Genomic DNA, 56,517 nt, shown 5'->3' with positions numbered 1-56,517 from the left:
TGGCCGGCCGTGTGCTCAAAATGAAGAACATCACCGCAATTGTGTATAGCATTGCTAGAGGCTCCGTCGCGGCTTATTACCCGGAAGCCAACGTGCTGGTGCCGCTCGACTATATCGACAAGGAAAGCGGCACGCCGTCGTACAAGTCTGTTCCCGTACACGTCGTGCGCGCGTCAAACCAGCAGCCGTAGTGCGCTTTCGCCGGATTGCCGGATTGCCGCTGGCAGTGTGAATGCGGGCGAAAACGCAGAAAGTCGTCACAAGGAGTTCACAAGAATCATGAATATCTTCGACGCATTTCATCTGGCCCGGCTGCAGTTTGCGTTTACCGTCTCCTTTCATATCACGTTTCCCGCCATCAGCATCGGCATGGCGAGTTTTCTCGCCGTGCTGGAATGGCGCTTGCTTCTCACCGGCGACCCGGCCTACAAGGATATGTACCGCTTCTGGTCAAAGATATTCGCGGTCGGGTTTGGCATGGGCGTGGTGTCCGGCGTCGTGATGGCTTACGAATTCGGCACCAACTGGAGCGGCTTTTCCACCGTGGCGGGCAATATTACCGGGCCGCTGCTTACCTACGAGGTGCTGACCGCATTCTTCCTGGAGGCCGGTTTTCTCGGCGTCATGCTGTTCGGCTGGAACCGCGTGAGTCCGAAGTCGCACTTCTTCGCAACGCTGATGGTCGCGATCGGCACGCTGATCTCCACCTTCTGGATTCTTTCGTCCAACAGTTTCATGCAGACGCCGCAAGGCTATGCGATACAGAACGGCCGCATCGTGCCGGTGGACTGGTGGAAGATCATTTTCAATCCGTCGTTCCCGTACCGCCTCGTGCATATGACCATCGCGGCCTTTATCGTCGCGGCGTTTATCGTGGCGGCCTGCGGTGCTTACCATCTGCTCAAGGGACGGCGCGACGTGCCGGTCAAGCGCAGCTTTTCGATGGCGCTGTGGATGCTGCTCGTGCTCGCGCCCATCCAGATTCTGGTGGGCGACGCGCATGGCCTGAATACGCGCGAATATCAGCCCGCGAAGATTGCGGCGATCGAAGGACTCTGGGAAACCGAACACGGCGGCACGGCGCTCAACCTCGTCGGCCTGCCCGACATGAACGCCGAAGTCACGCGCTACGCGATCCAGATCCCGCATCTGGGCAGCCTGATCCTCACGCATAGCTGGGACGGCGAAATTCGCGGCCTCAAGGAATTCGCGCCGCAGGACCGGCCGTTCTCGCCCATCGTGTTCTGGACCTTCCGGCTCATGGCGGGACTCGGCATGCTGATGCTGCTCACGGCCGTGCTGGGCCTGATCCTGCGGCGTGGCGGGCGGCTCTATGAAACTCGCTGGTTCCAGCGGCTCGTGTTCTGCATGGGGCCGTCCGGCATCGTTGCGCTGCTGGCGGGCTGGATCACCACTGAAGTAGGCCGCCAACCGTGGACCGTCTATGGCGTGATGCGCACGATCGATTCGGTGTCGCCCATCGGCGCGCAGCAGGCGGGCGTGTCGTTGCTGATCTTCGTGATCGTCTATTTCCTCGTATTCGGAACCGGCGTCTATTACATGCTCAAAATGATGAAGAAAGGGCCGGCGACTGGCGTGGAAAGCATCGAGTCGCTCAAGCATCCTGGACTGCACAATCGCGCGCTCGACGCCGTGGTGGGGGAATAAGGCCATGCAAATCGACCTTCCGGTTATCTGGGCCGCCATCATCGGTCTGGGCGTGTTTATTTACGTGATGCTCGACGGCTTCGATCTGGGCATTGGTCTGCTGTTTCCCTTCTTCGAGGGCAAAGGCGAGCGCGAAGTCATGCTCAATACAGTCGCGCCGGTGTGGGACGGCAACGAGACATTCCTCGTGCTGGGCGGCGCGGGCCTGTACGGCGCGTTTCCCGTGGTGTATTCCACGCTGCTGCCCGCCAATTACATGCCGCTGATACTCATGGTGATAGGCCTGATCTTTCGCGGCGCCGCGTTCGAATTGCGCGCCAAGGCCACACGCACGCAGCATGCGTGGGATCTCGCTTTTATCGGCGGCTCGGCGCTGGCGGCAATGTGCCAGGGCATTACGCTCGGCTCGCTTCTGCAAGGCATCAAGATCGTCGACGATAAATTCGCGGGCGATCCGTTCGACTGGTTCTCTCCGTTCAGCGTGTTTTGCGGCTTTGGCGTGCTGCTCACTTATGCGACGCTCGGCTGCGGCTGGCTGATCCTCAAAACCGACGGCGAACTGCAGCGCAAGATGCGTTTCGTGATGCGTCCGCTCGTCGCCATTCTGCTGCTGGCGATCGCGATCGTGAGTCTGTGGACCGTGCTGGGTCTGCCCGCCGTGCGGCAGCGCTGGTTTCTCAGCGGCGACCTCGGCTACTTCCTGCCGGTGCCGATTCTCGTGGTGCTGTGCGTGTGGGGTATCTATCGATCGCTCAACCTGAACCATGAAGCGATGCCCTTCCTGCTCTCGCTCGCAATCTGCTTTCTGGGTTATACGGGTCTCGTCATCAGCATCTGGCCGTATATCATTCCGCCGTCGCTCACGATCTGGGAAGCGTCATCAAGTCATTCGAGCCAGCTCTTCGCGCTCGTCGGCACCGTGATCGTCTTGCCGATTATTCTGATCTACAACGCCATGCAATATCGCGTGTTTCGCGGCAAAGTTCGCGAAGGCGATCACGGTTATCACTGAGAGGCCGGGTTTTCTATTCGTCAGATTCTATTTCCAGTGCCGATGCGAGCACGGCCCAGTCAGCGTTGATGGGCGTCGTGCCGCGCACGAAGGGGCGATAGATCTTGTCGCCGCGCTGGATATCCCCGCCGGTGAGGGCGCACTGGCCGCGTTTTCGCGCGATGCACAGTCGCCATAGCTGCTCCGTGTAATGTCCGCTCGTGGGATCGCTCCACGACACCGAAATGAGCTTGTCCTTGCAAACCTCGACGAAAGCCAGATGAGCGCGCCGCGCGGGTGCGGCGTCCATGCTATCGGCGTGAGTCGTTGTGGAAAGGCCGTTCGCGGCGTGGCACATCCTGTCATGCACGCCACCACGAAGAACGGAGCCGCCACCCAGCAGCGTGAGCGTATATTGCCAGGCATGGTCGATACTGACTTGGTGCATCGTCTGTCTTCCCTTCAATGTTGAATTGTCAGGCCAGATTCATACGATCATTCTGTCATGCGCAAGCGGGCCAACCGCGTGTCATCGCATGCTAGCACCGGCTTGAGGAAAATGATTCATTTCGTCGCGATGGAATCAATCGGTATTCACGCGCCGAACGTTGTTGCGACGAATACGATTGACCGCTTGCTAACGTTCGAATTCGGTGCCGCGCACGGCCTCGATCAAAAAATCGACAAAAGAAGCAATGCGTGCGGAAATCGCCGTATTGCGGTAATAGACCGCATTGATCGGTTGCCGGACATCCTGCGTTTGCCCCGCAAAAAGCTGCACGAGCGTGCCGTCGCGGCGATCGCGCGCGGTCATGAAGTCGGACAGGCACACGATCCCGGTCCCGGCCAGCGCAAGCTGCCGCAAGGTCTCGCCGCTCGATGAGCGGATCGCGGGTGTGATCCGGTACGGTTCGTTATCCGTGCCCGCGATGGGCCAGACATTGAGCGAATCGGGCTCGGTAAAAGCCAGCAGCGTATGTTTGCCCAGTTCCTGCACGCGGCGCGGACGGCCATGCGCCTTGAGATAGGCAGGCGTAGCGAGAATACGCACACGGCTGAGGCCCACCGGCTTGCTGTGCAGCGTCGAGTCCTTCAACTGCCCGATGCGGATCGCTACGTCAGTGCGCCGTTCCAGCAGATCGATGATCCCTTCGTTGCTGTTGAGCTCCAGTTCGACCTGCGGGTAGCGTTCGCGATAGCCCTGCACGAGCGGCACGATCACATGCAACATGAACGGCGTGGCCGCGTCCACACGCAGGCGTCCTGAAGGCCGCTCGCGGCGCGCGGCCATCTGCTCTTCCGCGCCTTCCACCGAAGCGATGATCGCCCGCGCGTCGGCCAGAAACGCCCGCCCTTCCTCGCTCAGTTCGAGCCGCCGCGTCGTGCGGCGCAACAGCGTGGTCTTGAGTTTGTCTTCGAGCCGTCCCAGCGTGCGGCTCGTGGCCGAGATGGTCAGATCGAGCTGATGCGCCGCCGCCGTGATGGAACCGCTATCCACCACGGTAACAAAAGCCTGAAGTTCGTCCAGAGTGATTTTCATTTTTGATTTGAAATCAAAACACATTGGTTTATAGACGTCTTTTTGGGCAAAAGTAAAGCGGGCACACTGCGGTTCGTTTTCATGCAAACCCAGGATTGCCCACCATGTCTCCCGTTCAACCCGGCTCACCCACCGCCACGCAGGACGCGCACGGCACCGCGTGGCTCACCCTGTTCGCGCTCGCGATGGGCGCGTTCAGCATCGGCACCACCGAGTTTTCGCCAATGGGGCTCCTGCCCGTCATCGCGTCTGGCGTACACGTCTCCATCCCGACTGCGGGCATGCTCATCACGGCTTACGCGATCGGCGTGATGATCGGCGCGCCGTTGATGACGCTCGCCATGTCGCGCTGGTCGCGACGCTCGGCGCTCATCGCACTGATGGCGATTTTCACCATCGGCAATCTGTTGTCGGCGCTGTCGACGAACTACACCACGCTGCTGATCGCGCGGCTCGTCACGAGCCTCAATCACGGCGCGTTCTTCGGGCTGGGTTCGCTGGTGGCGGCGAGCGTCGTGCCGCGTCACAAACAGGCTAGCGCCGTCGCCACCATGTTCATGGGCCTGACAATCGCCAATATTGGCGGCGTGCCCGCTGCGACGTGGCTCGGCCAGACCATCGGCTGGCGCATGTCGTTCGCGGCCACGGCGGCCCTTGGCGTGCTCACGATGCTGATCCTGCGACTGGCGCTGCCGGCCGGCGAGGCTGGCAAGGCGCCCAACCTGCGCGGCGAGTTGCAGGTGCTCGCGCGCCCCGCTGTCCTGACGGCGCTGGCCACCACTGTGCTGGGCGCAGGCGCGATGTTTACGTTCTACACCTATATCGCGCCGGTCCTCGAACATCTCGCGGGCGCGACGCCAGGCTTCGTGACAATCATGCTGGTACTGGTTGGCGTGGGCTTTTCGATTGGCAATGTGGCTGGCGGACGCCTCGCCGACCGTTCGCTAAACGGCAGCCTGATCGTGTTCCTGATCCTGCTGGTCGCGGTGATGCTCGCGTTCCCGTTGCTCGTGAAAACGCCGGTGGGAACCGCGCTTGCGGTCGTCGTGTGGGGACTCGCCACCTTCGCGGTCGTCCCGCCCCTGCAGATGGGCGTCATGCGCGCCGCCGCGCAGGCGCCGGGGCTGGCTTCGTCGGTGAATGTCGGCGCGTTCAATCTTGGCAATGCGGTTGGCGCGGCCGCCGGCGGCGCGGCGATCTCAGCGGGCCTGGGCTATGTGGCCGTACCGATTGTGGGCGCGCTGATCGCGGTTTCAGGACTGTTGCTCGTGCTGGCGCAGATCGCGCTGAAACGTCAGGCGGCGTCATCGAGCACAGGCAAGCCGCGCAAAATTTCGCCGACTCAATCCTGATTTCGACTCAAACCTTATTTCACGTTTCTCAACCGCTTTTACGGAGTAAAACATGAGCCATATTCCCGCCTTCGGTCTGGGCACGTTCCGCCTGCAAGGCCAGGTCGTCATCGATTCCGTGCGCAACGGCCTTGAACTGGGCTACCGCGCCATCGACACCGCGCAGATCTACGGTAACGAAGCCGAAGTGGGCGAAGCAATCGCCACCTCCGGCGTCGCGCGCGACGAACTCTTTCTCACCACCAAGATCTGGGTCGATCATTATTCGCGCGACAAACTCATTCCGAGCCTGCGAGACAGCCTGCGCAAGCTGCGCACCGACGCCGTCGATCTCACGCTGATCCACTGGCCCGCGCCCAATAGCGGCGTGCCGCTGGAGGAAACCCTGAACGCGCTCGCCGAGGCAAAAGCGCAAGGGCTGACCAAACAGATTGGCGTGTCGAACTTCAACATCGAATTGACCCAAATGGCTATCGATACGATTGGTAAGGATAACGTAGCAACCAATCAGATCGAATTGAGCCCGTATCTGCAGAATCGCAAGCTCGTGAGCTTCCTCCAGCAGCAAGGCATTCATGTCACGTCGTATATGACGCTTGCCTATGGCAAGGTGCTGGGCGATCCGGTGATCCACGCCATCGCGCAACGTCATCACGCTACCCCTGCACAGGTCGCGCTTGCCTGGGCGCTGCGCCTTGGCTACTCGGTCATTCCTTCGTCGACGAAGCGCGAGAACCTTGCGAGCAACCTGCTCGCGCAGACTCTCAAGCTGACCGACGACGATATGGCCCAGATCGCCACGCTCGAACGCAACGGCCGCGAAGTCAGCCCCGAGGGCCTCGCGCCGCAGTGGGACTGATCCGGTACGCGCCGCGCCGGGAAAAAAGCCCGGCTGGCCGCCATCAGGCGCCGGCCGGGCTTAACTTACGTGGATCGCTTCGCGATCAATTCGCAAACGAATGCGCCAGAGCTTTTAGACCGTCACGATAAATGCCTTCGAACAGGTGCGTGGCCTCTTCATCGCTCACGCCGTCCGGCGTGAATTCACCGCTCCAGTCCACCTGCGCCGCTTGACCGTCCTCGATCGCCGTCACGCTCAAGGTCGAGCGATATCCCGTGACAGGAAACGGCGCCTGAAGAATCGAATAGCTATAGCTTCGCTGCCGATGATCGAATGCTTCGAGCCGCTCGACGATCACGTCGCCGCCAGGCGTCGCGAGGCGCCGCACGCGGCCGCCTTCGCTCAATTCGCTCGTCGGAATATAGGGCAGCCAGTCGGGCAAGGAATTGAAGCCGCCGATCAACTGCCACACCGCATCGGGTGTGGCAGCGATCCGGATGGATGCGCTGGCATGGGCCATGGGGTTCTCCTCAAACTCGATCGATGGGCAGCGGCGCGTGAGCCGACACGAGACCTTGCTCGCGCAGTTCGCGCCAGAGGTCGGCGGGCAGCGCTTCTGTGAGCGCAGCGTGATCTTCGGCAATACGTTCGGGGCGGCTCGCGCCCGGAATCGCGGCAGCGACCACCGGATTGGCCAGCACGAACTGCAATGCAATCGCCTTGACGCTGACGTTATGACGCGCGGCGATGGCCTTGATGCGCTCCACCCTGGCGAGAATCTCGGGCGACGCTTTCTGATACTCGAAATGCGTCCCGCCTGCCAGCACGCCCGAGCTATAAGGACCGCCCACGACGATTTCGACGTTCTGCGCGGCCGCGGCCGGCATCAAACGCTGCAAGGCGCGCTCATGATCGAGCAGCGTATAGCGGCCTGCCAGCAGGAAGCCATCGGGCTTCGTTTCCGACAGATCAAGCAGCAACTCACACGGTTCGACGCGATTGACGCCCAGCCCCCACGCCTTGATGACGCCTTCGTCACGCAAACGCGACAGCACGCGGAATGCGCCCGTGCGCGCCTGCTCGAACATCGCGAGCCATACGTCACCGAAAAAGTCCTGTGCGACGTCGTGCACCCAGACGATATCCAGCCGGTCCGTTTTGAGGCGCTTCAGGCTGTCTTCGATCGAGCGCAATGTGGCATCGGCCGAATAGTCGTTGACGATTTTATTAGGACGACCAAATTCAAAAACGCCACCCTTTTCGCCAAGGTCGCGTGCGCTCACGTCCTCGATTTCATCGAGAATCACGCGGCCCACTTTGCTGCTCAGCACGTAATCGTCGCGCTTATAGGCGGCCAGCGCCTCGCCCAGACGGATTTCGGACAAGCCCGCGCCATACAGCGGGGCCGTATCGAAAAAACGCACACCCTGGTCCCACGCGGCCTTCACGGTGGCGATCGCTTCGTCTTCGGGAATGTTGCGGAACATGTTGCCCAGCGGCGCAGCGCCAAAGCCAAGCTGCGTGCCGGCCGGCAATTTATCCTTGATGCTCATCGACTTGCTCCTGTGTTTGAGTCGGTATGAAGCAGTCTAGGTTGTCGAATTAAGTCTGTCTAAGACATAATTCGACAAACTTAAGTCCCATGAGGTCTGAGATGCTGGACATCCGCCAGTTGCACTATTTCGTCGCCGTGGCCGAAGAGGAGCACGTCGGCCGCGCCGCCGAGCGCCTGCATATTTCGCAATCGCCGCTGAGCCGCCAGATCGCCCAGCTCGAAGAGAATCTCGGTCTGACGCTGTTCGAGCGCTCGCAACAACGTATTCGTCTGACAAGAGACGGACGCACATTTCTCGCTGAAACGCAGGCCTTTCTCACCCATGCGACGCGGCTCGAATCGCTTGCGCGGCGGTTGGGGCGCGGCGACGAAGGCGGCCTTTGCATCGGCTATCTGGAGAACGCCATGCACTCTGGCGTGTTGCCCAACGCGTTGCGGCAATTGCGCGCGCAACGGCCCGACACGCACGTAGCGCTCTACAACTATCAATCCGCCGACCAGCTCACCGGATTACGCCAGCGCAGCCTCGATATCGCCCTCGTAGCCGAGCCCCCGCCCGCCGACGATCCTGATCTGCAAGCCGCCCGGGTGCTCGACGATCCCATGCTGCTCGCGATTCCCGAGGATCATTCGCTCGCGGGCACGGCGCATCTGACGCCCGACGATCTCGCGGCGCAAAAGTGGATCGGCGTGATGTTCACGGAAGGCGCGCTGCGGCACGATCACTTCATTGCAGCCTGCGCAAAGGCCGGCTTCACGCCCGATATCGCGCTGGAGGCGACCGGGCCGCTGGCCGCGCTGGGACTGGTTGCGGCGGGGCTTGGGCTGACCATGGTGCAGCAAAGCCTGCAGCATCAGGCGCCTGCGGGCGTCGTGCTGCGCGAGCTGGGATGGTTCAGCTACCGCACGGCGCTCTGGGCCGCATGGCACCGCGTCAATCTGCGCCCGCTCGTCGAGCATTTCCGCAAGACGCTGTTGCTGTCGAGCGCGACGATGATTAATTCGAATGCCTAACTATTTTTTATCATCATGACGCTCCATTTATCGGCTCGAACGTGAGTCAAACCTTACCGCCGCCGTAAGACCGTAACAAAATCGTCGCAATAACACAGTAAAGTGTCGGCCATTTTACGCACCGACATGCTCGCATCGTTACTGGCCGCATTTTACGAGACCGTCCGCCAGGGCAGCATCACCGCTGCCGCGCGGCGTCTCGACGTAAGCCAGCCCACCGTCACCTCGCGCATCCAGCAACTCGAAAAGCAATACGGCGTCGAGCTGTTTTTCCGCCGCGGCAGCCGGCTCGATCTCACGCAGACGGGCGCGACGATCATGCCGCTGATCGACCGGATGATGCAGACCGAGCACGATATCGACTTCGCGCTGCGCAACGAGCGCGAGCTTTTTGCGGGCAGTTTCCGGCTCGGCGCGACGGGGCCGTACTACATTCTGCCCACCGTCGCCGCGTTTCGCCGCCGCTATCCGCATGTGCAGCTAGGCATCGAGATCGACAACTCGCAAGGCGTGCTCGATTCACTGATGGAATTTCGCGTCGATGTGGCGGTGTCGTCGAACGCCGTGGATGACCCGAACCTCGTCTGCCATCGCATCGCCGACGACAAGCTCGTGCTCGTCGTCGCGCCCGAGCATCCGCTTGCGGGCAAGGGGCCGGTGCAACTCGACGTTCTCAAAACGGAAACCCTGCTGCTGCGCGAACCCGGCTCGCGCACGCGCGATGCAACCGAAGCGGCGCTCGCGCGTCATGCGATCGAACCCGCGTCGCTGATCGAGATTGGCGGGCGCGAAGCGATCTGCGAAGCCATCCGTCACGGCCTGGGTTGTGCGCTGATGCCATCGGGTGAAGTGCCGCGCGGCGCGTCGCTGGTCGCGGTGCCAATCGCGCCCGAAGGTCCGGTGGTGCACGAATATCTCTACCATTTGCGCAGCCGCGCGAACACTCGCCCGATCCTCGCTTTCATGGCGACGCTCAATGAAACGCTTGCCCTCACCCAAAAAACGCCGATACGCCTATAGGTAATCTTGGGTAAAACGAAATAAGCACGTCTTACCGGCTTCGTAAGATTCCCTGCACTCGCCGGACTGTCCGGCGATACGAACGGCAGGGACACAAACGATGACAAGGCAGGCAGCGAGGAAGGCCGCCACCGCGGCCGCCGTGCAGGCGCTTTGCGGGCTCGCGCTCGCTGGCGCACTCGCGGGATGCGGCGGCGAGGCGACGCAATCGTCGGGCGCGGCGGTGAATTCCGGTACAGCGAGCAACGCAGCGGGTAACACCAGCACGGGCAATTCGGCAAGCAACACCACGCCGGTCAACAAGATGCTGGTAATCGAACTGGACGGCGTGACCTATAGCGCGCTCACCACGGCGATCGCCGCCGGCAAGCTGCCGAACCTTGCGAAGCTCAAATTTGCGCCTGCCTATAGCGGCGGCGTCAACAGCACGCTCAGCCAGCAGCCGAACCTCGATACACCGGGCTGGGCCACCCTTGTCACCGGCGCATGGGCCGATCGTCACCAGATCAATTCCGATGCATCGGGCCAGGCGCTGCACGCGCCCACGGTGTTCTCGATGCTCAAATCAGCGGGCGCGGGCACGCTGGGCGCAGCCGTCGATTCGCCGGGCTTCGCCGCGATCCTCGCGCCCGATCAGAACGCAGGCTATCTGGATAGCGTCGTCAATTGCGCGTCTGTGGACAGTTGCGTGACGAAGCAAGGCCTGAGCATGATCGACAACGGCTACTCGCTGGTTGTCGCGCAATATCATTCGGCGCAGGACGGCGCGCTCAACTGGGGCCTCAATTCGTCGAATTACGCCAGCACGCTCACACAGCTCGACAGCGCCGTGGGCACGCTGATCGCCGAAACCGCACAGCGCAGCGGCGAAAACTGGCTCGTGATGGTGAGCGCGAGCCACGGTCTGAACGCGGCGGGCGGCACCGACGGTCTGCCGCTTGCGCCGGAGTCGACCAGCTTTATCGGCATGAATGTGCAGAGCAACGGGCGCGCGGGCAGCAGCGCTGCGCCCACCTCGCTCGCGGACCTCTATACGCGCGCAAGCATTGCCGATATCGCGCCCACGCTGCTTGCCTGGCGAGGTGCGCTGCCAGGCGCTACAACGTATGCGCTCGACGGCGGCGAGTTGACCGGCCAGCAGCCGGTTTCGCAACTCAACGGCTTGACGGGCAGCGACAACGCCAGCACGGTGCTCACATGGACCGCGCCAGCGTCGGGCGCGATCACGGTGCTGCGCAACGGCCAGCAGATCGCCACGCTGCCCGCCGGCACGGCCACTTACACGGACAGCAATCTGGGCGTGAGCACCACCGGCGCCTACACGTTCAACTACACGGTGGCTGCGGGAACCGCGCCGGTGTCCTCGCTGATCCGCGTGGCTTATGTCGCCCCCCCGCCGCCCCCGCCTCCGCCGCCCGCACTCGCAACCACGCTCACGAACGGCCTGTCCACCTACTACCCGTTCGGCGCGCTGCCGGCCATCGACAAAATGAGCGCCAGCACGCTCGCGGCCTGGGCCACGGATGCGGACGGCGGCTCGCTCACGGCCGATCCGTTCGGCGGCAAGGGCCTGAAAATCGACACGAGCATTGTCGATAGCAACGGCTTCGACGGCTATCGTCTGCAGCAAACCAACGACGTCACGACGCAGGCGCAGTTCACGCTGGGCTTCTGGTTCATGACCTCGTGCCAGAACCTCACGGGCAACGGCACGCCGATCCTGTCGAACAAAAACTACTACTCCGGCGGCAATGCGGGGATCGCCATTGGTCTCTTCCCGGGATCGAGCACGAGCTGCAACGTGCGCTTCAATATTGGCGATGGTAGTACGCGCAACGATATGAATTCGGCGACGGTCACGGCCAACAAGTGGTCCTATATCGCGCTCACCATCGACACGACGGGCAAGACGATGACGGGCTATGTGTTCGATCCGGTGCTCGGCGAACAGAAGTACAGCACGTCGGTCACGGCGAACGTGGCGAAACTGCCGGGTCTTGGGGTGTTCGGCTTGAACGAGGACGGTACGGGCCAGTACTACATGAACGCCTGCAAGGACACGCCGCCCTATACGGCCGGCAAGTGCGCGGCGACGCCACCTGATGTGCAGTCGTTCGGCGACCTCGCGTTCTGGAAGCGCACCGTCACGGAGGCCGAATTGCAGACCGTCTACGGCTCGGGCAAACCGCTTTCCACGCTTCTTCCCTGATCCATCCTGAAGAGAGTTCGACGATGAATATTGTCTTTCGGAATCCGAAATATCGCTTTGGCGCAGGAGCTTTTGTTGCTGTGGTGCTTGGCGCCTCTCTCGCGGCTTGCGGCGACGGCGCGAACAACAACGGCGCCTCGGGCGGCGCGGCAGCCACGGGCAACACGGCCGCCGCCGGAGCGGGCGGCGCAAGCGCACCTGTGGCCATCGTGGCCGCGCCCGCTTCGGGCGGTTGTGCGGCATCGGGCGCCAGCGCCGCCCAGCCCTTGCTCAACACCCAACTGGACTGCGCGCCCTGATTGAAGCGGGCCGCGCAAATAGCGCGCGGCTCGCTTCTATAAGGCCTACCTGAATACATCGTTACGCGCGCGTGCCGGTTCGCCGGTTGCGCCTGCCTAAACACGCGTGCATACACAAAAACACTGCCCAACATGACTTCAATGAATCGCCGTCACTTCCTGCGCGCCGCCGCGGCCGGCGCGTCGCTCAGTCTGTTTCCGCCTGCGATCCGGCGTGCGCTCGCGATTCCCGCGAACAACACGACCGGCACGATCAACGACGTCCAGCACGTCGTGATCTTCATGCAGGAGAACCGCTCGTTCGACCATTACTTCGGCACGCTGCCAGGCGTGCGCGGCTTCGCCGACCGCTTCACGATCCCGCAGCCAGGCGGCACGAACGTCTGGCAGCAGAGCGACGGCAGCCGCACCGTGCTGCCCTTCCATCTGGACAGCACCAAGGGCAACGCACTGCTCGCGGGCGGCGCGCATTCGTGGACCGACGCGCACAGCGCCTGGGACAACGGCCGCATGACGCAATGGCCGAAGTCGAAGGGCGACGTATCGATGGGCTATCTGCAATCTGCCGACCTGCCGTTTCACTTCGCGATGGCCAACGCCTTCACGATCTGCGACGCGTACCACTGCTCGCTGCACGGCGGCACCAACTCCAACCGCATCTTCATGTGGACCGGCACGAATGGCCCGACCGGCTCGAATTACGCGGTGGTGAACAACAACGGCTGGGACGGCCTGAGCGCATCGGCAACTGGCCTTACGTGGACCACCTACGCCGAGCGTCTGCAAGGCGCGGGCGTGAGCTGGAAGGTCTACGAGAACCAGCCCGACAACTACACCGACAACCCGCTCGCCGGCTTCGCGAGCTTTCGCAAGGTCAACGAGACCGTGCCCGGCTCGCCGAACGCGCCCTATACGGCCGCAATGGAGGCGCTCTCGCCGCTTTACAAGGGCATCGGCAACACCATGCCCGACGGCGGCTTTCTGCAGGCATTGCGCGACGATATCGCCGCCGGCCAACTGCCGCAGGTGAGCTGGATCGTCTCGCCGCAGGCGTATTGCGAACACCCCGGTGTATCGACGCCAGGCCAGGGCGCGTATTACCTGCAATTGCTGCTCGACGCACTGACTGCAAACCCGGACGTCTGGAGCAAGACAGTGCTCATCGTCAACTACGACGAGAACGACTGCTTCTTCGATCACATGCCGCCGCCCGACGTGCCCTCGCCCAACGGCGACGGCACCTATGCGGGCAAATCCACGGTCACCACGCAGTACGAGTATTTCACTGTGCCAAACCCGCCCGGCGATTCCTCGCCGCTCAAACCCGACGGGCTGCCCTATGGCCCGGGCCCGCGTGTGCCGATGTTCGTGGTGTCGCCGTGGAGCACGGGCGGCTTTGTGAACTCGCAGGTATTCGACCATACCTCGGTGCTGCGCTTTCTCGAAGCGCGCTTCGGCGTGTACGAGCCGAACATCAGCCCGTGGCGGCGGACCGTGTTCGGCGACCTGACTTCGTGCTTCAACTTCGCGACGCCGAACGACGCCACGCCTGCCGCAATCGCCGCGCCCACCAAGGCCGCCGCCGATGCGCAAAGCGCCCAGCAAAGCGCGCTGGGCGCGGTGCCCGTGCCGTCGGTCGCCACCCAGACGATGCCGCAACAGGCGCTGGCGCTGCGCCCCTCGCGTGCGCTGCCCTATCACCTGCACACGAGTGCGAACGTCGATACGCAAAACGGCGCCGTGTGGCTCGTGTTCAGCAATACCGGCAGCGCGGGTGCGGTGTTCCACGTCTACGACCAGTTGCATCTGGACCGCGCGCCGCGCCGCTACACCGTGGAAGCGGGCAAGGAACTCTCAGATATCTGGACACCCGCCTCGACGGACAGCGGCGCGTACAGCCTCTGGGTGCTCGGCCCCAACGGTTTCCATCGCGCGTTCACCGGCAATATCGTTGCATCCGCAACTGGTCCGAAACCGGAAGTGCGCGTGTGCTACGACGAGACCAACAACGCCGTCTATCTAACCATCATGAATACCGGCACCTCGACCACGAGCGTCACGGTCACGAGCAATGCCTATCGCGCCGACGGCCCCTGGACCTATAGCGTCCCAGCCGGTATGCAGGTCGAACCGTACTGGTCGCTCACCGCCTCGAACGGCTGGTACGACTTCACGCTAGCCGCAGAAAACGGCGTGACGCGCCGCTTCGCGGGCCGCGTGGAAACGGGCAAGGACAGCGTCAGCGATCCAGCCATGGGCGCGGCGAGCTGAACAGCGCAACACCTCACAAAAAAGACCACTTTCTTCATTCAACCACCGTCACACGACCACACAACAGATGAACACGCTTCGACTTTCCGTGCTTTCCCTCGCCTTGCTGGGCGCGAGTTCCGCCGCCTTCGCCGCGGACAGCGTCACGCTCTACGGCGTGATCGACACGTCGATCCAGTACGTGAGCCACGCCAACTCGCAAGGCGATCATCGCTGGGGCATGGCCGACAGCAACCTGTCGGGCAGCCGCTGGGGCCTCAAGGGCGCCGAAGATCTGGGCGGCGGCCTCAAGGCGATTTTCCAGCTTGAAAACGGCTTCAATCCGAATAGCGGCGGCTTCCATCAAGGCGGCCGCATGTTTGGCCGCCAGGCGTTTGTCGGCCTGTCTGGCGATCAGTGGGGCACCGTGACGCTCGGTCGTCAGTACGACCCGCTCGTCGACATGATCCAGCCGCTCACCGCCGATAACGACTTCAGCAGCATGTTCTCCACGCCAGGCGACGTCGATAACAACGACAACAGCTCGCGCACCAATAACGCCGTGAAGTATGTGTCGCCGGTTATTTCCGGCTTCCAGTTCGAAGGTCTCTACGCACTGGGCGGCGTTGCGGGGCAGACCGGCTCGGGCCAGACGTGGTCGGGCGCGGCCACGTATTCGATCGGCCAGTTCAGCGCGGCGGCGGGCTACTTCTACGCTGCCAATGCCGCGTCGAGCGTCAAGCGCACCGGCTGGAGCGGCACCTCGGACGGCACCTTCGATGGCAATTTCGATCCCAACACGCCGCTGAATAACGGCTATATCACGGCGAAGTCGATCGGCATTGCGTCGGTGGCGGTGCAGTATGTGATGGGACCGGTGAAGATGAACCTGCGTTATAGCAACGCGCAGTATCGTCCGGACGCGCAATCGGCATTCGGCAGCACGGAACGCTATAACGTAGGCGGTGCGTATGTCGGCTATCAGGCGACGCCGGCGCTGCTGCTCGGTCTTGGCTATATCTACACGAAAGCCGATGGCAATACGTCCGCGACCTATCACCAGGTGTCCGCAGGCGCGGATTATTCGCTGTCCAGGCGCACGGATGTGTATCTGATGGGCGCGTGGCAGCACGCGAGCGGCACGCAGGGCAACGGCAAGGGCGGCACCGCGCCTGCCGAAGCCTCGATCGGCTCGTACGGTTATTCGTCGAACGATACGGTACAGGCGATTGCGACCGTGGGCATTCGCCACAAGTTCTGATCGCTAAGCTGCAATCCGGGTTGAAGGGCCGCGCATCGGCGATGCGCGGCTTTTTTTATTTACCGATCGCTGCGGATATTTCCCGCCTCGTCGTACACGACGATCTTCAATCCTTCGCCAGTTGCAGGCGGCACGAAATAGCCGGTGATCTGATCGAACTGAGCTTCGGATGTCTGGAACGGGTGCTCACCCGATGCATTTCTTGCGCGCAGGCGCGACTTGCAGATCTCGTCGCTCACGTCCAGATAGTGAAGCCGGTGCTCGCAGCCGACGCTGCTGGACAATGAATGTCCCCATGCGCGCGTGCCAGTTGTATTGAATGGGAAATCCAGCACCACGGATAGCCCTGCTGCAAGAAGCGACTGAATGTGTTCCGTGAGAACCGACTTCATGCGTGCCGCGCAGCGCACGTAATCCGCCAACGTTTGAATTTCGCCGGGATAAAGACGTGAAATCCATAGGTCTTCGCAGATCAGAACTGAGCGGCGATTATCGGCCAGTCGTGTGGTCAGCATGGACTTGCCCGATGCAATCTTGCCGCAAACCATATGCAAAACGGTACCGTCACCCCACTCTGCTACTTCTTGCGTTTCACTCATCATTTTCAGGCGCTCCGGAGCGTGCCCAGAAAGCAAAAAACCCGCCTTCTGGGCGGGTTGTGATTGCATATTGTCAACTCAATAGCTATCCCGCCGGCCTGTGTGCGGCGTGAATAATCGAGTTGATAAGGGATCGGTGCATGCTCAACAGAATAATGCAGCCGTTTCAACGACACAAGTCCTATTGAACATTTGCCAATCTCACGTCTGCGTACGCTGCACACACTCGACAAAATATTCCAGCGCCGCAGTCAGAACCAGATCGCGCCGATGCATCAGGCCCAGCGTCAATCGCGGTTCGCAGGCATCGGTCTCCAGCTTCTGCAATACGCCAAGCCTGATCTGTTCATCCAGCAGGAATGCCGGCCACACGCTCACGGTGTCCGCTTCCTGCGCAAGCTGCGCATAGAGCCGTTGCGACGTGCAGACATTGACGTGCGCAGGCATCGGCAGCACCCGCTCGCCGCCCAGTTCTCGCCAGTATGCCGGCAGGCTTTCGCGCGTGTGGTTGTATAGCCAGCGCACGCGGCTCAGCTTTTCCAGCCGCGTCTCCTTCGCGAGCGGATCGCCCGCTCGCACGGCCAGCACCTGCGCGGTCTCGCTGAGCGCGAGCACGCGATATTCCGCCGTCACATCGCTGCTGGCCACAAATGCCACGCAGACGTCGAACGAACCGTCGCGCAAACCGTCGATGATCTGCGTCGGCAGGCATTCATAAACGTTGAGCCGCACATCGGGCAAGCGGGCCCGAAACGCCCGCAGCGCCTCGGGCATCGCAAACGACGACGCCAGTAGCGACACGCCGATCGACAAGGTACGTTGCGCGCCCGAGCGCATTTCCTCCAGCTCGCGTTCCGCGCTGGCGATTTCCGCCACGACGGCGCGGGCGCGCCGCAGCAGCGTTTCGCCGTAGCGCGTGAGGCGCACGCCCGCGCCGCTGCGCTCCAGCAGTTGCACGCCCAGCCGCGCCTCCAGTTCCTTGATGCTCTTCGTGACCGCGGGCTGGGACACGTTCAGCGCGTGGGCCGCCGCCATGAGCGTGCCGTGCTCGGCGATGGCCACCAGCATCTGCAACTGCGTCGTCTTGAGCGTGCCGCGTTCCATAAGCATTCGCTATATGCATGAGAAATTGGAAATTGGCGCCAGACGCGCCGCCCCTAGTATGCGTTCTCCGGCACAACCGAAGGCCGGAAGTATACAAGGAGGCGACAGTGGCACCAGAAGCAAGCTTGGCCCCGGACACGCTCGATATCGACATCGACGAACTGGTCGCGTTGCGGCGCGATATTCACGCCAACCCGGAGGTGGCGTTCGACGAGCATCGCACGAGCGAACTCGTCGCCGCGAAGCTGCGCGCGTGGGACATCGAAACTCATACCGGCATCGGCGGCACCGGCGTGGTGGGCGTCGTGCATGGGCAGCGCGGTAACGGCCGCGTGATCGCCCTGCGCGCCGACATGGACGCCCTGCCGATGGAAGAAGAAGGCCGCCCGCTGCACCGTTCGCAGCGCCTGGGCGTGTTTCATGGCTGCGGCCACGACGGCCATACGGCGATGCTGCTGGGCGCGGCGCGTCATTTCAGCCGCCACCGCGATTTCGCGGGCACCGTGGTGCTGGTGTTCCAGCCCGCCGAGGAAACCGGCGGCGGCGCCAACGCCATGCTGGCCGACGGCCTGGAAACGCGCTTTGGGTATGAGGAAATCTTCGCGCTGCACAACGCCCCGCATTTCCCGCCCGGTTCGTTCGGCGTGCTCGACGGCGCTATGCTGGCCTCGTGCGATGAAGTGGTGATCCGCATTGACGGCGTCGGCGGTCACGGTTCCGCACCGGAAAAGACACGCGACCCCGTGATGGCCGCCGCTCAGTTGATCTGCGCCCTGCAGACCGTGGTCAGCCGCTCGATCGAGCCGAGCGCGACCGCCGTGCTAAGCATGGGCAGCGTGCACGCGGGCAGCGCGCCGAACGTGATCCCTTCGCACGCCGAATTGACCGGCACGCTGCGCGCCTTCGACGAGAACGTGCGCGCGCTTGCCAGGTCTCGCATCGTCGAAATCTGCAAGGGTATTGCGACGCTCAGCACCTGCTCGATCAACGTCGAGTTTCGCAACAGCTCGCCCGCGACGATCAACCATCGCGAGCAGGCCGAAGCGGCGGCGCGCGTGGCCACGGATATTTTCGGCGCGGATAACGTGCTACGCGATTTCCCGCCGCTCAACGGCTCCGAAGATTTCTCCGAATTCCTGCTGCGCCGCCCCGGCGCCTACGCGCTGCTTGGGCAAGGCGGCGTCTACTGCCACCACCCCGAGTTCGATTTCAACGATGACGTGCTGCCACTGGGCGTGCGCTTTTTCGTCTCGCTCGCCCACGCACGGCTCGCGCTCTGACCATTCGAACACGCTAAAGGACTTCTTCGATGAAACACTTCAAACCGGTTTCGCGCCGCATCGCCACGGCCCTGCTCTGTGCGGCGACGGCCGCGGTCTGCGCCAACGCAACCGCTGCCACGCTGCGCTTTGGCACCGATCCGAGCTATCCGCCCTACGAATACAAGCTGCCCGACGGCAAACTCGCGGGCCTCGATATCGACATCGGCAATGCGATCTGCGCAGCCGCCAAGGTGACCTGCGTATGGGTTGAAAGCAGTTTCGACGGGCTGATCGCGGGTCTGCAGGCGCGCAAGTTCGACGCAATCAATGCGTCGCTTGCGCCGACCGTCGCACGACGCGCCGTGATGGATTTCACGCAGCCCGTCTATCCCGCCGATATTCGCCTGGTGGCCGCGCGTGGCAGCCATCTCACGCCCGACACGAAGGTGCTGGCAGGCAAGCGCGTGGGTGTATTGCAAGGCTCCACGCAGGCGGCTTTCGCGAAGTCCAACTGGGCGTCGCATGGCGTAACCATTCAGGAGTACCAGGATCAGGACAGCATCTACACAGACCTCGTCAATGGGCGGCTCGATGCGACCGTGGTGCTCGGTTCGGCAGCGCGGCTGGGCTTTCTCTCGAAGCCGCAAGGCGCAAGCTTCGAGCTTGCGGGGCCGCGTATCGACGATCCCTCGATTCTGGGCGCGAGCAGCGTGATCGGCGTGCGCAAGAGCGATGGCCACACGCTTGAAGCGCTCAATGCCGCGCTTACGCGCCTCAAGCAGGACGGCACAATCGACCGGCTGGAAAAGCACTATCTGGGCGACGTGCCAGCCGCGAAGTAATACCGCAGCGCACGGCCCATGCCGTGCGCAACGACGATCGATAACAATATTCGAGACATCCATTGAAAAAGACACAACTGTTCGTGGGCGTGCTCACGGGAATGGCGCTCGCGCCCGCGTGGGCCCAGAGTTCGGTCACCCTGTTCGGGCTGGTCGATGAGGGGATCGACTACACCAGCAACGTGCGCGGCCACGCCGTCACGGAGATGCTGAGCGGCGCCGCTCAGGGCAGCCGCTGGGGACTTAGAGGCACGCAAGCGCTGGGCGGCAAACTGTCCGCGGTGTTCCAGCTTGAAAGCGGCATCGACGCCAGTTCCGGACGGCTTATGGAAGGTAGCCGCATGTTCGGCCGCCAGGCGTGGGTGGGGATCGCGCACGACGATGTGGGCACGCTCACGTTCGGACGCCAGTACGATTCGCTGGTCGAATATCTCGCGCCGCTCACGGCCAACGGCAACTGGGGCGGCTTCCTGTTCGAGCATCCCTACGACAACGACAACACCGACAACTCATTCCGCCTCGACAACGCCGTGCAGTTCAATAGCGTGAATTTCGGCGGATTGCGCGTGGGCGCCACGTATGCGTTCTCCAATCTGCCCGGCCAGATTTCGACCAACAATGCGCAGAGCTTTGGCGTCAGTTACGCGGTCAACGGGCTGACGTTCGGCGCTGCGTGGCTCAACGTGACGAATCCCGGCGCCAACGCACTGGGCGCGGTGACCAGCGACGATGCGGGTTTCGTGGCCTCACGCCATCGGGTTTATGGCGCGGGCGTCAACTATCAGGTGGACGCGGTCACGCTTGGCTTCGTGTACACGCATACGAATCTCAGCGATCCCACCGCCTATTCGTATATCAGCGGCGCGATTGTGCCGGGCGGTCAGCATGCCTCGTCGCTGACGTTCGATAATTTCGAACTCAACGCGAACTGGGCGATCACCACCGCGCTGATGTTCGGCGCGATGTACGACTATACGCAGGCAAAGCTCGATACATCGGCGGGCTCGTATCGGCCCAAATATCACACGTTTGGCTTGATGCTCGATTACAACCTCACCAAACGCACCGACGTTTACGCAATGGCGAGCTATCAACGCGCGATCAGCGCGAACAGCGGCACCGCGCTGGACCTGGCCTATGCGGGCGGCGCCGACGACAGCTCGTCCACGCAGCAACAGTTCGTCGGCCGGATCGGTCTGCGGCACAAGTTCTGAGCGCATTGTCTTGTGGGGGTGCGCCAGGAGGCCCCCCAAAAAAGTTTTTTCTTCGCTGTAACCGGTGGCGCAGCCTGCGCGAATTAGCTGTTGTATCCACGACGGATACCCTCTACTTCTACCACCGGAGAACACTCATGTCCGCAAAGCTCAACGTCAATGCCGCGCTGCTCGCTGGCGCCGTCGCAAGCCTGCTCGCTTCGACCGTTCACGCCGCGCCGCTCACCCAGGCCGAAGCCAGCGCCGCCATGGCCGCGCATAAGGAAAAGTGCTACGGCGTCGCGCTCAAGGGGCAAAACGACTGCGCAGCCGGTCCTGGCACGACCTGCCAGGGCACCTCGGCGATGGACTTCCAGGGCAATTCGTGGAAGTTCGTTCAGGGTGGCACCTGCACGAGCATCCAGGTGCCGGGCGGCGGCCACGGCTCGCTCACGCCGATGAAGTCCTGATCGCTCGCGTTCTTCCATCACCCAGCGAGGAGCGTGACGGCCATGAACGATTTCATCCGATCAATGGCGAGGCCAACGCCTGGCCGTCCCGCTCGCGCCGCGCTGGTGGGCACGAGTTTCAAGCACGAACATCTGGGCGCGATTATCGAAGAGGGCTTGCCAGACGGCTTTTTCGAAGTCCACGCCGAAAACTATATGGGTGCAGGCGGGCCGCCCCACCGCGCGCTTGCCGCGATTCGCGAGCGCCATCCGGTTTCGCTGCATGGCGTGTGCATGTCGATTGGCGGGCCGGACGCACTGGATTTAACGCATCTCGCGCGCTTTCGTGATCTGGTGGCGCGCTACGAACCCGCCTTTGTTTCGGAACATCTCGCGTGGTCCTCGCACGGCGGCACGTTCTTCAACGACCTGTTGCCTCTGCCCTATCACCGCGAAACGCTTGATCGCGTGTGCGCGCACATCGACCAGATGCAAAGCGCGATCGGCCGTCCGATCCTGCTGGAAAATCCTTCGACGTATGTGATGTTTGCCTCATCGACCCTGAGCGAAACCGATTTTCTGCGCGCGGTCGCGCAAAAGACGGGATGCGGCTTGTTGCTCGATGTGAACAACGTCTTTGTTTCGGCGATTAATCATGGCTATTCGGCGCACGAATACCTGAGCGCATTTCCGCTCGAATACGTCGGCGAAATTCATCTGGCCGGTCACAGCGAACAACTCGACGACGAGCATCAACCGCTACTGATCGACAGTCACGATAGCCCCGTGGCCGACGTGGTGTGGGATCTCTACGCTCAGGTCATCTCCCGCATCGGCGCCGTGCCGACCTTGATCGAATGGGACAGCGATCTGCCCGCATGGCCCGTGCTGCGAGCACAGGCCGAAGCGGCCCGGCAGATCATGACGCAGCGTATCCCGACGTATAACGAAGGCCTCTGCCATGAAGCCTGAACAGCAGGCCTACGCGACGGGCTTCGCGCAAGGATTAACCGATCCTGCCTATATCGCCCCCGCCGACGTGATCGCACCGCGTGGCAAGGGCGTCGTCAATCGCTACAACGTTTATCGCAACAACGTGACGGTCAGCTTGATCGATGCGCTCGCCGCAATCTATCCGGCGGTGCAGCGGATCACGGGCATCGAATTCTTTCGCGCGATGGCGCGTTTTCATGTGCGTGCGACGCCGCCGCGTTCGCCGCTGCTTTTTGAGTACGGCACCGGTTTTCCAGCCTTTATCGAATCGTACGAATACGCGCGCGAGATGCCATGGCTCGCCGATACAGCCAGAATCGAACGCGCCTGGCTCGATGCGTATCACGCGGCAGATGCCGCACCGTTGGCCGCGCAGGCGTTCGCTGCAGTCGAAACCGGATCGCTCGCGCAACTGCGCTTCGTCGCTCATCCGGCCACACGGATCGTGCGCTCGCGCTATCCGGCTGTTTCGATTTTCGCCATGAACCGCAAGGCTGGCCCGGTTGAAGCGCTGCACGCAAGCGACGCGCAGGACGCGCTCGTCACGCGTCCCGACCAGGACGTAATCGTCTCGCAACTGCCCGCTGGTGGCGCGGCGTTCCTGCTTGCGCTCATGGAAGGCTCGACCTTGGGCGCTGCCGTTGAAGCGGCGATGTGCGATGACGAATCATTCGATATCCAAATCAATTTGCAGGCGATGATTGCCGCCGGCGTGTTCACTGCCATCCGTTCTGGAGCACCATCATGATGTCGACCCAGGAAAACCTCAAACCGTCCGCCCCGGTCTTGCTGACTAACGCCATCGTGCGGGCGCGCCGCGCGATCGAAACACTGGCGCAGCCGTGGCTCGTGCAACTCGTGCTGCGTCTGGCGCTTGCCGTGCCATTCTGGCGCTCGGGCATCCTCAAATGGCATGGCTTCCTGCAACTCAACGACACGGCAATCACGCTATTTACCGACGAATTCCAGCTCCATCTGCCAGGCGGTCCTTATCCCTTCCCCGCCCCCGCCGTTTTTGCGTTTCTTTCCGCTTGCGGCGAGGTGGGATTTCCCGTCCTGCTGGTGCTCGGCTTCGGCACGCGTTTCGCCGCTGCAGGTCTGTTCCTGATGACCTGCATCATCGAATTAACGGTGCCGGACGGCTGGCCGATTCACATCACGTGGGCTGCAATGGCACTGGGCATCGCCGCGTGGGGGCCGGGCCGCATCTCGATCGACTGGCTGCTGGGCGACCGCGCGAGCCGTTCGACCTAACTCTGGCTCGCGCGCGATAGCGGTTCCTGCGCCGCCTCGCGTGCCCGCCCGAGGCTCACATACAGCAGCAGGGACATGCAGCAGAACACACACGCCAGACCGACGGCGGCGCGCGCGTCGAGCAGTTCGATCAACTCGCCCCCCGCCGCCGAACCGATGCCAAAGCCCAGCGACAGCACGCCCGGCGACAGCGTCGCGTAGCGCCCGATGGGATCGACGCGCGGCATGGTTGCGAAGATCAGCGTTGCGGCGCCCGTCCACGCCACGATAAAGACGATGGCGGCGATGGAGAAACGATCGGGCGTTTGCGGCATGGTGAGCGCCGCGGCCGAAACCACGCAGGCGCCAATATTGACGATCGCCCAGCGCCGCAGGCCGTTGCCGCGTCCGAGGCGTGGCATCACCACGCACGCGGCCAGGCTCACGAGATTGGCGTACACCAGCGTCGTGGCGACGCGCGCATCGCTCAAGCCCGCGCGCATGCCCATCTGTTCGAGGAACGTCCACAGCACGCCCACGCCAAAATACAGCGCGAAGATACACCCCAGCAGCAGCACGACACCACGAAGATCGACCTGCGCGCCCTCGCCCGCCTGGGCGCTAACGAATGCCTCCCCACGCCTGAACAGCGTGATGGCGGGAAGGAACGCCAGCGCCAGCACGCCGATACACACATAGGTGCCCGACGCCTGCGCGATTGCGCCCACGACCGGCAGCACATAGCCCAGCAACGCCATGCTCCACAACACCTGCAGCAGCACCAGCAGGCCGATATTGCGCTCCGCCGCCTTCGTATAGGACAGGCAACTCATGGCGATGCCGCTCAGCGCGCCCGCGCCAATACCGGCCACGGCGCGCGCCACGATAAAAAGCGGCAACGTATGCGCGTAAGGCGTGATGAAATTCGCAAGCGCCGTGAGCGCAATCGTGCCCGCGAGCGTCACGCGCAAAGGTCGGCGCGCGAGCACGGTCGCCATCAGCAGCGTGCCCGCCGCCATGCCGAACACCTCGCCCAGCACGGCGATCCCCAGATCCGCCGCACCAAAACCCCATTGCTGCGCGATCTGGCCGACGATCACCGGCAGTCCCCAGAACACTGTCGGCGCGACGGTGCCAAGCGCCAGCATCGCCATCAGGAAGAGCGGGCCGTCGTGCGTGGCGGCCTCAGACGAAGGTTGATTCACAGTTCGGTCTCCGAATCAGGATGGCGATGTTGGGGGTTAAGCGCAGGCCGTGGCGCTGGCGTTTTCGTTATGCAGTTGTTCGAGCAGCGCGCCCTGTGCGTACGTCACAGCGCCATTCATCATCGTTACGCCAATATTGACGCGGCCGATATCGTGCTTCTTCACTTCGAAGAGATTGTCTTCAAGCACGATCAGATCCGCGCGCTTGCCGACCGTCAGCGAACCGATTTCGTGCTCCATGCGCAGTTGATAGGCGCCGTTGATCGTGTATGCGGCGATCAGTTGCGGCACGCTCAAGCGCTCGTTGATATCGGGAAACACGGGCGCGTCGGGTTCGCCGGCAAGCTGGCGCGTGTGTCCCGACTCGATGTGCTCGACGGGCCGATGCTGGCAGCGGCACTGGCACGCCAGTCCATCCATGCCGATCGACACCGTCACGCCTTCTTCAATGAAGGTGCGGAACTTGTACATATTGCTCCAGCGCTCCGTGCCGTAGTGCTCGCGAATCAGCTCGGTATAGACGTCCACCACGCCCCATTGCAATTGCGTATTCGCCATCACGCCAAGACGGCGAAAACGCGGGATATCGTCGGGATGCGTGAGGAACGCATGCGTGATGACGTGGCGGCGCTCGCGCGGCGGGTTGGTGGCGTTGACCAGTTCGAAGCCGTCCAGCGCCGTACGCACCGCGGCGTCGCCGACACAATGCACCATGACGTCGATCTGCTCTTTATCCGCCTGCAGCAGATATTGCTTGAACTGGTCGATGGGCATGGTCGGCTCGCCGCAGGTGTGCGGGCGGTCCGCATAAGGCGCGAGCAGATAAGCCGTGTGATTGGCCTCCGTGCCGTCCAGAAAGAGCTTCAGCGCCTGCGCCTTGACGAGCGGCGACTGATACTTCGCGCGATATTCGACCAGCGTGCCTACAGGATCTTCCACGGGACCCAGCGCCGCGTAGCTGCCCACCACGCGCAGCTTGAGATTGTTCGCGCGCTCCATGGTCTGCAGCGTTTCATAGAGCAGCGTCTGGTCGCCGCTCGGGTCCAGAAAGCCCGCGTCGAAAACCGTGGTGATGCCCGCCGCCACCAGCTTTTCCTGCCACACGCCGATCGACTGCAGATACAGATCGATCCCCGTGGGCAGATAACCCGCATCGCTGATCCTGCGCATCAGCAGCGAATAGGCCGCGCCATCGACGACGAGGCCCGTCGGCTCGCCCGTGACCGGATCTTTCTCGAACCAGCTCGAACCCTCTTCGACAGGCGGCGTCGCAGCGTCGATGCCGCCGATCTCCAGCGCCTTCGAGTTCACCCACATGGTATGGAAATCGGTCGACAGCAGGCAGACCGGTTTATCCGCGCAAATCGCGTCGAGCGTTTCCTTGCGCAGCAGTTCCGGCGGAATCGTGGCCTGAATCCACCCCATGCCTGTGATACTTTTTTCGTCTGGATGCGCCGCAACGTACTCGGCCAGCGCGGCCAGCACCTTTTGCGGATCTTCGTAATTCACAAACGCCTGGAACGCGAAGGCCGTGGTCGAAAAATGCCAGTGCGATTCGACAAAGCCCGGCAGCATCAAGCGGCCGCCCGCATCCACGACTTTTGTGTTCTCGCCGATATATCGCGTGATTCCCCCCTCATCGCCAACATAGACGATGCGGTCGCCACGCACGGCGACGGCGTCGGCCCACGGCTTGTGCGGGTCCACCGTATAGACCTTCGCGTTGCGAAATACGGTGTCCGCGTGCGCGGCGGCTTCGCTGCCCGAGGTGAGGTTGTGAGTCTGTGTCGCCATCTGTCGCTCCTTTGAATCGTGGTTCCCAATCGATGTGGCGCGAATGTATCCAGCCGCAAAAGGCTGGTCTGCCCTGCTTTGGGGGGACAGGCGTTGCCCTGGCAGACAGCGCAATATTGGTCGGCTAGCATCGCGTCTATCCCCGACGAGCAACCGTGACACTGATGGCACTCAACGCTTCGGCATCCGCGCATGCGCGCGACGATTTCACCTCGCTATCTATTTCTCCGCGAGCGCTGGGCGATCTGGTGGGCCATGTGGGCACACCGGATTTCGTGCGTTCACTGGGGGCTTTCGTTACCGGCGACGTTCAGGCCGACGCCATCCACCTCGAACGCGTGCGCCCCGATACGCGTAATCCCTCGGGCTACACGACGGAATGGATCGGCAGCAGCGGCGACCAATACGGCTTGATCTGCGAAATCATGGATCGTTATTACTCGGCTTATTGCGACCGCGATCCGCTGTTCATGTCGATTCGCGGCGCGACCGGCACGCTGCTGATTCAGCGCGACGTCGGCGCGCTCACTGACGATGGCTTCGTGAGAGAGATATTCACGCCCGCGCGCATTGCCCAGGAGTGCGTGATTTCGCATGGCACGCGCAACGAGCGTTATTCGCTGGGCCTCGCCCGCTGCGAGGGCCGCGCCGCCTTCACCCTGCGCGAACTGGCGGTGCTGCGGCAAATGAGCGAATTCCTGTTCCCGTTGTGCGAGATGCATGCGAGAACGGCGTCAGCGCGCCGCATCAGCACGCCACGGCGCGAAGGCACGCCCGTATCGCGATTCGAGGAGCGCATCGCGCGCGAGGAAATCCGTCTTTCCCGCCGCGAAGGCGAAATTTGCCGCTGCATGCTAAGCGGTAAAACCATTCCTGAAAGCGCGCAGATGCTGGAATTGAAGCTCTCGACCGCCGAATCCTATGTCAAGCGCGCGTTCGCCAAGCTCAAGGTCCGCACCAAGTGGGAACTGCTTCAGTGGGCCCATTCGTAAGACTGAGGACGCCTTCCCTGTCGCTGGATTTGCCCGCCAGCCTATACTCCCCCGCAGTACTGTGGCATACTCCCGTCCAGTATCTGACCGGGAGCCATCATGCCCCACACCGTCGAAGAAAAAAAGCGCGTTCTGGCCCGCGTTCGCCGCGTACGCGGCCAGCTTGACGCGCTTGAGCGCGCGCTTGAGGAAGGCGCGGAATGCGGGCCGATTCTCCAGCAGATTGCCGCCATGCGCGGCGCCATCAACGGCTTGATGGCCGGCGTGCTGGAAAGCCATCTGCGCGAGGAGTTTTCAAGCCTCGCGCCCGCCGACGACACCTCGAAAAAATCCATTGACGAAGTCGTTTCGCTCGTGCGTTCCTATCTTCGCTGAGGCTTCGCGGTTAGTCGTTCGAAGCTTGATTGACTCGCGCCGGTAGCCGCGCGTGCGGGCCGGACCCTTTGTTCTTCTCACCAGGATTGCTATGAAATCACGTGCAGCCGTTGCATTCGGGCCGGGCAAGCCCCTCGAAATCGTCGAGATCGACGTCGAACCGCCGCGCAAGGGCGAGGTGCTGGTGAAGATCACGCACACCGGCGTGTGCCACACCGACGCCTTCACGCTTTCCGGCGACGATCCCGAAGGCCTCTTCCCCGCCGTGCTGGGCCATGAAGGCGCCGGCATCGTCGTCGAAGTGGGCGAAGGCGTAACGAGCGTGAAGCCCGGCGATCATGTGATCCCGCTCTACACCGCCGAATGCGGCGAATGTCTCTTCTGCAAGAGCGGCAAAACCAATCTCTGCGTGGCCGTGCGCGCCACCCAGGGCAAGGGCGTAATGCCCGACGGCACCACGCGTTTCAGCTACAACGGTCAGCCCGTCTATCACTACATGGGCTGCTCGACGTTTAGCGAATACACCGTCGTCGCAGAAGTGTCGCTCGCGAAGATCAGCCCCGACGCCAACCCCGAACAGGTCTGCCTGCTCGGCTGCGGCGTGACCACAGGTCTGGGCGCGGTGAAGAACACCGCCAAGGTTCAGGAAGGCGATACCGTGGCCGTGTTCGGTCTTGGCGGCATTGGCCTCGCCGTGATCCAGGGCGCGAAGCTCGCCAAGGCGGGCCGCATCATTGCCGTCGACACCAACCCGGGCAAGTTCGAACTTGCACAGGCTTTTGGCGCGACCGACTGCGTGAACCCGAAGGATCACGAAAAGCCCATCCAGCAAGTGATCGTCGAGATGACGGGCTGGGGCGTGGATCACAGCTTCGAGTGCATCGGCAATGTTAACGTCATGCGTGCCGCGCTCGAATGCGCGCATCGCGGCTGGGGCCAGTCGGTGGTGATCGGCGTGGCGGGTGCGGGCCAGGAAATCTCCACGCGTCCGTTCCAGCTCGTCACGGGCCGCCGCTGGCTGGGCACGGCGTTTGGCGGCGTCAAGGGCCGCTCGCAACTGCCGGGCATGGTCGAAGACGCAATGAGCGGCAAGATCCAGCTCGCGCCGTTCGTTACGCACACCAAGCCGCTTTCAGAGATCAACGAAGCGTTCGACCTGATGCACGAAGGCAAGTCGATCCGCACCGTGGTTCACTACTAAGGCCTGCACGGAGGCCCGCGCGCGGCACGTCATCGTGCCGCCACCTTTTGCCCGCTGTCGTGCGCGATAGCGGGCAAATGCATTTCTGCTTTGCGATTCTCATTTTCCCGATGTAATTGCATATGCAATTACCGTGACCGAATACGGCTTACGTTTCCCCCGATTTATTTTCCGAAATTTGTTGATTCGCTTTAAATCGCCTTTAAAGGCATCTATTCATCCATGCTGCATAGCGTGTAACAGTGTTTGACAAAGCACTGCAACACACTCTATTTTTCCTCTGCATCTTTTCATTACCAAATCTTTCCACGGGGAATCTCCAGAGGCCGTTCTGGCTTCAGGGGCTTCCCTTTGTCTTTTTAATAGGCATCCTGATTAATTTTCACCGCAACAAATTGTATTAGAAATGTCGGTTATAGAAAGTTAATTGTCAGCCACATTCGCGCCGACGTGGATTCGCTTTGTCTTTTTAAATCGTTGCGATCCGGCGTTCCGGCGAGCGCGGCATTGACGCATGCGGTATTCACCATTCACAGGGACAGATATGAATGCGGACAGCCGTTATAGCAAGCGCCGCGCCCGCTCTTTGGGCCGGCTGGCCGGACCGGGAGCGTTGGTCGCGTCAATCCTGATGCTGGCAGGTTGCGGGGGCGGCGACAGCGGCTCCGGCGCTTCCGCCACCGCGATGAAACAGGTCGCGGCCACGCAGCAGAATGCCTCGCAATCGAATGCCAATTCCAGTACCAATCAACCCTATATCGATCCAATTGCCTATTCGCCCAATGCCAATGACGGTCTGACGGCTTCGCAGGTGGCGGAAAAAGCCGCCGTCATGCATTACCAATGGAAATCCGGGAAAACCACCATCAATTACACGACGACCACCGGGCATTTAACCGCATCGGACGCCAATGGCAATCCCGAGGCCAGCATGTCCTATGTCGCCTACACCGCGCCCTCGGCCAACGGCTCGCCGCGTCCGGTCACTTTCATCTACAACGGCGGTCCAGGTTCGTCGTCGATCTGGCTGCGCCTGGGTTCGTTCGCGCCGACACGTGTGGCCACGCCCGACCCGCTGCTCACGAACTGGCCGAATTTCCCGGTCGTCGATAACGCGGACAGCCTGATCGACACCACCGACATGGTCTTTATCGATCCACCGGGCACGGGTCTTTCGGAAGCGATTCTGCCCAATACCAACCAGAAGTTCTGGGGCTGCGATCCTGATGTCAGCGTGATGCGCGATTTCATCGAACGCTATCTGGCCGTCAACAATCGCGGCAGCTCGCCGATCTATCTCTACGGCGAATCGTATGGCACGCCGCGTACGGACATGCTCGCGCTTTCGCTCGAAACAGCGGGCGTACCGCTCACCGGCATCGTGCTGCAGTCGTCGATCCTCAACTACTACGCCGATGCGATCGAGGCCACCGCCATCACGGATTCGACGGCCGGCCTGCAACTGGACACCGATACGCTCGCGGGCTACTACCCGGGCTATGCGGAAGTCGCCGCGTACTTCAACCTGACCTCGCCGCCGCTGATCGATCAGGGATTGTTTGCGCTGCAATCGGAAATCTTTGCGACGGGCCAGTACAACCACTTCAAGAAGTACGCGCAGACGTGGACGCTGAGTCAGCTAGGCATTCCCGACGCGCTCGGCACGCCGGTGTTCCCGCCCGCGCGCACGCTGGATTCGTGGCGCTGGCCTTCGAGTCTGACCTTGCAGGCGTTGCAGGGCTACTTCAACGTGAATCCCTTCAATAACGCTTTGATTCCGGGCACCACGATCGGACGTTATGACGGGCGCGTTTCGCTGCCGAACTCCGACCCGCGCCTGCAATCGGACGGCGATCCCTCGGACATCCTGATCTCGCAGCCGTTCACGACGGCACTGGCCACGCAGTTGCCGGATTACCTCGGCTATACGGCGCCCAATGCGACGTTCATGCCGCTGAACGACAACATCATCAATGTCTGGGACTTCTCGCACGACGGCCAGCCGCTGCCCGACACCCTGCCCGACCTGCTGGGCGCGATCACGCTCAATCCACAGTTGAAGGTGCTTTCGGAGAACGGCTACCACGACCTGGCGACACCGTTCTTCAACACGGAGAAACAACTTGCGCGACTGCAGACGGTGTCCGGTCTGAATGCGAATCTGCAGGTCAACTTCTTCCCGGGCGGCCACATGATCTATCTGGATGACACCGCGCGCCCGAAGATGAAGAGCGATCTCGTCAAGTATTACGCCGGCCAGCCGATCCCGCTCGCGCTTTCTGTGTGGACGCTGCCCGCGCCGTGGCCCGACGAAAGCCCCGCAGGTTCGCCGACCGCAACCGCCCAGGCCGCGATCGAGCCGTGATTCGCTCCGTGATTCGAACGCTTATGCAGGACTCCAATCTATCTATTTGAATGAGAGCGATCATGTATCCATCCAGCAAGCTGTGGCGTATCGCGCCGCTCCTCGTGGCCGTTGCTGTAATCGGCACGGCGCAGGCGGCAACCCAGTCCGTGGCGCCCGTCCAGTTGCCCAAAGGCGGACACGGCGTTGACGGCCCGTTCTTTCCAGCCAACCGTCCGCAGCCCGTGACGCCTTCGACGGGCACGCAGTTGCAGCAGGAAGCACAAAAGCGCATCGAAGCGCGTCTCGGTGCGAACACGGTGCTCAGTCAAGGCGCGACGGTGACGAAGGCGCAGGCGCAGTCCAATGGCCTGGGCTACATCGCGCAGCATTTCGACCAGATCGACGCGGCGCATTCGGGCCGCGTATCGATCACCGACGTTCGCCAGTATCTGCAGAAGCAACAGCAGCAGTGATGTAAAACAGCGACGTAAAAAAAGGCCTCACCGTACAGGTGAGGCCTTGATCGACAGCGCTTTGATCGCGTTATTGCAGCGCGCGGACCGGCAGCAGCTTGCCTTCCCACAGCAGCGCGACGGTCTTGACCATCAGCAGGCCGATCACGCCAGTCGAAGCGACGAAGAGGACGAAAGCCAGTTCATGCACCCACAGCGGACCGCCGTGCTGGGCGATGAGCATCGCGAGGGTCGGCAGGGCCGCGACGCCGAAGCTGAAGGCCCAGTACGAGGGCGCGAAAGCCTGGGCGCGAATCCACGGCAGCAAACGCAGCAGCAACAGCGCTTGATACAGGCCATAACCGAGCAGCGCGTAAGCCACGATCCCTGCTGCGCCCGTCAGTGACACATGCATGCTGCTCATGATCGCCATCCATGCGACTCCGCCCACCACCGGCGGCGCGAGCTGCACGCCAAAGGTCGGACGCAGGGCCGGCGCGGTCGGTGCGGCAAGCGCGGCGCGGTTGAGCAGCTTCGATTCGATTGCGAGCCACGAAAGCGCCCCGCTGCCGAAGAACATCACCGCCAGCTCCGGCAGGCCGAATGCTGCCGCCGTCGTGGCCGCCACGAAACCCGCCGCGACAGTCGGCAGATAGATCGCGGGCGTCACGAGTTCGGCGTTGCGGCCGCCTTGCCAGAGCCGGCCGTGCAGCATCACACCCACGCCGATTTGCGCCACCGCTCCGGCCACGAACAGCGCCAGACCCACGTCGTGCGACCAGAGCTTGACCGCTTGCGCCGCCAGCATCGTCGACACCGGCCCGAGCGCCACGAACGACGACTGCACTTCGTGCTGCCATTCCTTGCGTGCGGCTTCGCGGTGCGCAACCCACTTGAGCCCATACATCGCCATCACGGCCGCCCACACCACGAGTGCCAGGACCGTCAGCGCCGTGCCCGCGAAGGCCGGCACTTCCCAAAGCTTTGCGGCGACCCGCCATGCACCCGCCAGCGCGAGCGTGCCCACCGCGATGCCGAAGAAGCCCGCGGGCATCGGCTCATGTTTTGTCATCCATGCGTTCATGACTTCACTCCTGAAACCTGAGGCAGCGAAGGCCGCCGTCGATGGAGTGAACTTTATGCCCGGGCGCGCGCCGCGCGAATGCCGGTCCGCGTCAACAACATGCCCGATCGTCTCACGTGACCTGGGCCGAACCTGCCCCACATTTCAGGCGCCCAGTCCTTCCTCGAACTCGGCCAGCGCGCCCTCATGGGCCTCGAGCGTGCGTTGCACGTCGGGTAGCGCGCGGCGCACCAGCGCACGCGCGGATTTCGGCAGATCCGCGCAGGCCTGCTCGATATCGCCGCTGCGATGCTCGCCGAGCATCGCCAGCAGCACGCAGGCCTGCTGGACGTCCTTTTGCGACTTGATCAGCATATTGGTGCGCAGGCGCGACACGAGGATCTTGTGGATCGCGAAGCGCGCCGGATCGGGCACGCGCACGGGCACGGCGCCATGCCGCGAGATCAGCGTGCCCATATGCGACTGGCCCAGCAGGTACGCGAGGTACGGCATCCCGCTCGCATGCGCGCCGAGTTCGGGCACTGCAACAGTTGGAAACGTATCGTCCTTCGACGGCACCAGCAGATCGACGTGAAAACGCGTCTTGCCCGCCTGCTTGAACGACGTGGGCGGATCGCCCCGGTTGAACGGCGGCACCGGCACGAAATCGATGCCGGTTTCCCGCAGGATGTCGAGCAGGCCGCCCGAAGGCAGATTCTGCAAGGCGAGCTGGCGCGCGCGGGCGATGTCGATATCCTCGGTCTCGTAGGCGATCGCCTTGATGCCCAGACTGTTGAGCAGCACGGCATAGGCGTGCGAGCCGACCAGCACCGCGCCCGCCTGGAACAGACCGTGGTTGTAGAGGACCGCCATGGTCGCGTAGGTTTTGTTATCGGCGATCTGAAAACCAAGTTTGGCCAGCTCCCGGATGCGGCTGATCAGATCCTTGGCCTGTTCGATCTGCCCGGTCACTGCCGCGACGCGTTCGTCGGCCTCGGCATCGCCCTTTGGGCCGCCCAGACTGAGCTGCTGACGCTTGCCCTCTGCGTCCATGAACTGGCGGTAGTAGTAGACGGCGTTGCCGCGATCGTGTTCGACGATCGTGCCGGGCGCCCCCACCAGCACGCGCGGCTGCGCGGCCGCGCCCTGTTCGACGTTTGCATACTGGGAGCAGAAGGCCTGATCGTGCCGCTGGTAGAGAGGAAAGCCTGGCATGGTGCGTAGAAATTGCAGTAATTTTTTAGATTTTACTGCAAAGATCGTTACAGCATTGCAGTAATTTTTTATAAATTACTGCAATATCTGGCCTCCTGCACACAGAAGAAGCGACAATACCGAAGGATCAACGCCACGACCAGGAGCGAAACGATGTCATCCAACCGGGACTACTGGTTCCCCGCCAAACGCTATGGCTGGGGCTGGGGACTGCCGACGCGCTGGCAGGGCTGGCTCGTCCTCCTCGGCTATTTCGCGTTGCTGGGCGCGACCATTCGCGTTTTCGCGCCGGATCGCCACATGGGCGCGTTCATTCTGGCGGTCACGCTGCTCAGCCTCGTGCTCATCGGCCTCTGCTGGCTCAAGGGCGAGCCGCCGCACTGGCGCTGGGGAGACGATTGATACTTGCTCTCCCCGCGCGTCGCACTCAACCGAATGTGAACGTATAGACCCGCGCACCGGCATCGAGAAAGCGGATTTCGAAGATGCGGTCGCCAATCGCCCCGCTTTGGCGCACCAGTTGATAAAGCCGCGCGCCCGTCACGACGCCCGTACCGTCCGCGGCAACATCGGCGCCGTGTGCGTCCCCGGGCGCAGCACCGTCGATCGTGATGCGAAAGCGCACCGGCTTGCCGTCCGGCGCAGGCGCCAGCACCAGATGCAGATCGCGCGCGTGGAAACGGTAGGCGACGCCCGCTTGCGGCGCTGCAGGCACAGCCGATTCCGCGCCGATATTCCAGCGCCCGTCGAGCGCCCACGCATTGAGCGGCAGATTGGCGGGCAGCGTGTAACTGGCCGTGCTATCGGGCTGCAACGCTTGCGGCGAAGCAAAGCCGCGCCCCTCGCGATAACCCAGATACGTTTCACCGGAACCCGTATCGGCGGGATCGGCCGGGGCCTGCGCGCCGCTCGCCTGCACGACGTGAGCCGCATGCGCATCGGTCGAGTGGCCGTTTTCCGCGAGCAATTGCCGGATCGCCCGCTCGGCCTGCCCGTAGTCGCCCTCGCCGAAGTGGTGATAACGCACGCGGCCTTGCGCATCGACGATATAGAACGCCGGCCAGTACGCATTGCCGAAGGCGTTCCAGACGCGATAGTCGTTATCGATCGCAACCGGATAGCGGATGCCCAGATCCGCCAGCGCGCGCTTTACGTTACCGGCGTCGTGCTCGAATCCAAACTCGGGCGTATGCACGCCGATCACCACCAGCCCGTCGTTCTGATAGCGCTGCGCCCAGGTCTTCAGATACGGTAGCGTGCGCAAACAGTTGATGCACGAATAGGTCCAGAAGTTGACCACCACGACCTTGCCGCGCAGATCCTGCGGCGCGAGCGGCGCGGAATTCAGCCACGCCGATGCCCCATCGAGCGACGGCAAGGTGCCTTCCACGGGCAGCGCGGCAGCGGGCGGCACAGCGGCGGCGGATGTGGAAACGCGCAGGCTGCTCGCCTTCGGCGACTGCCGCGCCTGTCGGACGGTCACAACCGACGCCGCCGCAGCGGTGGCGTTCGCATTCAACTGGCCGGTCAGCCGGTTTTCCAGCGCTTCGGTCGGCGAACCCGGCAAATGCGCGAGCACCCGCGTATCGACGCCAGATGCAATCGCACCCACCGTCACCAGCACGAGCACCCCCAATGCGCGGCGCAGATGCTCGCCCACACCCAGGGAGCGCTTGAGCGCATCCATCGCACGCTTGCCGAGACTCGCGACTATCGCGAGCGAACACGCTGCGCCCGCCGCATACGCACCAAGCGCCGCCCATGTCTGCCACGTCACGCCATGGCGGACCGCGCCCGTCAGGATCAAACCGAGGATCGGCCCGGCACAAGGCGCCCACAGCAGCCCCGTCGCCGCGCCGAGCAACAACGCCGGCCCAACCTGGGCCGCCGTGCCCTGCGTGCTGGAACCATCGGAACGATCGGAACCATAGGAACCACCGGAACCACCGGAGCGCGCGACGAAACGATCAGCGAGCGTGGTCAGCGGCTGCGCCAGCCGCGTGGCCAGCGCGGGAAACAGCAGCGCCGCGCCGAATACCGCAAAGAGCGCCAGCGCGACATAGCGCCCATACTCACTCAACCGGGCTGCGCCCTCGAGCCCCGCTGCGCCCAGTCCCGTGAGCAGTGCGAAGGTGCCGCCCAGCCCGATCAGCAAGGGCAGACGGCCGGTGACAAAGGGCTGGTCCGAGCGCGCGAATACGAACGGCACGACCGGCAGGATGCAGGGACTGAGGACGGTGAACACACCGCCGATGAATGCGACGACGAGCAGCAACATGAGTCGGTCTCCAGACAGATCCACACAAAATTCGAGGAACGCACGCGGCGCCCTGGCCATGTGCGGTATTTCAAGGTCTGGATGTATCGGGTGAATGTCGGGAAACCGCGCGCGGCGCCTCCGTATGTATCGCGCCGCTGCCGGGATACACGCGGATACATGAAGCACCGCACGGCGCGGCCGATTTGTATCGCCAGGTATCCGGCGCGGGCCGCGACACATTACGTTGCACACGGCAGCCGTTGGGGACATGTAGCGGATACGTGCGCACGGTCCAATGCACCCGTATCCCAACCTTTCCTGGAGAGCCCGACATGTTCGAACGTCTCAAGATCGCCGCCGTCGCCACCGCCCTGGCCGCCACCGCCGCGTACGCCGTCTTTGCATCGACTGCCAGCCCCGCCGCCACCGAACCGGCCGCCGTGCAGAACGGCGCACCCGCGCCCGATTTCACCGGCATCAACACCTGGATCAACAGTCCGCCGCTCGATCTGAAGCAGTTGCGCGGCAAGGTCGTGCTGGTCGAGTTCTGGACCTTCGACTGCATCAACTGCGCGCATACCGTGCCCTATGTGAAGGAGTGGTATTCGCGCTATCGCGACAAGGGGCTGGTGGTAGTCGGCGTACATACGCCCGAACTCCCGTTCGAGCGCAATACCGACAACCTGAAGAAAGCGGTCGCGCGTTTCGGTATCGAATATCCCGTCGCGCAGGACAATTCATATGCGACGTGGAATGCGTACAACAACCAGTACTGGCCCGCGCAGTATCTCATCGACAAGAACGGCAAGCTGGTCTACAGCCATTTCGGCGAGGGCGATTACGACCAGACCGAGCAGACGATTCGCGGTTTGCTGGGCGTCGATGGAAAGAAAGGTTGATCAGGAGTCGAAAGGAAATGGAAAGCGCGCCGTCAATGGCGCGCTTTCTTCGATTCGATCCACGAAACGCTACTCTCGCCGCTTCGCCCCGCGTTTGCGTTTCACCTGCTGCGCCGCGCGAAGTTCGGACTCGTCCAGGAAGAAATCGCGATTGCCGGTCATGCGCTCGACCATGAAGTCGATGAACGTACGCACGCGCAGCGGCTGTTCGGTCCGATGCCGATAGTAGATGTAGATCATCCCGTATTCGGTGACATGCTGCGGCAGCAGCGCAACAAGCCGGCCGCTGCGGATATGACGCGTGGCGTTGAAGCTCCCCAACTGCCCGATGCCAAGGCCCGCCAGCACCGCCTGCGTTTCCAGTTCCGTATCGTTCACGCAGATGGCCGCGGGCAGATCGCGATAAACGATTTCATCGCCGACAAGAAATTGCCACTGCGCGAGCTTGCCCGTATTCGCGCGCCGATACCCCGTGCAACGATGTTGCGCCAGCTCGTCGATGGTGCGCGGCGCACCGTTGCGCTCGATATAGTCCGGCGAGGCGCACACAATCAACTGGATCGGCACCAGCCGGCGCGCAATCGAGCCACCCGACGGTGGCGGTCCGCCGCGAAAACCCACGTCGGCCCGGTCTGTCACGAGATCCGTGAACTGATCGTCGAATTGCACTTCGAGTTGCACATCCGGATAGCGCTTCTGGAATTCCTCGAAATACGGCCACAGAACCGGCAGGCCGAAAGCGCGCGGCGCACTCACGCGCAGCACGCCGCCCACTTCATCCTTCGAGCGCCGGGCTTCGTCCAGCGCGCCTGAGAGCATCGTCAGCGCGGGCGTTACGCTGTCGAGCAGCCGTTGCCCCTCTTCCGTCAGGCTCAGTTTGCGCGTGGTGCGATGAAAGAGCCGCACGCCCAGATCTTTCTCCAGTTGCATCACCGCCTGGCTCGCGGCCTGCGGGGAAATGCCCTGATCGACCGCCGCGCTGCGCAGGCTGCCGAGCGTCGCGGCTCGCACGAAGGTATTGATTGCACGAATTCCGTTCATCTTTCGCGCCTCAGATTCGCAAGAAAAACTTGATTATCACTCCAGTGAACGACGTCTAGTTCGTGTCAATCGCGAGGCCTACCATGGCAGCACTTCATCCCCCCACGTAGGAGAAACATCATGGCTGACGCACAACAAGGCAATTTCAAGCGCGTATGGTTCATCACGGGCGCGTCGCGCGGCATCGGCGCGCTGATCGCGCAGGCAGCGCTCGCCGACGGCAATGCGGTCGTGGCGGCCGGGCGCAATGCCCAGGCCATCGTCGAACGGCTCGGCGAATCCGCCGCGCTGCTGCCGGTGGCACTGGACGTGACCGACGAGGCACAGGCCAGGGCCGCCGTGCAGGCGGCGCTCGACAAATTCGGCCGCATCGACGTGCTGGTGAATAACGCGGGCTTTGGCCTGCTGGGCGCGGTCGAAGAATCCGCCGACAAGGACGTGCGCCGCATGTACGACACGAATGTGTTCGGCCTGCTCAACGTCACACGCGCGGTGTTGCCGGCGATGCGCGCGCAACGCGCGGGCCACATCATCAATATTTCGTCGATTGGCGGCTATCGGGCGGCGGCAGGATTTGGGGTCTACTCATCGACAAAATTCGCTGTAGAGGGCATTACAGAAGCCCTCCATGCCGAATTAAAACCGCTGGGCATCCACGCGACCGTAGTCGAGCCGGGTTATTTCCGCACCGACTTTCTGGATGCGTCGTCACTGGTCGTGGCGCCAGACGTGATCGACGATTACGACGAAACCTCGGGTGCGGTTCGCCGCAAGGCCGTGCAGATGAATCACAACCAGCCCGGCGATCCGATCAAACTCGCCGCTGCCATGGTCACGCTGGTCGAGGCGTCGAATCCGCCGCTGCGCCTTCCGCTGGGTACGGACACGCTGGCTGCGATCGCGGCAAAGAACGCTTACGTAGAGCAGGAAACGCAAAACTGGAAAGCACTATCGGCATCGACTGATTTTGCCGATTGAGTGGCGATAGTGATTGCGCGGCCATGAAAAATGGCTTTGCGATTTAACGCAAAGCCATTTCATCAACCAGGCTTGCCGGGCTTACATCACGTATCCGACTTCAGCTTGCCGCCCGTTGCCCACGCATCTTTCCCAATTTCGCTAAAGACGATCTCAACCACTTCGGGCGGGCAGGCCAGGGTTTCCACAAACACGTCCGTGATTCCGCGTTCCAGTTCGCGCTTCTGTTCCAGCGTCTTGCCGGGGTGCATTTCGATTCGAAGGATAGGCATAATGACTCCGTTTTTCCCGCGTTCCATTGACGCGGACGCAGTCATTATGGGGAAGCGCGAATCATGGATAAACGGACGTTAGGTTGTGACAGCCTGAACCGCGAGGTTTCGAATGGCGGATAAATTGGCCGGCATGCAGATGTTTGTCCGCGTTGTCGAAGCCGGGAGCTTTGCGGCGGCGGCAGCGCTCAGCCATGTCACCGCCACGATGGCCGCCAGGTATGTGCGCGATATCGAAGAGCGGCTCGGCGCAAAGCTGCTTCACCGCACCACGCGTCAACATCAGCTTACGGAAATTGGCGCGCTCTATTACGAGCGATGCAAACGCGCACTGCACGAATTCGAACAGGCCGAAGCCAGCGCCGCCGAATTGCGCAGCAGCCCGCGCGGCACGCTCAAGATCGTCGCGCCCGTGAGCTTTGGCAGCGAAAAACTCGCGCCGGTGCTGGCCGAATATCTCGAACTCCATCCTGAAGTCAGCGTGGATCTCACGCTGGACAATGCGCCCGTCGATCTGATGCGCGAGGGTTATCACCTCGCCATCCATATCGGCGAACTCGATAGCGCGGATCTCGTCGCCCACGCGTTGCATGCTTACCGACGTGTGCTCGCGGCTGCGCCCTCTTATATCGAGCAGCACGGTTTGCCCGACTCGCCGGAAAGCCTGCGCGAGCATGCCTGCCTGGGTCTTTCCTATTGGCGAAAGAAAGAATTCTTCTGGACCCTGGTTGGCCCGGATCGGCAAATATGCCATGTTCCCGTTGAGGGACGCTTTAGCGCGAATGATGGTCGCGCGTTGCGTGCCGCTGCACTGAGTGGCACGGGTATCGTCCTGCAACCGGAAATGCTGCTGGAAAACGATCTGGCCGAAGGTCGCCTCGTTTGCGTACTGCCCGAATGGAGCCATGTGCATACGCCGATGCATCTGGTGCATTCGCGCGATCTGCGCCCTACTGCGATGCTGCGGACTGTGATCGATTTTCTGGTTAAGCGGCTTGCAGAGGGTAAATCGTAACGATCGCGAGATGTGGGTTCGCCTTCAAATCAGCGCCCCACCACTTGCTCCTCGCGTGCGTACTGCGTGGGCGGGCGGCCGACGTGGCGGGTGAACGCGACGCTGAACGTGCTGGCCGAACTGTAGCCAACGCGTTGCGCGATTTCGGCGATGCGGCCCTGGTTGCGGCGCAGAAGGTCTTTGGCGAGCGCCATGCGCCATGTCAGCAGATATTCCATCGGCGCGACGCCGACCGCGTGGTTGAAGCGCTCGAAAAAAGTCGACCGCGAAAGCGCCGCTTCTTTCGCGAGATCCGCAACGGTCCACGCGTGCGTCGGCTGCTCGTGCATCGCGCGGATCGCGGCCGAAAGACGCCGGTCGGCAAGTCCACGCACCAACCCCGGCGAGGCGTTCGTGCCCGCCATCGACCGCAACGCCTCGATCAGCAGCACTTCCAGCAGCCGCGAGAGCACCACCTCGCGCGCGGGCCGCTGCTCGCGCGACTCTTCCCGCACCAGTTCGACGAGCGTGGCGAGGCGCTGCTCGCCACGCACATGCACGATTTGCGGCAGCAGCGAGACCAGCAGCGACGCATCCGGCGAGCCGAAGCTGCAGTGACCGACCAACATGCGCGCATCGATCGGCCGGTCCAGCGCGCCGATGCGATATTCGCCATTGCCCAGCGGCGCGGGTGCTGGCGTTTCGACGCCCGGCGGCGGCTGCACGAGGCTGGACGTCGCGACGCCATAGGCCGCGGGAATCAGCACGAAATCCCCCGAGAGCAGCTCGATGGGCGCATGTCCGTCGATGGCGATGCGGCAGCCGCCCTCCAGCACCACACAATAGAACGGCTGGCCCGCATCCGAGCGGCTGATGCGCCACGGACTCGCGCCGTGGACCAGCTTGGAGAACCGTGCGCCCGGTTGCAGCAGCATCACCACTTCCGCCAGCGGGTCGATCATCGCCGGACTCCTGCCAATGTTTTTCGGATCTTTTATTGTAGCAAGTACGGGTTCAGCGATCTATCGTAGGGGCACGTTTCCATCATCGCAACGGAGCCACAATGAAAACCGTCCTGATCACCGGCTGCTCGTCCGGATTTGGCCTTGAAATCGCCCGCTTCTTCCTTGCCCGCGACTGGAAGGTCGTCGCCACGATGCGCACGCCCAATGCCGACGTGCTGCCGCCTTCGGAACGCCTGCGCGTGCTCGCGCTCGATGTCACGAAACCGGACAGCATCCGCGCGGCGCTCGCAGCCGCCGGTCCGATCGACGTACTCGTCAACAACGCGGGCTTCGGCGCGGCGTCTCCTGCCGAACTCGTGCCGCTTGAGACGGTGCGTGAGCTTTTCGAAACCAACACCATCGGCACCATCGCCATGACGCAGGCGACACTGCCGCAGTTCCGGCAGCGTCAGGCGGGCGTCGTCGTGAATGTGACGTCGAGCGTGACGCTCAAGCCGCTGCCGCTGATCGCCGCCTACCGGGCGAGCAAGGCCGCAGTGAACGCGTTCACCGAGGCGATGGCGCTGGAGGTCGCGCAGTTCGGCGTGCGCGCGCACATCGTCATGCCGGGCCGCGCGCCGTCCACGCGCTTTGGCGACAACGCGCGCTCGCGTATGCATGGCTTCGATCACGAGGCCTATGCAGAACTCGTGCAGAGCGTGCTCGCGCGGTTTGCGGATACGTCGTCGCCGGTCACTGACGCACAGGACGTCGCCGTCGCCGTGTGGCGCGCCGCAACCGACCCATCGGCGCCGATGCACATCCCCGCTGGCGCCGACGCCATCGCATGGGCCGCCGAAGCGCGCTAATTGTTGCCCCTGAATCGTTGCCCCCGAAACCAACCAGGAGATTGCCATGCAGGAGAAACCCGTTGCGCTTGTCACCGGGGCCAATCAAGGCATCGGCCTTCAGATAGCGAAAGAACTCGCGAGCCACGGTTTTACCGTGTTGGTGGGATCGCGCGATCTCGCGCGCGGCGAGGCGGCGGCCACGGAAGTCGGGCCGAACGCTCACGCCCTGCAAATCGACGTGACGGATCATGCATCGATCAAGGTCGCGGCGAAACGCGTGCGCGATGAATTCGGCCGCCTCGATGTGCTGATTCAAAATGCGGCCATCTCGAACACCGGCAGGCTGCCGGGCCAGTCACTCGAGGACTACGCCAGTACGACGCGCCCTGGCTGCGTATCGCTCGATGAAATGCGCGCAGTGTGGGAGACCAACGTGTTCGGCGTACTCGCCGTCTATCAGGCGATGCTGCCGATCCTGCGCGCAACGCCGGGGTCCCGCATTGTCAATGTGTCGAGCGGCGTGGGGTCGTTGACAACCAACTCGGACCCGGCTTTCGCGTATCGGTCGATTTTCGGCCCGGTGTATCCGGCATCGAAGACCGCGCTCAATGCGCTGACCGTCGCCATGGCGATCGAACTGGAGCCGGATGGGATCAAGGTCAACGCGGTTTCGCCGGGTTTTACAAAGACGAACCTCAATGGTTATCTGGGCACGGACAGCGTCGAGCAAGGCGCACGCGAGGCGGTGCGCGTCGCGCTGCTGGGCGCTCAGGGTCCGACGGGTACGTTTACGCACTGGGAGAATGAGACTATTCCGTGGTGAGGCTTGCGCCTGCGTCGTCATGCGGCGTGAGGAAATAGCCGGATTCGTCAGGCATGACACCATTGAATCGAGAAACGGAAGAATCCGCGCGCCTGCGTGCGCATTGAATATGTCGGTCAGGATGGCGTCGGCTGGTGCGTCCTGCCATATCCGTGCATCCTCGCGGAATTTCATATAGGGAATCATTCCAACAACCATAAAAAAGCCCGGGTCTCCCCGGGCTTTTCCATTCCATCACCCTGCAGATTATCTACAGCGCGCCCAACCGTCACAAATGCGTCACCTGCAAAATCGCCTCTGCAAACGCCTTCGGCGCTTCTTGCGGCAGGTTGTGGCCAATTCCGCCAGTCAGATTGCGATGCAGATACTTGCCCGTGAACTTCTTCGCATAGGCTGCCGGTTCCGGATGCGGCGCGCCATTCGCATCGCCTTCCATGGTGATCGTCGGCACCGAAATCGCCGGGCCCGCCGCAAGGCGCTGCTCGATCGCATCGAGACGCGACTCGCCCTGCACGAGGCCCAGACGCCAGCGATAGTTGTGAATCACGACGGCCACATGATCCGGATTCTGGAACGACGCGGCCGTACGCTCATACGTAGCGTCATCGAAATTCCACTTCGGCGACGCCAGTTGCCAGATCAGCTTGTTGAATGCATCGCGGTTCGCCGCATAACCCTGCGCGCCACGCTCGGTCGAAAAATAGAACTGATACCACCACTGAAATTCGGCCTTCGGCGGCAGCGGATTTTTATTCGCCGCCTGACTACCGATCAGATAACCGCTCACCGATACCAGCGCCTTGACGCGCTCGGGCCACAGCGCCGCGATACAGTCCGCCGTGCGGCCGCCCCAGTCGTAACCGCCCAGAATGGCCTGATCGATCTTCATCGCATCCATGAACGCGATGATGTCGACGGCCGTCACGGCCTGCTGGCCGTTGCGCGGCGTGTCGGCGGAGAGAAAGCGCGTCGTGCCATAGCCGCGCAGATACGGCACGATCACGCGATAGCCCGCTGCCGCCAGCATCGGCGCGACTTCGACAAAGCTATGAATGTCATACGGCCAGCCGTGCAGCAGCAGCACCGGTTGACCATTCTTCGGTCCCGCTTCGGCATAGCCGACGTTCAGGACGCCCGCGTCGATCTGCTGGATCGGTCCGAACGAGACGTTGCCGCCCGTGCGCGAGTTCGACGCTGCACCCTCCGTGGACTGCGCGTGGGCCAGGTTGCCCAGGCCCAGGTCCGCGAGGCTCAGGCTCGCCAACGTAGTGCCGAGAATCCGACGGCGCCGGACATTGACGGGATCTGACATGACATCTTTCTCCTTAGGGTCGAAAACACAGTGAATGAACGCTTCGGCATTTTTATAGCGCAGGCGAACAGACGCTATGTATCCCAATGTGTCTGCCCGCCATACATACACACGACGAATCAAAATCGTTGCCTGATGGCGCTTTAAACCCGCTTTAAACCGACTTTAAACACGTGGATCGACTGGAGAGGCCGGCACGCCGCGCGCCTCGATATCGCGGCCCGCCAGCAGGCAGAGATCCTCGCGATGATGCGCGGCGACGATTTGCACGCCCACCGGCACGCCGTTCACAAGACCGGTCGTGACAGCCAGTCCCGGCAACCCCATCGCGGGCAGCGCGCGCAGCGTGAGTTGCGCTTCCCAGACGCGGTCGAAGCCCTCCTTGCCCTGCATGTCGAGGTCGCTTGCAAACGGCAGTTCGCTCGACACCGGCATGAGCACCACCGCGTACTTGGCAAGGAACAGGCGCCACTGGCGCGTGAGCGTCGTGCGCCGCACGAGCGACTGGCTGATGACATCGGCGGGCAGGCCGCGCACCTTCTCGCGCGCCGCCGCGATCACCGCAGCCGCGCCGGGGTCGCCATCCTTCTCCACGGCGCTCACCAGCGCATCGAAACCGTCGCCAAGCCACAGACGCTCCTGCAGCAGCGCGGCTTCGCGCATCGACGGCACATCGTCGATTTCCTCGACTTCCCAGCCTGCGTCGCGCAAGCGCTGCGCCGAATCGCGCAGCGCATCCTCAACTTCCTTCACGGTGTCGAGCCCGCCAGGGCGCACACACAACGCCGCGCGGCGCGGCACTGCGGGGCCGTCCACAGGCAGCGCCACATACCACGGATCGCGCAGATCGGGCGCGGCCAGCGCCACGAGGCCCAGCCGCAGATCCTCGATGGTGCGGCCCATCGGCCCCGCCGCCGACATCAGTTGCGCGCCAATCGCCCGCTCCGGCGACGACGCATTGAAGGCCGGGACGCGGCCAAGGGTCGGGCGCAGGCCATGAATACCGCACGCATAGGCCGGATAGCGCACCGACCCGCCGATATCCGTGCCCAGCGCCAGTTGACCGATGCCCGCCGCCACCGCCGCCGCGCCGCCGCCACTCGAACCACCCGGCGTGAGCGAGGGATCGCGCGGATTGAGCGTGCGGCCATGTACCTGATTCGAGGTGAACCAGCGCAGCGCGAAGGTCGGCGAATTGGTGCGTCCGAGCAGCACCGCGCCCGCACGCACCAGGTTGTCCACGGCGGGGCTGTTGGTCTGGGCGATCAGGTTCTCCTGCGCACGCAGGCCGTTGGTGGTCGCAAAACCCGCTTGATCGACGTTGATCTTGGTGGTGACCGGCACGCCCGCCAGGGGACCGGGATTCTCGCCGCGCGCGATCGCCTGATCGACGGCATCGGCCTGTTGCAGGACTTCTTCGGGATGGACGGCCACGACGGCGTTGATGAGCGGATTCACCGCATCGAGACGCGCAAGCGCCGATTGCGCCGCTTCCCGCGCGCTGACCTCACGCGACTTGATGTGTTTTGCCAGTTCTGCAGCCGTCAATTGCCAAAGTTCAGACATGGTTCCTCCGTGTGAATGACTCAAGCTGTGTCGCTCGCCTGGGGGCGAAACGCCGTGGATGCGATTGAAGCAGCCGCATGTATCTGGATTGTGTCCAGCGGGTCACGTGGCGCGGGCCGCTTCATTTGTGTCGCCATGTATCTGCGCTTGCACCAGATACAGGGAATTGCAATAAAGGCCGCTTGCGAAACACGCCAGATACGTGCGCCGGTTCAAATGCATCAACGCCGAAATCTGCTGGGCAACGAGCTCGATAGACAACCGGTTGTGTTCTTTTCCATCTACCGCTTCAAGGAGAACATCATGCAAGTTTCGAAGATCGCTTTGGCTCTCGTCGCCGGCGCCGCACTCGTGGCTGCTTCCGCTTCATTCGCCGCTGTGCCGGCTTCGTCCGATACCGCTGCGCAAACGCCAACCCAAACGTGGACGCCCACGCAGCAAAACGCCAACACGAAGATCACGCGTGCCCAGGTCCGCCAGGAACTGGTCGACGCCGAACACAACGGCCAGCTCGACGCGCTGCGCAGCCTGTATCGCGGCAGCTAACCGAAACCCTGCGATTAAACCAGCGCGCATAGCCACGCTGATACACCGTTCGCCTCGTCATCAATCTACAAGGAAATCACCATGAGCAACGCAGAAAAAGTCCTGTACACCGGCAAGACCCACACCACCGGCGGCCGCGAAGGCGCGACCCGCAGCGACGACGGGCGTCTCGAAGTCAAGCTCGCGCCGCCGGGATCGAGCGCTCCCGGTACCAACCCCGAGCAGATGTTCGGCGCGGGCTGGTCGGCTTGTTTCATTGGGGCGATGGGACTGGCGGCAGGACGCCTGAAGGTTGCGCTGCCGCGCGATACGGCCGTGGATGCGGAAATCGACCTGGTGATGCGCGACGAAGCCTATTCGCTGCGTGCACGTCTGAGCGTGACGCTACCGGGCGTGGAGCGCGAAGTGGCGCATCGCCTGATTGAACTCGCGCATCAAACCTGCCCGTACTCGAAGGCCACGCGCGGCAATATCGATGTGGAAATTACGCTTGCTGAAGTTTGACGCGTGCTGTTGATGCATATTGTTGATGCAATAAAGCGCCGCATATCATACGGATTCCGTATCAATATGCGGCGCTTTGTCGTGCGTTCAATTAGTGATTGCTTCGTGGCCGCCACCCCACTTCCCTCAACGCATCGACAAGCCGCGCCGCGCCCAGCGCTTCCACTTTCGCGCCGCGCGACGCCACATCGCGCCCGGCGACCAGTGCGTTGACAATGGCTTCCTCCACAGCTTCCGCCGCCGCCGCGAACAAGGCGGAAATATGGTCGTTGTTGACCATCTTCAAATCTGTCGTAGGCGCGCCCCTGCGACCGTAGTTCGCCGCAGGCAAGCCGCGATTTCCGGTCGCAAACGCGAGGAAGATATCGCCGCTCGAATCCTCCGTGCCGCCGCCCACGCGCGCGAGACCCACGCTCGCACGCTGCGCGAGCCGCGTGCATTGATGCGGCAGCAAGGGCGCGTCGGTCGCAAGCGTGACGACGATGGAACCCATGCCCGGCTCGCCCTTCGCATCCGCTGCGCGAAACGGCGAATGCACATGCCCCAGCACCTCGCCTACCGGATAACCCGCCACGCGTAGCATCTCGCGTATGCCGTAGTTCGATTGCACGAGCGCGCCCACGCTCCAGCCGCCCGCTTCGGCGTCCAGCACGCGCGACGCCGTGCCTATGCCGCCCTTGAATTCATGGCAGATCATGCCCGTGCCGCCGCCCACGCTCCCTTCCTCAACCGGCCCGCTGCGCGCCGCCGCCAGCGCATCGCGCACATGTGCAGCCGTGACGTGTTGCCCCCAGATGTCGTTGAGCAGACCGTCATAAGTTTCCATCACCACCGGCATGCACCAATAAACACGATCGCGTGCGCTGCCGCGCTCGGCGGCGATCAACGCATCGCGCACCGCGCCCACGCTGTGCGTGTTGGTATAGGCGATGGGCGTGGTCAGCAGTCCGGCCTCGCGGATCCATTCGAGGCCGGTGGCGTCGCCGTTGCCGTTGAGCACATGCACGCCCGCAAAACAGGGCTCGTCGTGCGCCGCGCCTGCGCGCGGCTCGATGATCGTCACGCCGGTGCGCACCGACGCATCGCCGTTTTCGACTTCGAGCGTGCAATGCCCGACCCGCACGCCCGCCACGTCCGTGATCGCGTTAAACCGCCCCGGCTTGCCGGTCCCGATGCGGATGCCGAGTTCCCTCGTTCGCATGATGCCTGTCCTCCGTTGTTCCAGTTTCAGTGCTATTTATCGTAGTTCGCGCGATTCAGAGTGCGCGGAATGTTTCGCTGCGGCGCGCGCAGGCCGCGTACATCACCAGCGCGAACACCAGCAACGCGCCGATGATGTAGAGATCCGCCGCCTTGGTGGCCGTGGCGAGCGTCGTGTAGAGCGTATAGCCCGCCCCGGCGATGGCGATGAGCGGCGTGACGGGCCACAACGGCATGCGATAGTGATGCTCGACGTCGCGGCGGGTGAAACGGCTCGCCAGCGCCGCCAGCCCGACGACCAGATACACCACCAGCAGCAGATCCACCGTGAAGGCCGTCAGCTCATCCAGACTCGATACGAACACGAGTCCCGCCGAAGGCACCGCGAGCGCGAGCGTCGCCAGCCACGGCGAATCGAAGCGCGGATGTATCGTCGAAAACGCGCGATTGCAGCCGCGCGGCCACAGCGCGTGGCGGCCGCTGCTATAAAGCAGGCGTCCCATCGTGATGACAATCGCAATGATCGCGTTGAACACGGAAAGAAAGATGCCGCCGCTCACCAGCCGCGAGAGCGTGGGATTGCCGAGTTCGCGCACGACATAGCCGATTGGATCGGCGCTCTTCGACAGTTCGCCCAGCGATGGCGCGCCCAGCACGATCGCAATGAGCGGCACAAGCTCGACCACCAGAATCACCAGCAGCGAATAGATCACGGCACGCGCGACGTTGCGATTGCCCCCGCGCAGGTCTTCGGCGAGATACGCCGCCGAGCCAAAGCCGTTGTAGCAGAAGATCGCCGTGCCGATGGCGGGCACGATGGCGGCGGCGGTGGCCGGAATCAGCGCGCCGCCGCTAGCGACGAGCGGATGCATGAGCGCGCTTGCGCCGCGATGCGGGGCGCTAAAGCCCAGTCCGGCGATCAGCATCAGCACGCCCACCTCGACGACCAGAAACGCCCCGGTGATCCACGCGTTGGTCTTGATGTTGAGCATGCCCAGCACGTAGCTGAGCAGCACGATGGTCAGCGCGACGGACTGGTTGCCGAACTGGGTGCCAAGCGCATTGTTGAGGTAAGGCGCGGCGCCGCTCGCAAGCACCGCAGGAATGAATACGCTGACCGCCAGCACCGTGATAAAGGTCAGATAGCCCGGCAAGGGGCCGAACACGCGTTTGGCCATCACATATTCGCCGCCCGCGCTTCGGTGTGCGGCGCTCAGCTCCGCGTAACAAAGCGCAAAGGCAAAGGCGAGCACGCCGCCCAGCAGGAACGACATCACTGCGCCGCTGCCCGCCTGCTGGATCGCGAATGGGGCGATCACGAAGATCGAACTGGCGGGCGTGACGCCCGAGACCGTGATCATCACCGCGTCGCGCACGCTCAGGGTTTGCGTGAGCGTGCGTCTCGTTTCGCCGGCCTCAACGCCTTGAACAACTTGAGCGGCTTGAGCGACTTCAAGCGGCTCGGACGACGATTGCATCGCGCCCGTGGATTCCGACATCATTGCCATCCTGCTCTCCTATGCTGCGCTTTTTTGAACGCCCATACTCGGGGCCACAGATTGCGTTGCAGTCTAGGAAGCCATTTTTTTGACCGCTATTCCCATTTTGGGTTACGCCCTTGCGGTGCCTGGCCATCGTGGCGCTCATGGTACTCATCGCGCTCATGGCGCTAAACATCAGGATATGGACCGACTCTTTACGGAAATTGCGATGCATCAGGCGCTCGGGCGCGTGCTGGACCATCTCGGTCAGCCGCGTTTCTGGCGCTTTCTGGTGCTGCTGCTCAATGAAATGGTGCCGTTCGACAATGCGCTTGCGACGGCGATCGGCGCGGATGGTGTCTCTGCAGTGCCCGTCGTGCTCGACGAATACGACGCAGGCGGCAGCGATACGCCGTCGCCCGTACCGCTTTATCTGAACGGCCTCTATCTGCTCGATCCGTTTCTGCAGGCCGCGCACGACGGTCTGGCAGATGGGTGCTACCGGCTGGAGGAAGTGGCGCCCGACCTGTTCCGGCAGAGCGAATATTTTCTGAGCTATTTCCGCGATGCGGTAGGCGAGGACGAAATCCAGGTGCTGGTGCGCCCGCAGCCGGACGTGCTGCTTTCGCTGTCGCTGGGCGCCGCCAGGCGCTTCGACGCCGAGCCGCTAGGCAAGCTTACGGCCGCGCTGCCGTGGGTGATTGCGGCGATCCGCCAGCACTGGCGGCTGGCAGGCGACACCGCGCGCATCGCACCGGGCGCCGCCGATCTCGGCGCGCGCGTGGAAGCGGCGCTCGCGCGCTTTGGCGCGGGCCTGTTGACGGAGCGGGAGATGGGCATCGCGCGCATGGTGCTGCGCGGCAATTCCTCAAAGGCAATTGCCGAGCGGCTGGCGATTTCGCCGGAGACGGTGAAGGTGCACCGCCGCCATCTCTACACCAAGCTAGGGGTTTCCACCCAGCCGGAGCTGTTTTCCCGCTTTATCGAAGCATTGGGCGACGACGACTCGCCTTAGAATTTTTGCGCCGCGTCCAGCAGATACGCGTCGTAGACGACCGCGTTGCCCAGCCGCATCGCGTAACCCACCGCCATTGCGCGATTGAGCCACGCATATTTCTTCGACGAGGTTTCGAAGTTCATATACAGGCGAAAGTAGTACTGCGAAGGATCCACGGGCTTTCCCTGCGCGACCTCGGCCATGACAGCGGCGGGACCATAACGCATACCGCGCGTTTGCAGATAGACGTATTCGCCATCGTCCATCTTCAGCAGATAGCGCGTGTCGATCATCGCCACGCCATCCTTCGTCACGACTTGCCAGTCGGCGCCGTTGTTGAGGATTTCGCCCTTTACGAGCGGACCGTCGACACGGCCGCCCGTGATCGGGATGATGCGGCGTTTGCCCGCGTCGCTGGTCGCGCCGAGTTCCCAGATCGGCGCGGTGAGATCGACGCTGAAGCGGCCCATATACGTGAGTTGCGGCTTCGGCGGGTCGAAGGCCGCGGGCGGGCTGTCCGCTTCGGCGGCCATCGACTGGCCCACGCAGAGCGTCATGAATGCCGAAGCAAACAAGCGCCTGAATGTCTTTGTCATGCGGAGTCCTCTTTAATTTTTCACCACACTGCGTGGGCGCGAAAGCAGCACATCGGGATCTTCTACATCAGGCGCATGCATCGTTTCGACCAGCGCCTCGCGATGCTGAAGCACCGCGCGCTGGTTGATCGAGCCTTTGTCGGTGACCTCGCCCAGATCGAGCGACGGCGGCACGGCCAGCAGGCGTAGCCGGGCGATAGTCGTCGCGCTGCCCGTAGCGCTGACATTCAGGCGCGCCACCAGATCGGCGAAAAAGCCGCGCACACCCGGCGCGGCGAGCACATCAGCCGCGCTCGCGTTTGCGCCAAGTTTCGCCAGCGCACGGCATGCGTCCAGGCGCGGAAAGATCATCACGCCCACATCGTCGCGGTTCATGCCCGTGATGACCGCGTCCTGCACATAGGGCGCGCCTTCGCTGATGATACGCGCGCGCATCGGCCCTACGCTCACGAACGTGCCCGAAGCGAGCTTGAAGTCCTCCGCGATACGTCCGTCGAAGGCAAGACCCAGTTCGGGCCGTGCCGGATCGACGAATCGCACAGCGTCGCCGCTGCGGTAATAGCCTTCTTCGTCGAACACGTCGCGCGCGTGCTCTGCCGACGCGCGCCAGTAACCGCCCATCACATTCGGGCCGCGAAAACGCACTTCCAGCTTGCCGTCCACCGGCGCGACCTTGGCGAAGCAGCCCGGCGCGGGCAGGCCGATATAACCAGCGCGTGCCACGGGCCCGGTGGTGAAGAGACATGAAGGCGCGGTTTCCGTCATGCCCAGCCCCGCCATGATGCGAATGCGCTCGCCGCAATGCGCGAGCGTCACGCGCTCCAGTCGCTCCCACGCCGCCTGCGAAAGGCCGGCTCCGGCAAAGAAATACAGCTTCACACGCGAGAAAAAGCGCTCGCGCAGCGCGGCATCGGTTTCCAGCGCCGCGGTCAGTTCTTCCCAGCCCTTGGGCACGTTCAGATAGATGGTCGGCGCGATCTCGCGTAGATTGCGTAGCGTTTCCTCGAACTTGCCCGCAACGGGCTTGCCGTCGTCGATATACAGCGTGCCGCCGTTATAAAGCGCGATCCCCACGTTATGACTGCCGCCAAAGGTGTGATTCCACGGCAGCCAGTCCACCATCACGGGCGGTTCGATGCCGAATTGCGGAAACGTCTCCAGCAGCATCTGCTGGTTGGCGCAGAGCATGCGGTGCGTGGTGGGCACGGCCTTGGGCAGACGCGTCGAGCCCGAGGTGAAAAGAAACTTGGCGATCGTGTCGCCGTTGACGCTGGCGTGTGCTGCGTCGGCCTGATGCGGCGGGGTGTCGAGCAGGGCCGCAAAACGCGTGACGGCTGGCGCATGGGCGCCGCGTTGGGCGGGCAGCGCGCTCACGCGTTCGACGCCAGCCGGCAGCACGGCGTCGAGTGCGCTGGCGTAAGCGTCGATATCGTCGGCGAAAACGAGGCCCGGCGTGAGGACTTCCAGCACATGACGCAGCTTGCCGAAATCGCCCGAGATCAACGAATACGCCGGCGAAACAGGCGCATATGGAATACCCGCCCACATTGCGCCGAACGCCATCTGCATGTGCTCGATGCTGTTGCCCGAGAGGATCGCAACGGGCCGCTGCGCGTTCAGGCCGCGCTGCAGCAGCGCCGCACCAATGGCGCGTGCATCGTCGAGCATCTGCGCATAGGTCACTCCGCGCCATGCGCCGTTCGCATCGCGACGGACAATGAGCAGGCGCTCAGGATGCTCGCGCGCGCCGCGTTCAAGGCAATCCGTCATGCGCTCGGGATACGCGCCCAGCGGCTCGCCTGCCTCCAGATACCAGCACTCGCCGCGCCGCTCGATACGCGGCGAAACGGTGCCGATGGCGACACCCCGGTAGCCGGGTGCGCCGCCTGCGTGGCTTTGGTCCGATTCCAAAACCTGTCTCCTGGTTGTGCCGCCCCTCGTGCCTTTCTGGGCACCTTGCAGCCGGGGCAGCGTGGCTTCTTTTTCGCGGCGCGTTTCTGTTGTATGGCTTGCGCGCCGCGTCGACCGGACAGCGTGGCGGCGCCTTAGCGCTTGTAGGCCTGCAGACCCGGCTTGATGCTCTTGTCGTCGAGGAACTGCTTGAGGCCCTTCTCGCGGCCGCCTTCCGGATCGCGATAGTTTGCCTGGTCGAGCTTGGCGTACAGGTAGTCCTCGTTCTGCTCCCACGTCAGCTCGCGGCTGCGCTTGAAGCCATGCTTCGCATTCCGTATCACTACCGGATTCTTGTCGAGCAGCTTTGCCGCCAGCGCCAGCGTTTCCTCGCGCAGCTGCGCGCGCGGCACGCTCTTGTTGACGAGACCCATCTGCGCGGCCTGCGGGCCCGTGAAGGTCTCGCCCGTCATGATGTAGTACAGCGCCTGGCGATGCCCCACCGTGTCGGCCATCGCCTTGCTGACGAGATTGCCCGGCGGAATGCCCCAGTTGATTTCCGAGAGGCCAAACACGGCCTCATCGGCGGCAATCGCCAGATCGCAGGCCACCAGCGGCGAGAACCCGCCGCCGAAGCACCAGCCGTTGACCATCGCGATGGTCGGCTTCGAATACATGCGCAGCAACTGCCATTGCCAGCGGCTCGCGTCGCGGCGGATGCGCTCCTGGAGCACGTCCGGACCCGTATCGACTTCGCGGAAATATTCCTTCAGGTCCATGCCCGCGGTCCAGGCATCGCCCTCGCCGGTCAGCACGAGCACCTGTGCTTCAGGATCGAGTTCGACGGTTTCCAGCACGTCGATCATCTCCTTGTTGAGCGTCGGGCTCATGGCATTGCGCTTGTCGGGGCGATTGAACGCCACCCACGCAATCCCGCCCTGCACCGTGACATTGACCGTTTTCCAGCGACCTTCGTAGCTCATCGTCTCTCTCCGTGGGACAGTGCCGCACTCGCGGCTTGAAGTCAATTTACTATCAGGCTACCTGATATGTAAAGCGGAAAATAGGCGTGTTGGTACAAACCCTGAACGGGCGGTCGATGAAGGGGTATTCGCTGGAAAAGGTGGAAGCAGCGAGACGCCGGAGTGTCTCGGCGCCGCGTGTCAGAGGAAGGGATGAGGCTTACTGCAACGACACGCCATCGAAACGATGGCTGCCCAGCGGCGAGAACACCAGACCCTGAACGCGATTCGACACCGGCAGCGACACGATCGAATGCGCGATTGGCGTAAACGGCACCTGCTGCTTGAAGAGGACCTGCGCCTCTTCGTAGAGCGCGGTGCGCTGCTGCACGTTGGCATCGGCGCGCGCCTTGTCAATCAGCTTGTTGAAGGCCGGATCGCACCATTTCGACACGTTGCTGCCATGCACGGCATCGCAGCCGAGCAGCGCACCCAGCCAGTTGTCCGGATCGCCGTTATCGCCCGACCAGCCGTAAAGCAGCACGTCGTGTTCGCCGCCCTGCTTCGCGCGGCGGTTGTATTCGCCCCACTCGTAGCTCACGATCTTCGCGCGCACGCCGATCTTCGCCCAGTCCTGCTGGATCAGTTGCGCCATCAGTTGAGCGTTCGGATTGTAGGGACGCTGTACCGGCATCGCCCAGAGCGTGATTTCGAAGCCGTTCGCAAAACCGGCCTGCGCGAGCAGCGCGCGCGCTTTTGCGGGATCGAAGGGCGCGTCCTTGAGGCTCGGGTTATAAGACCATTGCGAAGGCGGCATGGGATTGGCCGCGATCTTCGCATTGCCGGCGAACACGGCCTGAATAATGGCGGGCTTGTCGATCGCCATGTCGAGCGCGCGGCGCACCTCCACGCGATCGAGCGGCGGATGTTGGGTGTTATAGGCAACGAAGCCGACGTTGAAGCCCACGCCCGACACCAGCCGCAGCGACGGATTGCGTTTGACCACCTCGAGATCGGCCGGACGCGGGAACACCGACACCTGGCATTCGCCGCTCGCGAGCTTCTGGATCCGTACAGCCGGATCGGGATTGATCGAGAAGATCAGATGCGCGAGCTTGACGTCTTGCGCACGCCAGTAATCGGGATTCGCGTCGTAGCGGATCAGCGCGTCCTTCTGGTAAGAGCGCAACACGAACGGCCCCGTGCCCACCGGCAACTGGTTGATATCGGCTTCGCGATGCGTGGCGCTCAACTGCGCCGCATATTCGGCGGAGAGAATCGACGCGAAGCTCATCGCCAGATTGCGCACGAAGATCACGTCGGGCGTCTTGAGCGTGAAGCGCACCGTGTAGTCGTCGAGCTTGTCGATCTGCGCGATGTTCTTGTCGAAACCCAGATCGCTGAAATACGGGAAGCTCGTCGGATAAGCCTTGCGAAACGGCAACTGCGCATCGAGCATGCGGTTGAACGTGAACAGCACGTCGTCGGCGTTGAAGTCGCGCGTGGGGTGAAACCACGCCGTCGTCTGGAATTTCACGCCGCGCCGCAGATGGAATGTGTAGACGCGCTGGTCGGGCGAACTGTCCCAACTCGTCGCCAGACCCGGTTCGAGGTCGAGGGTGCCGTTGCGAAACTGGACAAGCTCGTTGTAGATCGTATCGGTGCTGGCGTCGAAGTCGGTGCTGGTGGTGTGCTGGCCGGGGTCGAAACCGGCCGGGCTGCCCTCACTGCAGAAAACGAGCGTGCCTTTGGGGGCGGCCGGTGCAGCATGGACGGGCGGCGCGATGGCAAAGATCGCGGCCGCAAGCAACCCGGTATTCGCGAGCGCCCGCGCAAAGCGCTGCACCCCTGGAATGTGAAGTGGCATGGTGAGGTCCGGACGGAAGCTGAGGATTTTTCTGCGGTATCCGGACGATTTTGCGTATCTCACACCTCATGAACCACCAATTTATCCGCACAACATTAGCAACGACGCAGCTAAGGCGCTCGGCATATCACCCATTCCGTCATTCTGGGGCCACATCGATGTTATAAATTGTTGCATCGCCGCACGTCACACTTGCATTCCAGCAAACGGAGCCT

General features: G+C 62.8%; 54 protein-coding genes (1 of these 54 only partly in view). 32 read left to right on the top strand and 22 right to left on the bottom strand.

Translation table 11 applies throughout. The features are described from left to right. The 3 genes from VG320_RS07520 to cydB all read left to right on the top strand — a co-directional run. Positions 1-191, top strand: the 3' portion of a protein-coding gene (locus VG320_RS07520; RefSeq protein WP_327199500.1) for an FdhF/YdeP family oxidoreductase. It extends 2,092 nt beyond the left edge of the window; 191 of the gene's 2,283 nt are visible here — the last part of the coding sequence; its start codon lies beyond the left edge, outside the window; its stop codon occupies positions 189-191. Positions 192-279: 88 nt separating this feature from the next. Then, positions 280-1,668: a cytochrome ubiquinol oxidase subunit I gene (locus VG320_RS07515; RefSeq protein ID WP_327199499.1), complete on the top strand. Its 1,389-nt coding sequence runs from the start codon at positions 280-282 to the stop codon at positions 1,666-1,668. Between the two features lie 4 nt (positions 1,669-1,672). After that, positions 1,673-2,680 (top strand): cytochrome d ubiquinol oxidase subunit II, encoded by a 1,008-nt coding sequence (cydB, locus tag VG320_RS07510; protein ID WP_327199498.1) that lies wholly within the window; start codon positions 1,673-1,675, stop codon positions 2,678-2,680. A gap of 13 nt (positions 2,681-2,693) precedes the next feature. Here the strand turns inward: cydB and VG320_RS07505 are convergent, their stop codons facing one another. Then, positions 2,694-3,107 carry a DUF3331 domain-containing protein gene (locus VG320_RS07505; protein ID WP_327199497.1) on the bottom strand — a complete coding sequence of 138 codons (414 nt, stop codon included), beginning with the start codon at positions 3,105-3,107 and terminating at the stop codon, positions 2,694-2,696. A gap of 189 nt (positions 3,108-3,296) precedes the next feature. Beyond that, positions 3,297-4,199, bottom strand: a complete 903-nt coding sequence (locus VG320_RS07500) for a LysR family transcriptional regulator (protein WP_327199496.1) — start codon at positions 4,197-4,199, stop codon at positions 3,297-3,299. A 104-nt stretch (positions 4,200-4,303) separates the two neighbouring features. Between VG320_RS07500 and VG320_RS07495 the strand changes: the two genes are divergently transcribed. Next, positions 4,304-5,551 (top strand): MFS transporter, encoded by a 1,248-nt coding sequence (locus VG320_RS07495; protein WP_327199495.1) that lies wholly within the window; start codon positions 4,304-4,306, stop codon positions 5,549-5,551. A gap of 52 nt (positions 5,552-5,603) precedes the next feature. Then, entirely contained in the window at positions 5,604-6,410 is an 807-nt protein-coding gene (gene dkgB / locus VG320_RS07490) for a 2,5-didehydrogluconate reductase DkgB (protein ID WP_327199494.1), read from the top strand. An 85-nt stretch (positions 6,411-6,495) separates the two neighbouring features. On the opposite strand, the gene VG320_RS07485 is transcribed toward dkgB, so the two are convergent. Next, a complete protein-coding gene (locus VG320_RS07485; protein WP_327199493.1) occupies positions 6,496-6,912 on the bottom strand; it encodes an SRPBCC family protein in 417 nt (138 codons plus the stop codon). A gap of 10 nt (positions 6,913-6,922) precedes the next feature. Further along, positions 6,923-7,945: an aldo/keto reductase gene (locus tag VG320_RS07480; RefSeq protein WP_327199492.1), complete on the bottom strand. Its 1,023-nt coding sequence runs from the start codon at positions 7,943-7,945 to the stop codon at positions 6,923-6,925. 101 nt (positions 7,946-8,046) lie between these two features. On the opposite strand from VG320_RS07480, the gene VG320_RS07475 reads away from it, so the two are divergent. From VG320_RS07475 to VG320_RS07450, 6 genes are all read left to right on the top strand, one after another. Further along, entirely contained in the window at positions 8,047-8,961 is a 915-nt protein-coding gene (locus VG320_RS07475) for a LysR substrate-binding domain-containing protein (protein WP_327199491.1), read from the top strand. A 126-nt stretch (positions 8,962-9,087) separates the two neighbouring features. Then, on the top strand, positions 9,088-9,981 hold the full coding sequence (locus VG320_RS07470; RefSeq protein WP_327199490.1) for a LysR substrate-binding domain-containing protein: 894 nt from the start codon (positions 9,088-9,090) through the stop codon (positions 9,979-9,981). 100 nt (positions 9,982-10,081) lie between these two features. Next, entirely contained in the window at positions 10,082-12,190 is a 2,109-nt protein-coding gene (locus tag VG320_RS07465; RefSeq protein WP_327199489.1) for a LamG-like jellyroll fold domain-containing protein, read from the top strand. Positions 12,191-12,213: 23 nt separating this feature from the next. Then, on the top strand, positions 12,214-12,489 hold the full coding sequence (locus VG320_RS07460; protein WP_327199488.1) for a hypothetical protein: 276 nt from the start codon (positions 12,214-12,216) through the stop codon (positions 12,487-12,489). Positions 12,490-12,621: 132 nt separating this feature from the next. Beyond that, positions 12,622-14,760, top strand: a complete 2,139-nt coding sequence (locus VG320_RS07455) for a phosphocholine-specific phospholipase C (RefSeq protein ID WP_327199487.1) — start codon at positions 12,622-12,624, stop codon at positions 14,758-14,760. Between the two features lie 67 nt (positions 14,761-14,827). Next, positions 14,828-16,000 (top strand): porin, encoded by a 1,173-nt coding sequence (locus tag VG320_RS07450; RefSeq protein WP_327199486.1) that lies wholly within the window; start codon positions 14,828-14,830, stop codon positions 15,998-16,000. 59 nt (positions 16,001-16,059) lie between these two features. Here the strand turns inward: VG320_RS07450 and VG320_RS07445 are convergent, their stop codons facing one another. Next, positions 16,060-16,668 carry an ATP-binding protein gene (locus VG320_RS07445; protein WP_327199485.1) on the bottom strand — a complete coding sequence of 203 codons (609 nt, stop codon included), beginning with the start codon at positions 16,666-16,668 and terminating at the stop codon, positions 16,060-16,062. A 132-nt stretch (positions 16,669-16,800) separates the two neighbouring features. Further along, complete coding sequence (locus tag VG320_RS07440; protein ID WP_327199484.1) at positions 16,801-17,709, bottom strand: LysR family transcriptional regulator; 909 nt, start codon at positions 17,707-17,709, stop codon at positions 16,801-16,803. A 101-nt stretch (positions 17,710-17,810) separates the two neighbouring features. On the opposite strand from VG320_RS07440, the gene VG320_RS07435 reads away from it, so the two are divergent. The 7 genes from VG320_RS07435 (at position 17,811) to VG320_RS07405 (ending at position 23,696) form a co-directional block, all read left to right on the top strand. Next, positions 17,811-18,983, top strand: coding sequence for an amidohydrolase (locus VG320_RS07435; RefSeq protein ID WP_327199483.1), 1,173 nt, complete (start codon positions 17,811-17,813; stop codon positions 18,981-18,983). A 29-nt stretch (positions 18,984-19,012) separates the two neighbouring features. Then, positions 19,013-19,807, top strand: coding sequence for an ABC transporter substrate-binding protein (locus VG320_RS07430; RefSeq protein ID WP_327199482.1), 795 nt, complete (start codon positions 19,013-19,015; stop codon positions 19,805-19,807). A 62-nt stretch (positions 19,808-19,869) separates the two neighbouring features. After that, positions 19,870-21,021 (top strand): porin, encoded by a 1,152-nt coding sequence (locus tag VG320_RS07425; protein ID WP_414695992.1) that lies wholly within the window; start codon positions 19,870-19,872, stop codon positions 21,019-21,021. 137 nt (positions 21,022-21,158) lie between these two features. Beyond that, positions 21,159-21,470 (top strand): DUF2282 domain-containing protein, encoded by a 312-nt coding sequence (locus VG320_RS07420; protein ID WP_327199481.1) that lies wholly within the window; start codon positions 21,159-21,161, stop codon positions 21,468-21,470. Between the two features lie 42 nt (positions 21,471-21,512). Then, positions 21,513-22,421, top strand: coding sequence for a DUF692 domain-containing protein (locus VG320_RS07415; RefSeq protein ID WP_327199480.1), 909 nt, complete (start codon positions 21,513-21,515; stop codon positions 22,419-22,421). Further along, positions 22,411-23,190 carry a DNA-binding domain-containing protein gene (locus tag VG320_RS07410; RefSeq protein WP_327199479.1) on the top strand — a complete coding sequence of 260 codons (780 nt, stop codon included), beginning with the start codon at positions 22,411-22,413 and terminating at the stop codon, positions 23,188-23,190. The genes VG320_RS07415 and VG320_RS07410 overlap by 11 nt, the downstream gene beginning before the upstream one ends. Then, on the top strand, positions 23,190-23,696 hold the full coding sequence (locus VG320_RS07405; protein ID WP_327199512.1) for a DoxX family protein: 507 nt from the start codon (positions 23,190-23,192) through the stop codon (positions 23,694-23,696). Before VG320_RS07410 ends, VG320_RS07405 begins: the two co-directional genes overlap by 1 nt. Here the strand turns inward: VG320_RS07405 and VG320_RS07400 are convergent. After that, positions 23,693-24,880, bottom strand: coding sequence for an MFS transporter (locus tag VG320_RS07400; RefSeq protein ID WP_327199478.1), 1,188 nt, complete (start codon positions 24,878-24,880; stop codon positions 23,693-23,695). The genes VG320_RS07405 and VG320_RS07400 overlap by 4 nt on opposite strands. A gap of 36 nt (positions 24,881-24,916) precedes the next feature. After that, the gene (locus VG320_RS07395; protein ID WP_327199477.1) at positions 24,917-26,674 is read right to left on the bottom strand and encodes an amidohydrolase; all 1,758 of its coding nucleotides are present in this window, start codon (positions 26,672-26,674) and stop codon (positions 24,917-24,919) included. A 164-nt stretch (positions 26,675-26,838) separates the two neighbouring features. Between VG320_RS07395 and VG320_RS07390 the strand changes: the two genes are divergently transcribed. The 5 genes from VG320_RS07390 to VG320_RS07370 all read left to right on the top strand — a co-directional run bounded on the left by VG320_RS07390 (position 26,839) and on the right by VG320_RS07370 (position 32,062). After that, the gene (locus tag VG320_RS07390) at positions 26,839-27,666 is read left to right on the top strand and encodes a helix-turn-helix transcriptional regulator (RefSeq protein ID WP_327199511.1); all 828 of its coding nucleotides are present in this window, start codon (positions 26,839-26,841) and stop codon (positions 27,664-27,666) included. Between the two features lie 99 nt (positions 27,667-27,765). Then, on the top strand, positions 27,766-28,041 hold the full coding sequence (gene frmR, locus VG320_RS07385; RefSeq protein WP_327199476.1) for a formaldehyde-responsive transcriptional repressor FrmR: 276 nt from the start codon (positions 27,766-27,768) through the stop codon (positions 28,039-28,041). A gap of 91 nt (positions 28,042-28,132) precedes the next feature. Further along, positions 28,133-29,242, top strand: coding sequence for an S-(hydroxymethyl)glutathione dehydrogenase/class III alcohol dehydrogenase (locus tag VG320_RS07380; RefSeq protein WP_327199475.1), 1,110 nt, complete (start codon positions 28,133-28,135; stop codon positions 29,240-29,242). Positions 29,243-29,786: 544 nt separating this feature from the next. After that, positions 29,787-31,607 carry a S10 family serine carboxypeptidase-like protein gene (locus tag VG320_RS07375; RefSeq protein ID WP_327199474.1) on the top strand — a complete coding sequence of 607 codons (1,821 nt, stop codon included), beginning with the start codon at positions 29,787-29,789 and terminating at the stop codon, positions 31,605-31,607. A 62-nt stretch (positions 31,608-31,669) separates the two neighbouring features. After that, complete coding sequence (locus tag VG320_RS07370) at positions 31,670-32,062, top strand: 2-oxoglutarate dehydrogenase (protein ID WP_327199473.1); 393 nt, start codon at positions 31,670-31,672, stop codon at positions 32,060-32,062. Between the two features lie 70 nt (positions 32,063-32,132). Here VG320_RS07370 and tehA read toward each other — a convergent pair whose 3' ends face one another. Both tehA and VG320_RS07360 read right to left on the bottom strand, forming a co-directional pair. Beyond that, positions 32,133-33,125, bottom strand: a complete 993-nt coding sequence (tehA, locus tag VG320_RS07365) for a dicarboxylate transporter/tellurite-resistance protein TehA (RefSeq protein WP_327199472.1) — start codon at positions 33,123-33,125, stop codon at positions 32,133-32,135. 144 nt (positions 33,126-33,269) lie between these two features. Further along, positions 33,270-34,319 carry a GSU2403 family nucleotidyltransferase fold protein gene (locus VG320_RS07360; RefSeq protein WP_327199471.1) on the bottom strand — a complete coding sequence of 350 codons (1,050 nt, stop codon included), beginning with the start codon at positions 34,317-34,319 and terminating at the stop codon, positions 33,270-33,272. Positions 34,320-34,472: 153 nt separating this feature from the next. Between VG320_RS07360 and VG320_RS07355 the strand changes: the two genes are divergently transcribed. Further along, positions 34,473-34,721 (top strand): hypothetical protein, encoded by a 249-nt coding sequence (locus VG320_RS07355; protein ID WP_327199470.1) that lies wholly within the window; start codon positions 34,473-34,475, stop codon positions 34,719-34,721. 25 nt (positions 34,722-34,746) lie between these two features. Here VG320_RS07355 and VG320_RS07350 read toward each other — a convergent pair whose 3' ends face one another. Then, entirely contained in the window at positions 34,747-36,597 is a 1,851-nt protein-coding gene (locus tag VG320_RS07350) for a cytochrome c biogenesis protein DipZ (RefSeq protein ID WP_327199469.1), read from the bottom strand. A gap of 314 nt (positions 36,598-36,911) precedes the next feature. On the opposite strand from VG320_RS07350, the gene VG320_RS07345 reads away from it, so the two are divergent. Then, entirely contained in the window at positions 36,912-37,478 is a 567-nt protein-coding gene (locus VG320_RS07345; RefSeq protein WP_327199468.1) for a thioredoxin family protein, read from the top strand. Between the two features lie 69 nt (positions 37,479-37,547). Here the strand turns inward: VG320_RS07345 and VG320_RS07340 are convergent, their stop codons facing one another. Further along, positions 37,548-38,519, bottom strand: a complete 972-nt coding sequence (locus VG320_RS07340) for a LysR family transcriptional regulator (protein ID WP_327199467.1) — start codon at positions 38,517-38,519, stop codon at positions 37,548-37,550. Between the two features lie 120 nt (positions 38,520-38,639). Here VG320_RS07340 and VG320_RS07335 point away from each other — a divergent pair, with 120 nt between their 5' ends. After that, on the top strand, positions 38,640-39,497 hold the full coding sequence (locus VG320_RS07335) for an oxidoreductase (RefSeq protein ID WP_327199466.1): 858 nt from the start codon (positions 38,640-38,642) through the stop codon (positions 39,495-39,497). A gap of 86 nt (positions 39,498-39,583) precedes the next feature. Here the strand turns inward: VG320_RS07335 and VG320_RS07330 are convergent, their stop codons facing one another. Continuing rightward, positions 39,584-39,769, bottom strand: a complete 186-nt coding sequence (locus VG320_RS07330; protein WP_327199465.1) for a 4-oxalocrotonate tautomerase — start codon at positions 39,767-39,769, stop codon at positions 39,584-39,586. Positions 39,770-39,881: 112 nt separating this feature from the next. Between VG320_RS07330 and VG320_RS07325 the strand changes: the two genes are divergently transcribed. After that, positions 39,882-40,784: a LysR substrate-binding domain-containing protein gene (locus VG320_RS07325; protein WP_327199464.1), complete on the top strand. Its 903-nt coding sequence runs from the start codon at positions 39,882-39,884 to the stop codon at positions 40,782-40,784. A 29-nt stretch (positions 40,785-40,813) separates the two neighbouring features. On the opposite strand, the gene VG320_RS07320 is transcribed toward VG320_RS07325, so the two are convergent. Next, positions 40,814-41,725, bottom strand: a complete 912-nt coding sequence (locus VG320_RS07320; RefSeq protein ID WP_327199463.1) for an AraC family transcriptional regulator — start codon at positions 41,723-41,725, stop codon at positions 40,814-40,816. Between the two features lie 101 nt (positions 41,726-41,826). On the opposite strand from VG320_RS07320, the gene VG320_RS07315 reads away from it, so the two are divergent. Further along, the gene (locus tag VG320_RS07315; protein ID WP_327199462.1) at positions 41,827-42,576 is read left to right on the top strand and encodes an SDR family oxidoreductase; all 750 of its coding nucleotides are present in this window, start codon (positions 41,827-41,829) and stop codon (positions 42,574-42,576) included. Positions 42,577-42,622: 46 nt separating this feature from the next. After that, entirely contained in the window at positions 42,623-43,381 is a 759-nt protein-coding gene (locus VG320_RS07310; RefSeq protein ID WP_327199461.1) for an SDR family oxidoreductase, read from the top strand. 268 nt (positions 43,382-43,649) lie between these two features. Here VG320_RS07310 and VG320_RS07305 read toward each other — a convergent pair whose 3' ends face one another. After that, positions 43,650-44,693, bottom strand: a complete 1,044-nt coding sequence (locus tag VG320_RS07305) for an alpha/beta hydrolase (protein WP_327199460.1) — start codon at positions 44,691-44,693, stop codon at positions 43,650-43,652. A gap of 165 nt (positions 44,694-44,858) precedes the next feature. After that, a complete protein-coding gene (locus VG320_RS07300; protein ID WP_327199459.1) occupies positions 44,859-46,259 on the bottom strand; it encodes an amidase family protein in 1,401 nt (466 codons plus the stop codon). Positions 46,260-46,274: 15 nt separating this feature from the next. Here VG320_RS07300 and VG320_RS07295 point away from each other — a divergent pair, with 15 nt between their 5' ends. Both VG320_RS07295 and VG320_RS07290 read left to right on the top strand, forming a co-directional pair. Then, positions 46,275-46,805, top strand: a complete 531-nt coding sequence (locus VG320_RS07295; protein ID WP_327199458.1) for a DUF4148 domain-containing protein — start codon at positions 46,275-46,277, stop codon at positions 46,803-46,805. A gap of 81 nt (positions 46,806-46,886) precedes the next feature. Beyond that, positions 46,887-47,309: an organic hydroperoxide resistance protein gene (locus tag VG320_RS07290; protein ID WP_327199457.1), complete on the top strand. Its 423-nt coding sequence runs from the start codon at positions 46,887-46,889 to the stop codon at positions 47,307-47,309. Positions 47,310-47,400: 91 nt separating this feature from the next. Here the strand turns inward: VG320_RS07290 and VG320_RS07285 are convergent, their stop codons facing one another. Continuing rightward, entirely contained in the window at positions 47,401-48,510 is a 1,110-nt protein-coding gene (locus tag VG320_RS07285; RefSeq protein WP_327199456.1) for a P1 family peptidase, read from the bottom strand. A 55-nt stretch (positions 48,511-48,565) separates the two neighbouring features. Continuing rightward, a complete protein-coding gene (locus tag VG320_RS07280) occupies positions 48,566-50,017 on the bottom strand; it encodes an APC family permease (protein ID WP_327199455.1) in 1,452 nt (483 codons plus the stop codon). A gap of 175 nt (positions 50,018-50,192) precedes the next feature. Between VG320_RS07280 and VG320_RS07275 the strand changes: the two genes are divergently transcribed. Continuing rightward, entirely contained in the window at positions 50,193-51,005 is an 813-nt protein-coding gene (locus VG320_RS07275; RefSeq protein ID WP_327199454.1) for a helix-turn-helix transcriptional regulator, read from the top strand. On the opposite strand, the gene VG320_RS07270 is transcribed toward VG320_RS07275, so the two are convergent. From VG320_RS07270 to VG320_RS07255, 4 genes are all read right to left on the bottom strand, one after another. After that, positions 51,002-51,583, bottom strand: a complete 582-nt coding sequence (locus VG320_RS07270) for a DUF3237 domain-containing protein (protein ID WP_327199453.1) — start codon at positions 51,581-51,583, stop codon at positions 51,002-51,004. The genes VG320_RS07275 and VG320_RS07270 overlap by 4 nt on opposite strands. 12 nt (positions 51,584-51,595) lie before the next feature. After that, the gene (locus VG320_RS07265) at positions 51,596-53,494 is read right to left on the bottom strand and encodes a feruloyl-CoA synthase (protein ID WP_327199452.1); all 1,899 of its coding nucleotides are present in this window, start codon (positions 53,492-53,494) and stop codon (positions 51,596-51,598) included. Positions 53,495-53,628: 134 nt separating this feature from the next. Next, entirely contained in the window at positions 53,629-54,456 is an 828-nt protein-coding gene (locus VG320_RS07260; RefSeq protein WP_327199451.1) for a p-hydroxycinnamoyl CoA hydratase/lyase, read from the bottom strand. 199 nt (positions 54,457-54,655) lie between these two features. After that, positions 54,656-56,302, bottom strand: a complete 1,647-nt coding sequence (locus VG320_RS07255; protein WP_327199450.1) for an ABC transporter substrate-binding protein — start codon at positions 56,300-56,302, stop codon at positions 54,656-54,658. Positions 56,303-56,517 lie beyond the last annotated feature (215 nt).

It is taken from the genome of Paraburkholderia sp. (assembly GCF_035948235.1).
In the GTDB taxonomy this organism is placed as follows: Bacteria; Pseudomonadota; Gammaproteobacteria; order Burkholderiales; family Burkholderiaceae; genus Paraburkholderia.
This window is presented reverse-complemented; position numbering and strand designations above follow the sequence as displayed.

Excerpts from the sequence above, each read along its gene's own strand:
- VG320_RS07455 (WP_327199487.1), top strand. The coding sequence starts at position 12,622 with ATGACTTCAATGAATCGCCGTCACTTCCTGCGCGCCGCCGCGGCCGGC.
- VG320_RS07350 (WP_327199469.1), bottom strand. The coding sequence starts at position 36,597 with ATGTTGCTGCTCGTCGTCGCATTCATCGGCGGTGTGTTCACCGTCCTC.
- VG320_RS07290 (WP_327199457.1), top strand. The coding sequence starts at position 46,887 with ATGAGCAACGCAGAAAAAGTCCTGTACACCGGCAAGACCCACACCACC.
- VG320_RS07280 (WP_327199455.1), bottom strand. The coding sequence starts at position 50,017 with ATGGCAATGATGTCGGAATCCACGGGCGCGATGCAATCGTCGTCCGAG.
- VG320_RS07475 (WP_327199491.1), top strand. The coding sequence starts at position 8,047 with ATGCTGGACATCCGCCAGTTGCACTATTTCGTCGCCGTGGCCGAAGAG.
- VG320_RS07430 (WP_327199482.1), top strand. The coding sequence starts at position 19,013 with ATGAAACACTTCAAACCGGTTTCGCGCCGCATCGCCACGGCCCTGCTC.
- VG320_RS07485 (WP_327199493.1), bottom strand. The coding sequence starts at position 6,912 with ATGGCCCATGCCAGCGCATCCATCCGGATCGCTGCCACACCCGATGCG.
- VG320_RS07380 (WP_327199475.1), top strand. The coding sequence starts at position 28,133 with ATGAAATCACGTGCAGCCGTTGCATTCGGGCCGGGCAAGCCCCTCGAA.
- VG320_RS07330 (WP_327199465.1), bottom strand. The coding sequence starts at position 39,769 with ATGCCTATCCTTCGAATCGAAATGCACCCCGGCAAGACGCTGGAACAG.
- VG320_RS07505 (WP_327199497.1), bottom strand. The coding sequence starts at position 3,107 with ATGCACCAAGTCAGTATCGACCATGCCTGGCAATATACGCTCACGCTG.
- VG320_RS07270 (WP_327199453.1), bottom strand. The coding sequence starts at position 51,583 with ATGACAAAGACATTCAGGCGCTTGTTTGCTTCGGCATTCATGACGCTC.
- VG320_RS07340 (WP_327199467.1), bottom strand. The coding sequence starts at position 38,519 with ATGAACGGAATTCGTGCAATCAATACCTTCGTGCGAGCCGCGACGCTC.
- VG320_RS07460 (WP_327199488.1), top strand. The coding sequence starts at position 12,214 with ATGAATATTGTCTTTCGGAATCCGAAATATCGCTTTGGCGCAGGAGCT.
- VG320_RS07325 (WP_327199464.1), top strand. The coding sequence starts at position 39,882 with ATGGCGGATAAATTGGCCGGCATGCAGATGTTTGTCCGCGTTGTCGAA.
- VG320_RS07345 (WP_327199468.1), top strand. The coding sequence starts at position 36,912 with ATGTTCGAACGTCTCAAGATCGCCGCCGTCGCCACCGCCCTGGCCGCC.
- VG320_RS07515 (WP_327199499.1), top strand. The coding sequence starts at position 280 with ATGAATATCTTCGACGCATTTCATCTGGCCCGGCTGCAGTTTGCGTTT.
- VG320_RS07480 (WP_327199492.1), bottom strand. The coding sequence starts at position 7,945 with ATGAGCATCAAGGATAAATTGCCGGCCGGCACGCAGCTTGGCTTTGGC.
- VG320_RS07415 (WP_327199480.1), top strand. The coding sequence starts at position 21,513 with ATGAACGATTTCATCCGATCAATGGCGAGGCCAACGCCTGGCCGTCCC.
- VG320_RS07445 (WP_327199485.1), bottom strand. The coding sequence starts at position 16,668 with ATGCAATCACAACCCGCCCAGAAGGCGGGTTTTTTGCTTTCTGGGCAC.
- VG320_RS07470 (WP_327199490.1), top strand. The coding sequence starts at position 9,088 with ATGCTCGCATCGTTACTGGCCGCATTTTACGAGACCGTCCGCCAGGGC.
- VG320_RS07440 (WP_327199484.1), bottom strand. The coding sequence starts at position 17,709 with ATGCTTATGGAACGCGGCACGCTCAAGACGACGCAGTTGCAGATGCTG.
- VG320_RS07500 (WP_327199496.1), bottom strand. The coding sequence starts at position 4,199 with ATGAAAATCACTCTGGACGAACTTCAGGCTTTTGTTACCGTGGTGGAT.
- dkgB (WP_327199494.1), top strand. The coding sequence starts at position 5,604 with ATGAGCCATATTCCCGCCTTCGGTCTGGGCACGTTCCGCCTGCAAGGC.
- VG320_RS07450 (WP_327199486.1), top strand. The coding sequence starts at position 14,828 with ATGAACACGCTTCGACTTTCCGTGCTTTCCCTCGCCTTGCTGGGCGCG.
- VG320_RS07315 (WP_327199462.1), top strand. The coding sequence starts at position 41,827 with ATGAAAACCGTCCTGATCACCGGCTGCTCGTCCGGATTTGGCCTTGAA.
- VG320_RS07375 (WP_327199474.1), top strand. The coding sequence starts at position 29,787 with ATGAATGCGGACAGCCGTTATAGCAAGCGCCGCGCCCGCTCTTTGGGC.
- VG320_RS07295 (WP_327199458.1), top strand. The coding sequence starts at position 46,275 with ATGACTCAAGCTGTGTCGCTCGCCTGGGGGCGAAACGCCGTGGATGCG.
- VG320_RS07360 (WP_327199471.1), bottom strand. The coding sequence starts at position 34,319 with ATGCCAGGCTTTCCTCTCTACCAGCGGCACGATCAGGCCTTCTGCTCC.
- VG320_RS07320 (WP_327199463.1), bottom strand. The coding sequence starts at position 41,725 with ATGATCGACCCGCTGGCGGAAGTGGTGATGCTGCTGCAACCGGGCGCA.
- tehA (WP_327199472.1), bottom strand. The coding sequence starts at position 33,125 with ATGAACGCATGGATGACAAAACATGAGCCGATGCCCGCGGGCTTCTTC.
- VG320_RS07405 (WP_327199512.1), top strand. The coding sequence starts at position 23,190 with ATGTCGACCCAGGAAAACCTCAAACCGTCCGCCCCGGTCTTGCTGACT.
- cydB (WP_327199498.1), top strand. The coding sequence starts at position 1,673 with ATGCAAATCGACCTTCCGGTTATCTGGGCCGCCATCATCGGTCTGGGC.
- VG320_RS07275 (WP_327199454.1), top strand. The coding sequence starts at position 50,193 with ATGGACCGACTCTTTACGGAAATTGCGATGCATCAGGCGCTCGGGCGC.
- VG320_RS07355 (WP_327199470.1), top strand. The coding sequence starts at position 34,473 with ATGTCATCCAACCGGGACTACTGGTTCCCCGCCAAACGCTATGGCTGG.
- VG320_RS07495 (WP_327199495.1), top strand. The coding sequence starts at position 4,304 with ATGTCTCCCGTTCAACCCGGCTCACCCACCGCCACGCAGGACGCGCAC.
- VG320_RS07420 (WP_327199481.1), top strand. The coding sequence starts at position 21,159 with ATGTCCGCAAAGCTCAACGTCAATGCCGCGCTGCTCGCTGGCGCCGTC.
- VG320_RS07465 (WP_327199489.1), top strand. The coding sequence starts at position 10,082 with ATGACAAGGCAGGCAGCGAGGAAGGCCGCCACCGCGGCCGCCGTGCAG.
- VG320_RS07285 (WP_327199456.1), bottom strand. The coding sequence starts at position 48,510 with ATGCGAACGAGGGAACTCGGCATCCGCATCGGGACCGGCAAGCCGGGG.
- VG320_RS07395 (WP_327199477.1), bottom strand. The coding sequence starts at position 26,674 with ATGGCGACACAGACTCACAACCTCACCTCGGGCAGCGAAGCCGCCGCG.
- VG320_RS07390 (WP_327199511.1), top strand. The coding sequence starts at position 26,839 with ATGGCACTCAACGCTTCGGCATCCGCGCATGCGCGCGACGATTTCACC.
- VG320_RS07370 (WP_327199473.1), top strand. The coding sequence starts at position 31,670 with ATGTATCCATCCAGCAAGCTGTGGCGTATCGCGCCGCTCCTCGTGGCC.
- VG320_RS07335 (WP_327199466.1), top strand. The coding sequence starts at position 38,640 with ATGGCTGACGCACAACAAGGCAATTTCAAGCGCGTATGGTTCATCACG.
- VG320_RS07300 (WP_327199459.1), bottom strand. The coding sequence starts at position 46,259 with ATGTCTGAACTTTGGCAATTGACGGCTGCAGAACTGGCAAAACACATC.
- VG320_RS07305 (WP_327199460.1), bottom strand. The coding sequence starts at position 44,693 with ATGTCAGATCCCGTCAATGTCCGGCGCCGTCGGATTCTCGGCACTACG.
- VG320_RS07410 (WP_327199479.1), top strand. The coding sequence starts at position 22,411 with ATGAAGCCTGAACAGCAGGCCTACGCGACGGGCTTCGCGCAAGGATTA.
- VG320_RS07310 (WP_327199461.1), top strand. The coding sequence starts at position 42,623 with ATGCAGGAGAAACCCGTTGCGCTTGTCACCGGGGCCAATCAAGGCATC.
- VG320_RS07260 (WP_327199451.1), bottom strand. The coding sequence starts at position 54,456 with ATGAGCTACGAAGGTCGCTGGAAAACGGTCAATGTCACGGTGCAGGGC.
- VG320_RS07255 (WP_327199450.1), bottom strand. The coding sequence starts at position 56,302 with ATGCCACTTCACATTCCAGGGGTGCAGCGCTTTGCGCGGGCGCTCGCG.
- frmR (WP_327199476.1), top strand. The coding sequence starts at position 27,766 with ATGCCCCACACCGTCGAAGAAAAAAAGCGCGTTCTGGCCCGCGTTCGC.